54 protein-coding genes (1 of these 54 running past the window's edge) are annotated in these 55,931 nt (G+C 63.2%); 30 read left to right on the top strand and 24 right to left on the bottom strand.

Features of this window, described 5'->3' with window-relative positions:
* The 6 genes from Q8S38_RS22440 to Q8S38_RS22415 all read right to left on the bottom strand — a co-directional run.
* Nucleotides 1–4,086 carry the 5' portion of an N-6 DNA methylase gene (locus tag Q8S38_RS22440; RefSeq protein WP_305682564.1) on the bottom strand. It extends 1,002 nt beyond the left edge of the window, so the window shows 4,086 of its 5,088 coding nt (coding positions 1–4,086); the start codon lies at nt 4,084–4,086; its stop codon lies beyond the left edge, outside the window.
* Between the two features lie 112 nt (nt 4,087–4,198).
* A complete protein-coding gene (locus tag Q8S38_RS22435) occupies nt 4,199–4,597 on the bottom strand; it encodes a DUF3085 domain-containing protein (RefSeq protein WP_305682563.1) in 399 nt (132 codons plus the stop codon).
* A 12-nt stretch (nt 4,598–4,609) separates the two neighbouring features.
* Nucleotides 4,610–5,215, bottom strand: coding sequence for a DUF1419 domain-containing protein (locus tag Q8S38_RS22430; RefSeq protein ID WP_305682562.1), 606 nt, complete (start codon nt 5,213–5,215; stop codon nt 4,610–4,612).
* Nucleotides 5,216–5,327: 112 nt separating this feature from the next.
* Nucleotides 5,328–6,311, bottom strand: coding sequence for a DUF3991 and toprim domain-containing protein (locus Q8S38_RS22425; protein WP_305682561.1), 984 nt, complete (start codon nt 6,309–6,311; stop codon nt 5,328–5,330).
* 234 nt (nt 6,312–6,545) lie between these two features.
* On the bottom strand, nt 6,546–6,728 hold the full coding sequence (locus Q8S38_RS22420) for a hypothetical protein (protein ID WP_305682560.1): 183 nt from the start codon (nt 6,726–6,728) through the stop codon (nt 6,546–6,548).
* Nucleotides 6,729–7,070: 342 nt separating this feature from the next.
* Complete coding sequence (locus Q8S38_RS22415; RefSeq protein ID WP_305682559.1) at nt 7,071–7,364, bottom strand: hypothetical protein; 294 nt, start codon at nt 7,362–7,364, stop codon at nt 7,071–7,073.
* Nucleotides 7,365–7,592: 228 nt separating this feature from the next.
* Between Q8S38_RS22415 and Q8S38_RS22410 the strand changes: the two genes are divergently transcribed.
* The 4 genes from Q8S38_RS22410 (at nt 7,593) to Q8S38_RS22395 (ending at nt 11,592) form a co-directional block, all read left to right on the top strand.
* Nucleotides 7,593–8,948, top strand: a complete 1,356-nt coding sequence (locus Q8S38_RS22410) for a phospholipase D family protein (RefSeq protein ID WP_305682558.1) — start codon at nt 7,593–7,595, stop codon at nt 8,946–8,948.
* Between the two features lie 159 nt (nt 8,949–9,107).
* Nucleotides 9,108–9,776 (top strand): DUF6088 family protein, encoded by a 669-nt coding sequence (locus tag Q8S38_RS22405; protein WP_371125949.1) that lies wholly within the window; start codon nt 9,108–9,110, stop codon nt 9,774–9,776.
* Nucleotides 9,773–10,816, top strand: a complete 1,044-nt coding sequence (locus tag Q8S38_RS22400) for a nucleotidyl transferase AbiEii/AbiGii toxin family protein (RefSeq protein ID WP_305682556.1) — start codon at nt 9,773–9,775, stop codon at nt 10,814–10,816. The genes Q8S38_RS22405 and Q8S38_RS22400 overlap by 4 nt, the downstream gene beginning before the upstream one ends.
* Nucleotides 10,817–11,076: 260 nt before the next feature.
* Nucleotides 11,077–11,592, top strand: coding sequence for a hypothetical protein (locus tag Q8S38_RS22395; RefSeq protein WP_305682555.1), 516 nt, complete (start codon nt 11,077–11,079; stop codon nt 11,590–11,592).
* 174 nt (nt 11,593–11,766) lie between these two features.
* On the opposite strand, the gene Q8S38_RS22390 is transcribed toward Q8S38_RS22395, so the two are convergent.
* Nucleotides 11,767–15,330 carry a DEAD/DEAH box helicase gene (locus tag Q8S38_RS22390; RefSeq protein ID WP_305682554.1) on the bottom strand — a complete coding sequence of 1,188 codons (3,564 nt, stop codon included), beginning with the start codon at nt 15,328–15,330 and terminating at the stop codon, nt 11,767–11,769.
* Nucleotide 15,331: 1 nt separating this feature from the next.
* On the bottom strand, nt 15,332–16,246 hold the full coding sequence (locus Q8S38_RS22385) for a hypothetical protein (RefSeq protein ID WP_305682553.1): 915 nt from the start codon (nt 16,244–16,246) through the stop codon (nt 15,332–15,334).
* Between the two features lie 125 nt (nt 16,247–16,371).
* Between Q8S38_RS22385 and Q8S38_RS22380 the strand changes: the two genes are divergently transcribed.
* Nucleotides 16,372–19,038 carry a PD-(D/E)XK nuclease family protein gene (locus Q8S38_RS22380; RefSeq protein WP_305682552.1) on the top strand — a complete coding sequence of 889 codons (2,667 nt, stop codon included), beginning with the start codon at nt 16,372–16,374 and terminating at the stop codon, nt 19,036–19,038.
* Nucleotides 19,035–22,202: a UvrD-helicase domain-containing protein gene (locus Q8S38_RS22375; RefSeq protein WP_305682551.1), complete on the top strand. Its 3,168-nt coding sequence runs from the start codon at nt 19,035–19,037 to the stop codon at nt 22,200–22,202. Before Q8S38_RS22380 ends, Q8S38_RS22375 begins: the two co-directional genes overlap by 4 nt.
* Nucleotides 22,203–22,462: 260 nt before the next feature.
* Here Q8S38_RS22375 and Q8S38_RS22370 read toward each other — a convergent pair whose 3' ends face one another.
* Genes Q8S38_RS22370 through Q8S38_RS22355 form a run of 4 tightly spaced genes read right to left on the bottom strand, consistent with a single transcriptional unit; the run spans nt 22,463 to nt 24,897 of the window.
* Complete coding sequence (locus Q8S38_RS22370; protein ID WP_305682550.1) at nt 22,463–23,362, bottom strand: HesA/MoeB/ThiF family protein; 900 nt, start codon at nt 23,360–23,362, stop codon at nt 22,463–22,465.
* Nucleotides 23,349–23,867, bottom strand: coding sequence for a hypothetical protein (locus Q8S38_RS22365; RefSeq protein ID WP_305682549.1), 519 nt, complete (start codon nt 23,865–23,867; stop codon nt 23,349–23,351). The genes Q8S38_RS22370 and Q8S38_RS22365 overlap by 14 nt, the downstream gene beginning before the upstream one ends.
* Nucleotides 23,864–24,193 carry a hypothetical protein gene (locus Q8S38_RS22360; protein WP_069694274.1) on the bottom strand — a complete coding sequence of 110 codons (330 nt, stop codon included), beginning with the start codon at nt 24,191–24,193 and terminating at the stop codon, nt 23,864–23,866. The genes Q8S38_RS22365 and Q8S38_RS22360 overlap by 4 nt, the downstream gene beginning before the upstream one ends.
* Nucleotides 24,190–24,897: a multiubiquitin domain-containing protein gene (locus tag Q8S38_RS22355; RefSeq protein ID WP_305682548.1), complete on the bottom strand. Its 708-nt coding sequence runs from the start codon at nt 24,895–24,897 to the stop codon at nt 24,190–24,192. Before Q8S38_RS22355 ends, Q8S38_RS22360 begins: the two co-directional genes overlap by 4 nt.
* A 157-nt stretch (nt 24,898–25,054) precedes the next feature.
* Between Q8S38_RS22355 and Q8S38_RS22350 the strand changes: the two genes are divergently transcribed.
* Nucleotides 25,055–25,444, top strand: a complete 390-nt coding sequence (locus Q8S38_RS22350) for an antitoxin Xre/MbcA/ParS toxin-binding domain-containing protein (RefSeq protein WP_305682547.1) — start codon at nt 25,055–25,057, stop codon at nt 25,442–25,444.
* Between the two features lie 5 nt (nt 25,445–25,449).
* The gene (locus tag Q8S38_RS22345) at nt 25,450–26,151 is read left to right on the top strand and encodes an RES family NAD+ phosphorylase (RefSeq protein WP_069694277.1); all 702 of its coding nucleotides are present in this window, start codon (nt 25,450–25,452) and stop codon (nt 26,149–26,151) included.
* Between the two features lie 133 nt (nt 26,152–26,284).
* Here the strand turns inward: Q8S38_RS22345 and Q8S38_RS22340 are convergent, their stop codons facing one another.
* The 3 genes from Q8S38_RS22340 to Q8S38_RS22330 all read right to left on the bottom strand — a co-directional run bounded on the left by Q8S38_RS22340 (nt 26,285) and on the right by Q8S38_RS22330 (nt 28,293).
* Nucleotides 26,285–26,626 carry a helix-turn-helix domain-containing protein gene (locus Q8S38_RS22340; RefSeq protein WP_305682546.1) on the bottom strand — a complete coding sequence of 114 codons (342 nt, stop codon included), beginning with the start codon at nt 26,624–26,626 and terminating at the stop codon, nt 26,285–26,287.
* 87 nt (nt 26,627–26,713) lie between these two features.
* Nucleotides 26,714–27,001, bottom strand: a complete 288-nt coding sequence (locus Q8S38_RS22335) for a type II toxin-antitoxin system RelE/ParE family toxin (protein WP_305682545.1) — start codon at nt 26,999–27,001, stop codon at nt 26,714–26,716.
* Between the two features lie 53 nt (nt 27,002–27,054).
* Nucleotides 27,055–28,293 carry an RHE_PE00001 family protein gene (locus Q8S38_RS22330; RefSeq protein WP_305682544.1) on the bottom strand — a complete coding sequence of 413 codons (1,239 nt, stop codon included), beginning with the start codon at nt 28,291–28,293 and terminating at the stop codon, nt 27,055–27,057.
* A gap of 182 nt (nt 28,294–28,475) precedes the next feature.
* On the opposite strand from Q8S38_RS22330, the gene Q8S38_RS22325 reads away from it, so the two are divergent.
* Nucleotides 28,476–29,642 (top strand): site-specific integrase, encoded by a 1,167-nt coding sequence (locus tag Q8S38_RS22325; RefSeq protein ID WP_305682543.1) that lies wholly within the window; start codon nt 28,476–28,478, stop codon nt 29,640–29,642.
* A 101-nt stretch (nt 29,643–29,743) separates the two neighbouring features.
* Here Q8S38_RS22325 and Q8S38_RS22320 read toward each other — a convergent pair whose 3' ends face one another.
* From Q8S38_RS22320 to Q8S38_RS22310, 3 genes are all read right to left on the bottom strand, one after another.
* The gene (locus tag Q8S38_RS22320; RefSeq protein WP_305682542.1) at nt 29,744–30,208 is read right to left on the bottom strand and encodes a Ros/MucR family transcriptional regulator; all 465 of its coding nucleotides are present in this window, start codon (nt 30,206–30,208) and stop codon (nt 29,744–29,746) included.
* Nucleotides 30,209–30,374: 166 nt separating this feature from the next.
* Nucleotides 30,375–30,647 (bottom strand): HU family DNA-binding protein, encoded by a 273-nt coding sequence (locus Q8S38_RS22315; protein ID WP_305682541.1) that lies wholly within the window; start codon nt 30,645–30,647, stop codon nt 30,375–30,377.
* A gap of 131 nt (nt 30,648–30,778) precedes the next feature.
* Nucleotides 30,779–31,042 (bottom strand): WGR domain-containing protein, encoded by a 264-nt coding sequence (locus tag Q8S38_RS22310; protein WP_305682540.1) that lies wholly within the window; start codon nt 31,040–31,042, stop codon nt 30,779–30,781.
* Between the two features lie 199 nt (nt 31,043–31,241).
* Here Q8S38_RS22310 and Q8S38_RS22305 point away from each other — a divergent pair, with 199 nt between their 5' ends.
* Nucleotides 31,242–31,472 carry a hypothetical protein gene (locus tag Q8S38_RS22305; RefSeq protein ID WP_305682539.1) on the top strand — a complete coding sequence of 77 codons (231 nt, stop codon included), beginning with the start codon at nt 31,242–31,244 and terminating at the stop codon, nt 31,470–31,472.
* 93 nt (nt 31,473–31,565) lie between these two features.
* On the opposite strand, the gene Q8S38_RS22300 is transcribed toward Q8S38_RS22305, so the two are convergent.
* From Q8S38_RS22300 to Q8S38_RS22275, 6 genes are all read right to left on the bottom strand, one after another.
* On the bottom strand, nt 31,566–31,841 hold the full coding sequence (locus Q8S38_RS22300) for an antitoxin Xre/MbcA/ParS toxin-binding domain-containing protein (protein WP_305682575.1): 276 nt from the start codon (nt 31,839–31,841) through the stop codon (nt 31,566–31,568).
* Nucleotides 31,842–32,015: 174 nt separating this feature from the next.
* Nucleotides 32,016–32,318 carry a hypothetical protein gene (locus Q8S38_RS22295; RefSeq protein WP_305682538.1) on the bottom strand — a complete coding sequence of 101 codons (303 nt, stop codon included), beginning with the start codon at nt 32,316–32,318 and terminating at the stop codon, nt 32,016–32,018.
* A gap of 84 nt (nt 32,319–32,402) precedes the next feature.
* Nucleotides 32,403–33,632 carry a plasmid replication protein RepC gene (gene repC / locus Q8S38_RS22290; RefSeq protein ID WP_305682537.1) on the bottom strand — a complete coding sequence of 410 codons (1,230 nt, stop codon included), beginning with the start codon at nt 33,630–33,632 and terminating at the stop codon, nt 32,403–32,405.
* A gap of 277 nt (nt 33,633–33,909) precedes the next feature.
* On the bottom strand, nt 33,910–34,935 hold the full coding sequence (repB, locus tag Q8S38_RS22285) for a plasmid partitioning protein RepB (protein WP_305682536.1): 1,026 nt from the start codon (nt 34,933–34,935) through the stop codon (nt 33,910–33,912).
* Nucleotides 34,935–36,218, bottom strand: a complete 1,284-nt coding sequence (repA, locus tag Q8S38_RS22280; RefSeq protein ID WP_371125948.1) for a plasmid partitioning protein RepA — start codon at nt 36,216–36,218, stop codon at nt 34,935–34,937. Before repA ends, repB begins: the two co-directional genes overlap by 1 nt.
* Before the next feature lie 166 nt (nt 36,219–36,384).
* Entirely contained in the window at nt 36,385–37,143 is a 759-nt protein-coding gene (locus Q8S38_RS22275; protein ID WP_305682535.1) for a LuxR family transcriptional regulator, read from the bottom strand.
* Nucleotides 37,144–37,314: 171 nt separating this feature from the next.
* On the opposite strand from Q8S38_RS22275, the gene Q8S38_RS22270 reads away from it, so the two are divergent.
* From Q8S38_RS22270 to Q8S38_RS22180, 20 genes are all read left to right on the top strand, one after another.
* Nucleotides 37,315–37,950: an acyl-homoserine-lactone synthase gene (locus Q8S38_RS22270; RefSeq protein WP_305682534.1), complete on the top strand. Its 636-nt coding sequence runs from the start codon at nt 37,315–37,317 to the stop codon at nt 37,948–37,950.
* A complete protein-coding gene (locus tag Q8S38_RS22265; RefSeq protein ID WP_305682533.1) occupies nt 37,950–38,408 on the top strand; it encodes a hypothetical protein in 459 nt (152 codons plus the stop codon). Before Q8S38_RS22270 ends, Q8S38_RS22265 begins: the two co-directional genes overlap by 1 nt.
* Nucleotides 38,408–38,971: a lysozyme family protein gene (locus tag Q8S38_RS22260; protein ID WP_305682532.1), complete on the top strand. Its 564-nt coding sequence runs from the start codon at nt 38,408–38,410 to the stop codon at nt 38,969–38,971. The genes Q8S38_RS22265 and Q8S38_RS22260 overlap by 1 nt, the downstream gene beginning before the upstream one ends.
* A gap of 71 nt (nt 38,972–39,042) precedes the next feature.
* Complete coding sequence (locus Q8S38_RS22255) at nt 39,043–39,339, top strand: TrbC/VirB2 family protein (protein ID WP_305682531.1); 297 nt, start codon at nt 39,043–39,045, stop codon at nt 39,337–39,339.
* Nucleotides 39,340–39,349: 10 nt separating this feature from the next.
* Complete coding sequence (locus tag Q8S38_RS22250; RefSeq protein WP_305682530.1) at nt 39,350–39,691, top strand: VirB3 family type IV secretion system protein; 342 nt, start codon at nt 39,350–39,352, stop codon at nt 39,689–39,691.
* Nucleotides 39,684–42,053, top strand: a complete 2,370-nt coding sequence (locus Q8S38_RS22245; protein WP_305682529.1) for a VirB4 family type IV secretion/conjugal transfer ATPase — start codon at nt 39,684–39,686, stop codon at nt 42,051–42,053. Before Q8S38_RS22250 ends, Q8S38_RS22245 begins: the two co-directional genes overlap by 8 nt.
* Entirely contained in the window at nt 42,050–42,742 is a 693-nt protein-coding gene (gene virB5 / locus Q8S38_RS22240) for a P-type DNA transfer protein VirB5 (RefSeq protein WP_305682528.1), read from the top strand. The genes Q8S38_RS22245 and virB5 overlap by 4 nt, the downstream gene beginning before the upstream one ends.
* Nucleotides 42,739–43,029: an EexN family lipoprotein gene (locus tag Q8S38_RS25040; protein ID WP_371125947.1), complete on the top strand. Its 291-nt coding sequence runs from the start codon at nt 42,739–42,741 to the stop codon at nt 43,027–43,029. Before virB5 ends, Q8S38_RS25040 begins: the two co-directional genes overlap by 4 nt.
* A 7-nt stretch (nt 43,030–43,036) precedes the next feature.
* Nucleotides 43,037–43,999, top strand: coding sequence for a TrbL/VirB6 family protein (locus Q8S38_RS22235; protein WP_305682527.1), 963 nt, complete (start codon nt 43,037–43,039; stop codon nt 43,997–43,999).
* A gap of 62 nt (nt 44,000–44,061) precedes the next feature.
* Nucleotides 44,062–44,361 carry a type IV secretion pathway protein gene (locus Q8S38_RS22230; protein ID WP_305682526.1) on the top strand — a complete coding sequence of 100 codons (300 nt, stop codon included), beginning with the start codon at nt 44,062–44,064 and terminating at the stop codon, nt 44,359–44,361.
* Nucleotides 44,354–45,025: a VirB8 family type IV secretion system protein gene (locus Q8S38_RS22225; protein ID WP_305682525.1), complete on the top strand. Its 672-nt coding sequence runs from the start codon at nt 44,354–44,356 to the stop codon at nt 45,023–45,025. Before Q8S38_RS22230 ends, Q8S38_RS22225 begins: the two co-directional genes overlap by 8 nt.
* On the top strand, nt 45,022–45,882 hold the full coding sequence (virB9, locus tag Q8S38_RS22220) for a P-type conjugative transfer protein VirB9 (protein ID WP_305682524.1): 861 nt from the start codon (nt 45,022–45,024) through the stop codon (nt 45,880–45,882). Before Q8S38_RS22225 ends, virB9 begins: the two co-directional genes overlap by 4 nt.
* A gap of 10 nt (nt 45,883–45,892) precedes the next feature.
* The gene (gene virB10, locus Q8S38_RS22215) at nt 45,893–47,059 is read left to right on the top strand and encodes a type IV secretion system protein VirB10 (RefSeq protein WP_305682523.1); all 1,167 of its coding nucleotides are present in this window, start codon (nt 45,893–45,895) and stop codon (nt 47,057–47,059) included.
* The gene (gene virB11 / locus Q8S38_RS22210) at nt 47,056–48,150 is read left to right on the top strand and encodes a P-type DNA transfer ATPase VirB11 (protein WP_305682522.1); all 1,095 of its coding nucleotides are present in this window, start codon (nt 47,056–47,058) and stop codon (nt 48,148–48,150) included. The genes virB10 and virB11 overlap by 4 nt, the downstream gene beginning before the upstream one ends.
* Entirely contained in the window at nt 48,116–50,053 is a 1,938-nt protein-coding gene (locus tag Q8S38_RS22205) for a type IV secretory system conjugative DNA transfer family protein (RefSeq protein ID WP_305682521.1), read from the top strand. Before virB11 ends, Q8S38_RS22205 begins: the two co-directional genes overlap by 35 nt.
* Nucleotides 50,043–51,149, top strand: coding sequence for an LPD7 domain-containing protein (locus Q8S38_RS22200; protein WP_305682520.1), 1,107 nt, complete (start codon nt 50,043–50,045; stop codon nt 51,147–51,149). Before Q8S38_RS22205 ends, Q8S38_RS22200 begins: the two co-directional genes overlap by 11 nt.
* A 271-nt stretch (nt 51,150–51,420) precedes the next feature.
* Nucleotides 51,421–51,933, top strand: coding sequence for a MobF family relaxase (gene mobF / locus Q8S38_RS22195; protein ID WP_305682519.1), 513 nt, complete (start codon nt 51,421–51,423; stop codon nt 51,931–51,933).
* A gap of 75 nt (nt 51,934–52,008) precedes the next feature.
* Nucleotides 52,009–52,557, top strand: coding sequence for an AAA family ATPase (locus Q8S38_RS22190; RefSeq protein ID WP_305682518.1), 549 nt, complete (start codon nt 52,009–52,011; stop codon nt 52,555–52,557).
* Nucleotides 52,554–53,612 (top strand): hypothetical protein, encoded by a 1,059-nt coding sequence (locus tag Q8S38_RS22185; protein WP_305682517.1) that lies wholly within the window; start codon nt 52,554–52,556, stop codon nt 53,610–53,612. Before Q8S38_RS22190 ends, Q8S38_RS22185 begins: the two co-directional genes overlap by 4 nt.
* Nucleotides 53,613–53,815: 203 nt before the next feature.
* Complete coding sequence (locus Q8S38_RS22180; RefSeq protein WP_305682516.1) at nt 53,816–55,654, top strand: methyl-accepting chemotaxis protein; 1,839 nt, start codon at nt 53,816–53,818, stop codon at nt 55,652–55,654.
* Nucleotides 55,655–55,931: the final 277 nt, after the last annotated feature.

Here is a 55,931-nt window from a genome sequence, read left to right as displayed (position 1 = left end):
GCCGGCGCGGACATCGCCGAACAGCCGCTGCTTCGCCTCCGACTTCCTGATGTCCTGCATGAAGGCGATCTCGGAGGCCGGCACGCCGAGCCGGACCAACTCGTCGCGAATCCAGCGATAGGCAGAGAAGCCCCGGCTCTTCTCGACGCTGATCGTGCCGAGGTCGGAGAAGATCATCTGCGCGGCACCGGGCAGCTCGAACGGCTTTCCGTCGGGCCGGACATAGCTCTTGCCGGCCGTCTCCCGCCAGATGCGGAAGGCGTTCGAGATCAGGTCGTTGAGCTTGTTGCCCTGCTCGTTGTCGTTGTCCGGATCCACGAGGCGCAGGTCGATCGCCGCATGGCGGCCATCGGTGATGACCGAGAGCAGGATGTCGTCGCCTGGCTCGGGTGGCCGGTCGCGCATCTCGATCCCCTTGATGCGCTCGCCAAGCTGGAGCTGGTACAGCTTGAACGCCGCTGTCGGCTTGGCCGTCAGGATCTGGCGCCGACCGGTCGAGACGGCCGGAACCTTGACGTGCTGGCGCAAATCCTCGGGGGTCACCACGTCGGCGAAGGACCGGAACATGGCGATCAGTTCCGGCACATTCACGAAGGTGGCGAAGCGGGTGACCGGCTTGTACTTGCCCGATGGCTGGAGCTCGAGCTCGGTCGAGACGTCACCGAAGGTCGAAGCCCAGGCGTCGAACTCGTGCAGCCCGCGCTGAGACAGGGCCTCATAACCAAGGTAGCGCTGCACCGAGAACATCTCGCCGAGCGTGTTGGTGATCGGCGTGCCGGACGCCAACACCAGCGCGCGGCCCGGATTCTTCGTCTCGACGAAGCGGGACTTCACATAGAGGTCCCAGGCGCGCTGCGAGCCTGACGGATCGACGCCCTTCAGCGTCGACATGTTGGTGGCGAAGGAGAGCTTGCGGAACTCCTGCGCCTCGTCGACGATGATCTGGTCGACGCCGATTTCGGAGATCGTCAGGAGATCGTCCTTGCGGGTCGCAAGCGCCTCGAGGCGCTCCTTCAGTCCCTCCTTCAGCCGCTCGAGGCGCTTGCGCGAGACGCGGTCGTCGCTCTCGACCCTGGTCAGGAGCTGCTCATAGAGCTCGAGCTCGTCCTGGATCATCTGTTGCTCGAAGGCGGAGGCCACACCGATGAAGCGGAACGCGGAATGGGTGATGATGATCGCGTCCCAGGTCGCGGTCGCGGCGCGCGACAGGAATCTGGCGCGCTTGTCCTTGGTGAAATTGGTCTCGTCGGCGACGAGGATGCGGGCGTTTGGGTAGAGCGCCAGGAACTCGCGCGCCGCCTGCGCCAGGCAATGGCCAGGAACAACCAGCATCGCCTTGGCGATCAGGCCGAGCCGGCGCTGCTCCATGATGGCAGCCGCCATCGTCATCGTCTTGCCGGAGCCGACGGCATGGGCGAGATAGGTCGCGCCCGAGGCGATGACGCGCCAGATGCCGCGCTTCTGATGCCCGAAGAGGACGAAGGCGCCAGAGGCGCCCGGCAGCTTCAAGTGCGCGCCGTCGAAGGCCCGGGGAACGATGTTGTTGAAGCGGTCGTTGTAGACCCGCGCCAGCCGGTCGGTCCGATCCGGGTCGGACCAAATCCAGGTCTGGAAGGCGGTCTTGATCTTCTGCAGCTTCTCCTTGGCCGCCTCGGTGTCGACAACGTTCAGAACACGGCGCTCGCTGTCGCCCTCCCTGATCGTGTCGAAGATCTGGGGCACCCGGCTGTTCAGAGCATCCCCCAGCAGCTCGCCGGCATGGCGACGACTCGTGCCCCATTCCGACGTGCCTGCCGCCATCCAGCCGAGCTGGCGCGCCTCGACCGTCCACGAGGCCAGTTCCGGCATGTGGTGGATCCTGATCTCGGCACCCATCGTCTCCTTGACGAAGCCGACGATGTCGGCGGCGGGAATCCAGGGCGCTCCGAGGCGCGCGGTGATGTTGGAGGGGCGGAGATCGGCGGGTTGCACCTCCCGCAGGGCCGCCACATTGCGCTCATAGGCAGGGTCGAGGGCCGCGGCTGCTTCAGCCGCCGCCAGCTTCGAGCGGACCGCGCCGGAGAGATAGGCGTCGGCCGTCTGCCAGGAGCCGTCAGCCGGATCGCGGAAGATCGCGCTGCCGAGCTCGGCGATGACGTCGTCCACTTGCGCGTGCAGCAGCTCTGCGATGTGGTCGGGATCGACATGGCCGCGCTCGTTGAGCACGACGGCGAGCGCGTCAGTGGCGCTCGTGATGACGGGCGGCGCCGGCGGGGCGATCACCCGCTCGGTGAAGATCGGACCCGGCCTCGCCGTGTCGGATTCGAGGTCGTAGTCCTCGATCGACGCGACCAGCCAGCAGTCCGGATCGTCGAAGAAGGGTTGGAGGTTCGGGCGGCGATGAGTCTCGCGCACCTCGCCGGTTTCCGGGTCTTCGGTCGTCGAGACGACCGTGCTGTTGATAGGGCCGAAGGTGCGAACGAAATTCGACCAGGCGATACGTAAGCGGACCTGCGCGTCCTTCCACGGCCGATCGAACTCCTGCGCTTTCAGTACTTCCCGGACCGCATCGCGGATCGGGATCAGCTTCTGGATGATCCGGACATGTTTTTCCGGAACGCCGTCGGCGCTGCGGCCCTTCCGCACCGGGACAGCGACCGGGTCCCCGTCCAGGATCTGCATCACGCCATGCCGGTTATCGACGAGATAGCTGCCCTCGCGCACCGTGAGGCTCGCGGAGCTCTCCGACTTCGCCGGCACGGCCTCGTCCTCGCCATCAGGGTCGATCGCCTCCGGCTCGCCGTCATAGATCGCGTCCGGAAGGAGGGTGATCGCGTCGGTCAAGGCGGCCGCGAGGTTCTCGCCGTCGTTGGGAAGGCAGGTGTATGTCTCGCCGAACGGGCCGGAGGTCATCGCGTGCGCCCCGAGCACAAGGCCGGGATGGCGCGCGAACCAGCGATTGACGCGAATGGCGCCCTCGTCCTCGGTTGCCAGGCGCACATCCTCCAGGTCGAGCCAAGCCAGATCGCCCTCCGGCTCGCCGTCCTTGCGCCGCCGGAAGAACAAGATGTCGACCACGACGTCGGTGCCGGCATCGGCGCGGAAGCTGCCTTCCGGCAAACGGATTGCTGCGACGAGATCAGCCTGCTTCGCGATCAATTCGCGTGCCGAGCCATCCGCCTTGTCCATCGTGCCGTGCGACGTGACGAAGGCGGCGAGGCCGCCCGGCTTCAGGAGCCGAAGGGATTTCACGATGAAGTAGTCGTGCATCCGCAAGCCGAGAGACCGGAAAGCACGGTCCGAACGGACGGTTCGATCGGAGAAGGGAGGATTGCCGATTGCGAGGTCGAACCGCGCCGGCAGATCGGTGCGCGCGAAGTCGCCGGCGATGATCCGGGCGCGCGGCCGGAGCAGCCTCGCGATCCGCGCCGAGACGGGATCGAGCTCGACGCCGGTAACGTGCGAGATCTCGCGCAGATCTTCCGGCATCAACGCCGGGAAGAGCCCCGTGCCGATGCCCGGCTCGAGCACGCGCCCGCCGCGCCAGCCGAAGCGTAGCAATCCAGCCCAGATCGCCCGCACGATGAACTCGGGCGTGAAATGGGCGTACTGGGTGCAGCGGGCGAGCGAGGCATAATCCGCATCGTCGACGGTGTCCTGTAGCGCGGTGCCGATTTCTTCCCAGCCCGGCGGGAAACCGGTCTCGCCGGGCCGGCGGAACACGCCATTGGCGAGGTCCGATGCGCCGAAGCCGGTGAAGCGGATCAGCCGCCCCTGCTCCTCCGGCGTGGCCGGACGTGCCTTGCTCTCGATCTCAGCGGCAAGCCGGATCGCCGCGATGCTGTCGCGGGCGCGCTGCTTCCAGCCTCTGGCCAGGCCTCGGTCGCCAGCCAGGTGGAAGTCCTCCCCGCGGCGACGCGGTGGCGCGCCGGCGCGCCGTTCCGTCCCAGGCGCGGGCATCGCCGGCGCCGGCGTCGATGGCGGAGGATCGTCATGGTCCGGATTATCGTTGGACCCGGCCGCAAACGCCGTGATGCCGAGGCCAAGCCCCGAGGACAGGGCCGAGTTGCCGAAGAGGTCGAGGGTGAAGGGATCGTCATGCGCCATCGGAAACATCTCCTTGCGTTGAAGGCGCGCGACATCGGCCCGCCGGATGCTGGCCGGCGAGAGCGATGATCGCGGGAATGTCGGGAGGAACGGGTTGGGTCGGCCCGCCGGCTCAGCGGCGGATCAGGCTGAGCGACATGCTCGTGTCGGTCATCTCGATCGACAGATGCGTGGCTTCGGGAAAGGCCGTGATCAGCTTCACGAGCTCGACAGCGTCGAGAAAATCGATGCCGTCATCGCCGCCGAAATGCTGGCGCTTGTAGTGCCAGTAGTCAGGGTTGGTCTTCGGATCGCATTCCTCGGCATAAACGACGAGGGGACGCTGTCCCTCAGCGAGCAAGCCGTTCGACAGGATGTAGACGCCCTCATCGCCGACCAGCCAGAGTCCGGGCTTCTCGTCCTTGCCGGGGGCGAGGCCGTAATGGGGATTGCGGAAGCCGCCGTTGGTGAAGGCGTCGATCCGTCCACGCGTGATGACGGCGCGGACATCGGTGACGGAAAAGGTGAACATCGCCGCCTCCCGTCAGGCCGCGATCGCATCGGCGAGGTAGCGCAGATGCACCGGCAGCTTGGCGGAGATCTCCGCGTCGGTGAGATGCTCGAGAAGCTTCAGCGTCGGTCCGTTGCGGCCTCCATAGACCAGCACGGCGCGCTCGCCGCGCAGATCCTCAGCCCAGCGGTTCTCGGCATAGCCGCGATAATCGTCGTGTGTGGCGCTCCAGATATGCTCGAGCCGCTCTTCCCGTGTCATCGCACGGACAGGCCGTGACTCGCGCTCGACGATCGCATCGCGCATGCGCTCGGGCGAGCCCTTCTCCGACAGGTCGCAATAACCGTGGAAATGCCGGATGCGGCCGTCGATCAAGAGCGTGAAGAAGATGCTGGTGATCGAGCCCACCATGAATTCGCGCATGGCGAACATGTCACTGCGCATCCAGAGCGGCGGCAGGATATCGAGCATGTAGTCATTCTCGCGCTGAGCAATTTCGAACCACTCGCCCGCATAGAGCGGGCCGGCGTCGTCCTGCCAGCGGTTCGGGCGCTGGGCGTGACGATCGAACATGCGGAAGAGCTGGCGCCGGTCGGCGACGCCCTGATAGATCTTGCGGATGGTGGTTGGGAGGGTCATGGGGGGCTCCTTCAGCCTCGTCGGGCTGGAGCGCGACCCATCCTCTCGATGTCGCCGTCATCTTCAGCCCTTCCCGACCCCTCCTCCGCGGCCGCCTCTCCGTCCGGCCGGGTCAAGGGCCGCGGAACGCGGGCGAAGCGTCACCCTTGACGCGGTCGGCGGGCATGCGGCAGCTAGGTTTCCCTTTCTCTCCCTCCTTTCTCTTTGCCCGCGCGCGGAGATCCTCGTTCCAGTCCTCCGCGATCGGGCGGAGGCGCACGAAGCTGCAGGAGGCTTCTGCGGCGATCACCATCAGGCGCGCGGCGTAAACCTCGCCTTGCGTATTATTGTCGGTAGCCGCGACGAGCAGGGTGTTTTCCCGCATCGCGAGCGCCCGGATCGCGGCCTCGGTCGAGGGCGCCCAGCCGCCGCCGGTGCTGAGGAACAGGCTGTCCGGTCGCATCGCCTCGATCCCCGCGAGGCTCATGGCGTCGATCGCCGCCTCGGTCACGCAGACGCGCCGGGCATCGAGAGGACCGAAGCGGAACAGAACCTTCGCGCCGCCGGTCGCAAACCCGCGCCAATCCGGACCGCGCTCCTCCCAGCCGGTGACCATGCCCGCATCATCGACATGGGCCGCCCACATGCTGCCGCGCGGCCCCTCGCGCAACCGGTCGTGCCGGATCGCTGCGCGGAGGACCGCCTCGGGGAGGCCGCGCTCATCATAGAGGTAGCGCCAGGTCAGAGAGGTGGGCCACGGCTTGCGCCGGCGGCGCCAACGCTCGGCGACAGCAAGTTCGACATCGTGCTCGCGCCCGGGCCGTATCCAGACAGGCTCAGAGGAGACGAACCCCACCAGCTCCGCGACGCGGTCGAGGCACTCGGCGAACCCGACCCCGTCGAGGTGCGCGACGAGGGTGTAGACATCGCCTTTCGCATCCGAGAGGGGATCGAACCATCCTCTGCCCTCGTGGATCACAATGACGATGGCGTCACCACGACGGAATTTGACCGCTCGGCGCGTGCTTTCCTTCAGATCGATCGCGAAGCCTGCCTTCTCTAGCACGGCGCCGCAGGCAACGCGGCCCCTCAGCTCTTCAACCTTGGTCCTCTCCATGCTCTTTTCCCCGAACCGCCTCTTCAGCGGCCGGACCTTTCCTGCTCTGGTTTCCTTTCCCGCATATCGCGGGGTCACCCCCAACCGCCGCGAAGAGCGAAGGCGGCAAGGGCGCGGCTGACGACTGGTGAATCCTGCAGGGCGCGCAGCGCCATGACACCAACCAGCCGCGGCGCAGCTTCCCTTGCGGCCGCCAGCTCGCGAGCGGCACCCGCCCGTGAGGGCGAACCCGGCTCAATGAGCCGGGCCGAACTGGTAGGGATCGTACTCGTGGACGACGATCACGTCGGCGTCGTCGAGTTCGTCGCTCGGCATGACGCCGAACGCTCCATCGACCTGAAACAGCGTGACCGGGACCATCAGGGTGCGGGCTAGCTGGAACGCGTGGGACTGGGCGAGGGAAAGATCGTGCGACATTTGAGGGCTCCATCTTGGAGCGAGGCCGACCCCCGCTCGATGGCGTCCGTCAGTGTCCTCAACCGGCCGCGATCACCGCGCAGGCGAAGCCGCAGCGGCGGCATGCCGCGCATAGCCGACCCCTTGCGGGTTGATCGTGGAAGGCCGGGCGGAGGACCAGGAAAGCCATCCATGGAGAGCGGGGTCGGGCTTGCTCCGAAGGAGGTCCGCGCCCTCTCGCACGCTCTTTTCTCGGACGCTGAACCACACTGCCGCACCGGAACACGTCCCGTCCCGCTCAGTGCCTCAGGTCGAGAGGACGGCTTCCGTGCCTTGCCGGAGCGATGTCGATGCCGCCGCCCTTCAGTCGTCACCGCGGCGAGAAGCCCTTCCACGCCGCATCTCATCATCGACGATCGCCTGGACGACTGCGAGATCCATGTGCGCGTGCGGCGAGATCCTCGCCACTTCGGCGGCCGCTTTGGTCCAATGGATGAACTCCCGGGCTTGACCTGAAGCGCGGGCCCGAGCGGCCAGGCGCTGCGCCTCGTAGTACGCGCCAGGTTCGTCATGCTGCACCAGACGAAGCGCGTCTGCCTGCCATCTCCGGCGGATTTGCCTTCGCCCCTCCATCCACCGTCGCAGCGAACCCAGCATGAATCCCGCCTTCCCTTCCTCGGACGGCATTCGCCCGGACCGCGTCAGGGATGGCCGCCCGCCAGGGAGAAGACCCGGCTTCGGAGCTTCGGCGCAGCCAACAGCCCGGCCCGAAGGGCGACGCCCTCATTCACTTCAGGTTTTGAAGCACTCCAACCATATTGCTGAGGTCCGGGCCTTGAAATAGGCCACGGCCAAAGGCGAGGGTACGGGTGGGGGTAGCGTGACGTGGATTTACTGCTGAATGGAATAAATGGCGGCTACCTCCGCAACATCATCCTGAACGCCACAGAACATACTGAACGTGTCGATGCCGCCGTCGCCTATGCTTCCGAGAGCGATCTGCTGTTCGATTGGTGCTGGGACAACAAAATCCCGCTTCACTTCTGGGGACGGTTTGATGAGCAGGTCCCTGTCGCGATTCCGGTTCTCGACAAATTCCTGAACCGCAAGTCCGGGCGCTATGTCTGCAAGCTGGTACGGCGATTTCACCCAAAGGTCATCTGGTGGCGCGGCTACGGCGCCTATATTGGCTCGGCCAATCTCACCCAAAGCGCGTGGTGGAATAACGTCGAAGCTGGCGTTTTCCTGACGGAAGCCGAGCTCGCCGAGGGCGGTCACGACCTCGAGCTTGATCATATGTTCACCGAGATCGACAAGCACGCCGCACCTCTGACGCAGGAGCTCTTCGACCTGCTTTCGGCGAGGAGCAAGGAACTGACACGACGCAAGGCCGCCGTGAAGGCCGCCGACGACGCGATGCTTGCGACCGACCTGGTGCCACATTGGGAGGGATTGGCTCGCGCCAGCACCAAATCGGCTGGCGACCGCCGCCGCCAGGCTTTCCTTGATGAATGGAACCGCACGCTCCAGATCATCCGGGATATCGCGTCCAAGATTTCCTCTGAGGGAAACCGGCCGTCATGGGTCGGCGCAACGGCACCGCTCGGCGCACAAGCCGATCAATTCCTGCATGCGCACTACTATCAGAACACGTTCGACGGACGGCGCGCAGACTTCGAGAGCCATTTCGCGCGCAATCGAATGGATCCCGACGCCGCGGTCGAGAATGCGATTCGCTGGTGGCGCACCCTGCCCTCCTCATCGGACGAAAACAGAATGCTCAACAAGACTGCGCCCTTCCTGCAGAAGGCTTTTTCGGAGAGGATTTTGGGCCGGCTGACCGAAGACCAGTTCGTCAAAGTGCTCGGGCGGGTTCATGCGACAAAGGAGTATGCCCGTCGTGCGCCCAACCGGTTCATCGGCCTGAAGGGCGGAAAGGCCTACGATATTCCCAAAAAGGTCGACGCCCTGGCCAGGCACATCTTTCGTGCACCGGGGCGAGGCGGCGTGTCCGTCACGGAAACACTGGCATTCGTTCTCTATGGCGGCCGGCCGGAGGAAGTTCCACACCGGCTCTGGGAAGCCCTCACGGATCCGAAGCGAAAGGTCGAGTTGCTTGGGGTCAGCGCCTTGGGCGAGATCGTGGGATGGGCGCTTCCCGATCGTTACCCCCCGAGGAATGGCCGGACGAGCAAGGCGCTCCGGTCGTTCGGATACGACGTAACTGTTCACGTCGGCTGACACGTGACATCGAGGAGATGCCTGCCCGGCTCGACGGGGCTCTCGCAAATCTCGACGCTCACGACGATTGAGCGCCGGTGGGGCTCACTGCTTGTCCGAAGAATGCAGCATTGTTAGGACACTCTCGACAGTGTCCGAAATTTGCATCATATTTCGGACATGCTCGATCAACCGGCCACGGACCTTCGGCGGCGCCTTATGGCCCGTATTGACGCGACGCCGGCAGAGGTGTGGACGCCCAGCGATTTCGCCGACCTCGCCAGCCGCGCTGCCATCGACAAGACATTGCAACGCCTCGTCGCGGCAGGCGAACTCCGTCGCATCGATCGTGGGCTCTACGACAAGCCGCGAAAAAGCAACCTCACCGGCAAAACGGTGGTCCCCGACTATCGCGCTGTGATCAGAGCCGTAACGCGGCGGGACCAAGCCCGCGTCGTGGTCGACGGCATGACCGCCGCAAACGACCTCGGCCTCACCACGGCGGTCCCGGCGCGCATTGAAGTGCTGATTGATGCCCGCTTGAAACCGATCACGCTCGGGAAGCAGGTCATCCATTTCAAATCGGCCGCACCCAGCCGTCTCTACTGGGCGGGACGCCCAGGCATGCGCGTCGTCCAAGCACTCTACTGGATGCAGGATATGATGAGTACGGAAGACGATCGACGGAGCGTCGAGAACCAACTTCGCAGGCTGCTCACCGCTCCCAAGCATGGAAAGGAGATACGCGAGGATCTTCGCGCGGGGCTCTCTGCCATGCCAATCTGGATGCAGGATTTTCTCCGGCCCCTTCTTGAACCTATGAATGGCGAGCTGGAGAATCACTCGTGAGCGCTGTTGCCTATGCCGAAGTCATCTCAGCCGCCCCCGCCGAGAAGCTCGACCTCTTTTTGACCACAGCAAACCGGCTCGGCACGCCAATCGGGAATGTCGAAAAGGATTTTTGGGTCTGCTGGACTCTCAACGCCCTCTATCGTGAGCGACCAGCGGGAGGGCCACGCCTATTGTTCAAGGGCGGAACATCGCTATCGAAAGCCTATGGGCTCATTGAGCGATTTTCGGAAGACATCGACGTCACGGTGTTTCGTGACGATCTCGACGAGCCTGCTTCCGTGGAAGAGCTTGAGGCACTGTCGAACAACAAGCGCCGTGCTCGCCTAGACGCGATTCGCGACGCCTGTCGCAGCTATATCACCGGCGCGCTGCACGAATTCCTGGCCGAACACCTTGCTGCAGCGACGGACGGAAAAGGCCGCGTCGAGATCGATGAGGCAGACCCCGAGCGACAGACGCTTCTGGTCTGGTATCCAGAGGTTGAGCCGCGCGACGAGTCCTACGTGCGACCGGCAGTGCGGATCGAGTCCGGCGCCAAGTCGGCACTCGACCCCAACCAGCCCAAGAACATCCGGCCTTACATTGCCGACGAGGCGGGCGGACTCGATCTCACGGTTCCGAATGTGACAACGATCAATGGGGAGCGCACGTTTTGGGACAAGGTCGTGATCGCACACGGCCTGCGGCGCTGGTTCGAGCGCCGCGGCGAGCTGCGCCAGGCAGGCCAGCGGGTTTCGCGGCACTTCTATGATCTCCACTGCCTCTTCGCATCTGACATCGGCCGGACAGCATTAGCCGATGCTGCGCTGGGAGCAGATTGTGTTCGCCATGCGCTCATGTTCTTCAATCGGACCGACTACGACCTGGCCACGGCCGCAACCGGATCATTTGCACTCGTGCCGACAGCAGCAATGATCGACGCGCTTGCGCGCGACTATGCAAACATGACGCCCATGATTTTCGGCGAAGCCCCTCGTTTCGAAGAAATCCTAGCCTCGATGGAAATGATTGAACGAGCGGCGAACGGAGCACGTTAGCAAGGACAGGCGAAGCGTCCGCCACGCCCTGCATGGGCGAGAGCAAATAGCGCGCCCATCCTCAGTGCCGGAGCGCCGGTGCAGTAGAGCGCAGAGGATGTTGGCGATGCCGCCGATAAAGACAGCGATCAGCAGCAGGCCCAGGAAGCCGGTCGGCAAATCGGGGGATTCTGCGCGGGTGCCGCCCCATGCGCGCAACCGATTACCAATAGATGGACAAGCCGTACCGCCCGTGATGGTTGAACTGTAAGGCGGAGAGCATGTTCAAACGAACGGATGAATTGCACACGCCCGACCCCTATTTTTCCGGGGTCGCCGGTTTCGTTGGCGGCGGCCTTGAACAGCTGCATGATGACATGAGCAGGATGGAACTACCCGACGGGGTCCCGGACGCAGTCCGCCGATGCCATAACGCCCTGCGTCACACCTATATCTACTCCTACTATTCCTACGACCTCTTGACCGTTGCGGCGGCACAGACCTTTCCGTGCCTCGAGTTGGCGCTGCGGGAGCGCCTGGGTTCTCAGTTCGTCGGCAGACTGGATAGGAAGGGAAAGGCGAGACCTCCTCCCATGCTCGACGAGTTGCTCAGGGCCGCAAAGGCCCAGAATCTGATCTCGGCCGACGTGGACGGGCTGAATCATCTGCGAAACATGTTCGCCCATGGCACCGACGCGGTTCTGAATCCGCCAATGTTTCTGATTCCCTTCCAGTTGGTCACCGAAACGATCGCGGAACTGTTCGCGAGCACATTCTCCTCCCGCCAGCGAATATAAAGCTTATTGCTTCAAGGCATTTCCTGACCTTTACGGCAGCCTCGTCCGAAGTTTCCAAGCGAGAGATTACAGCGGGCGATTGGGAGCTCTATATTAAGCCGCACTCCAGGTGCTGAACTTCGATATGGACTACACGCATTCAGTCCCTGACTTCTGCGTCGGGAAGAAGAGGAATCAACGGTGAGGCAGATACGGATTGCCCGTGATCAAGGATACTGCCACCAGAAGCTCAAACTGGAATAGGGCGGGTTTCTCGGGCCAATCGCCTGGCTTTACGCTTCGCGCCACCTCATAACCGGCGGGGTCAAGCCAGACAATCGCGTTTGCCTCCACAAGCGGCAATACGACCAGTCGCTGCTGCCGATACGCCTCGACGGGACGAACGCATTCCACTTCGATCGCTATTGTTACTGTGCCTGTGCGCGCTGCGCGCGCGGGCTGCCTCGCTTCCACCCATGCACGGATCGTCCGAGGGTCGAGAAGCGCGTTGGCATCTTCACCCGCCGGACGACCTCCATAATAGGCTTTCGCATCCAACTCCGCCTGCGGACGATCAACCGCATCGCCGCGTGCGAGCAAAAAGGCCGCCACCGGATCGAGCGTCCCCCAACTGATAAGCTCTTTCAGCCAGAATCCGATCCACGGCAAACCGCTTAGGGGCCAGTCGGCAATTTCCAGCGCGCGAATGGGCTGTCCGTCATCGGTCGCATCCAGCAGCAGGCCGATGACGCTGCCCAGCCCCCAAGTTCCGCGATAGATGAAGTTGTTCGCCACAAAGGCGTACCAGTTAGTCACCTCATTCGCGCGAGGTTGTCGCGCCAGCGTCGATTTGGCCAGCCACCACCGAAGCAATATGGGCCAGTCATCGAAATTCTTTTTTCGGCCAAGCTTCGTTTCAATCGCAAACACCGGAATTTCAGATAGAAATGCCAGCACGTCGCGAATGAAGGCAAACTGCTCTTCGGTGGTCCACGTCGCATAATCGCGGCCCTCCGATAGCTTGACGCGAATTGCCTCCGCGCGATCCAGCAGCAGCTTTGCAGATCGGGGAGTCAGGCTCGTCTTATATAAACGCCGGCGCTGATCGGAATCGGGATACTGGGCCTTGATCGCTCTGCCGCGAGCCAGCCAGATCGTCGCCAGATGGGCTTCGCCATGCGACGCCGCATGCGCATAGGTGCGTCGCCAAATCTTCACCAGCTCCGCTTCGAGCTGGGCGGCATCAAGTTCGATGCCCTTGAGTTCCTCGACCTCCTGGATCGCCGCAATCAGAAATGCGTCCAGCGAATCAAGATAATCTTGGCTGGATGGCGGGTACACAACCTGCTCAGTGACGGCCGTTTGCTCAAGCCAAGCGGCAAAGTCCGCCTCAGTTCCCCCTCCCGCGACCGCTTTCCACGCGCGCTCGAGCTCGCGAAGCAGATGGCCGAGCGGACTCGATGCCTGATCATCCGGGATCAGGTCGCCCACTGCCGCGGTCGCAGCCTCTAGCTGGGCGATCAGGCTTTCGTACCCGTTCCACTGCCGGCTATAGGTTGGCACGATCTGCCCGAAGCGGCTCTCATAGGTGCGTTCAGGCAGGACAACGAGCGCGCTGCCTTCTGTTGCAACACCGGGGCGTCCCGCGCGGCCGATCAGATTGCTGAACTCCTGCAGCGGCATCTCGGCATTACTTCTGAAGACGCTTGGGATCAGCAGGAAATTGACCGGAATGTTGACCCCTTCCGAAAGCGTCGAAGTAGCGATGATGACTCGGACATAGCCACGATCAATAACGGTCTTCAGGCGTCGGGCGAGGAGGCCCGGCATTTTGCCGTGGTGCACCACGATGCCGCGTGCTAGCAGCCGATACTCGACGGAATCCTCTGTAAAATAGTCGATGGCTGTCGCCAGGCAGCGCGCCCAAATCTGGTTGCCCTCGTCAATCGACCAATAATCGGGAAGTGCGATGTCCTGCCATTCGTCCAAGAGATCGGCACACGTCGCGGCAAAGGTGTCGATATTCTGTGTCAACGAAATCAGGACCGAAGGTGTTGAGCCATCCGGCCTTTTTGCCGCCAGGTTGAGCGCCGCCCACAACGTCGGCGCGCGCAGCCGCACCTCGGGCCCATCTCCCGGATCGATACCCCCGGGAACAGCGGGGAATGGATCGGGTACGAATGGTGAGTCGTCCCGCCGCTCGTCGTCAAACTTCAACGAGTGTCCATCCATCAGGCTGTAACGGATCGCGAACTGGCCGGTCGGGCGTACTTCGAGACGCCCGAGCATCTGCCGTGTGCTGCGATAGGACGAACTTGTGGGTATCGCCGCTGGCGCATCGGAAACCCAACGGGCCAAGGCAGGCGCTGCCCGTGCCGCGACCGCAGACAGCGCGACAATACGGAAGTCGTGATCTTCCCGTGCGCGCATCAGGCGTGTGCCGAGCTGCTCGAGCCGGAATGCGCGCGATGTCCCGTCACCCAGTCCAGTCAGCCGGGCCTCGTCCTGCTCCACCATATGGGCTTCATCGATGATGACCGTGCGAACCCTGCCGAGGAACAGAACGCCCAGATAGCGCAGGAGCGCGTCGGCCTTCTCGAACGTGCAGATGACCACGGTCGGCTGATCGGTTTGAATCCAGGCATCCGTCGGCCCCCAATCGACGCCTCCATACAGGCCGGTCACGACAACCGGCTCCGCCGCGATCCCGCGAAGATCCTCGGCAAGCCGGCCCTCCACCTCGGCCGCGAGCGCGCGGGATGGCACGAGGTAGAGCACGAGATTGCCGGCAGTGCCTCCGACCGGGGGATCAGCGAACAGACCCTGGACCGCACCAAGGGTAGCGACCGTAGTTTTCCCTGAGCCGGTTGGCGTACACAGCACGAACGAGCTGTTGTCGCGCAGCTTCGCGATGCCCGCCGCCTGCGCAGGCCAGACAAGCGCCCGTTTGTTGGCAAACGCCGAGCGCGCGAACTGGATGAGCGCGTCGCCGGCCGGTCCACTGGACGTTAGGCGGAGTCCGTTGATCTGAGGCCAAAGGCAGGTTTCGATAAACCGCCGCGCGCTGGCGGCTGTCAACCGCGCCAACAAATGGGAATAGGGATCACGACTATGGAGAAATCCTAGGGCGAGCGCTTCCAGCTTGATCACAGCGCGCTCGACCGGGACGTCGCCGCCCGTTCTAAGAAACGCACAGATCGTCCCGACGCACATGACGATGTGCTGGACGGTTGCGACTTCCAGGTCATTGGGATCGATGCGACCATCGACCCCCAGCCTCCGATAACTGCCCCAGAACGTCTGTGCCGCCTGAAAAGCTGCGGGGAAGTCTGCGCGGATAAACTGGCGGAGAATCTCGGACAGCGGCTCTCCCTCTGGTAGCCGCAGTAAATGTCCCAGCGCCATCGCAGGATAATCGGCCAACTGATAGGCTGCGGCCGCCAGCAGATGAAGTGGCGCGCCCGGAGGCTTTAGCTGGGATTGCGAAAGCCATTCGATGATCTCTGCCGCGCGCTTGATCGAGGTGCGCCACGGCGAGGTGATGTCCGCGCTTCGCTCCAACCAACCACTTTCCAGCAGTAACATCGCTTCTTCGAGATGACCGGCGATGTCTCCTGCGCCGAAACTCGCCAACCCATCGCGGCCCATGTCGCGCCGCAACCGTTGGCTGTAGAGTTTGGCTTGGCGAGCGGTCAGAGCCTGACCCGCCAAGTTCTCTCGAATCTCTCGTGCGATGGCGATCGTAGCCGCATTCGTCATCTCAAGCGCCCCGATACAATATGTCGACTACGGCATCTAAATTCTCGAACTGAAACTCCATCGCTTCGAGGTTGCGCTGTATCGTATAGGCGGGATGCGGCGCTTCGGGGGGCAGCCACGCGATCCGGTCAACCGGCTGTTTGGGAGAATGGCCAACAGCATAGGCAAGTCCATCATGGCGAGCTGCCGTGCGGAAGCCCTCCCTGTAGAACTGAAGCAGCGCCCGTTGCCAGGCCTCAGCTTCGGGCGTGTCATATTCCGTCAGGAGATTGATCAGTTCGCGCACGCCGCTGGGCCGGTTCCCGCCGACCATGAGCTTTTCGTGCGCATCTTTCATGATGCCGGTATTGCTCACCGTGAGGCATTTGGCTTCGAGCGTCAGAATGTCGGTAATCACTCCGGTGGCGTCCACTCGGAACGCCAATCCATCGTCGCCGGTCCGACCTGGCCGCTTTTCTTTCTCTGCATCTGGCTCGTGTACCTCACCCGCCAGAAGGCGTTCGTTGATCAAGTCCAGATGCTGGAACTCCTGATCGTGAAAGCGGAAGAGGAGCGCTGGAACCATCCAATCGGCATGTCCGATCGCTCCGAAATGCTCCACCGCGAGCACGCCAAGCGTTTCCCCAAGGTACCCTTGAAGCGATATGCGATTGAGCATCGCGGGATAATGTGCGGCAGGGTCATGCGCCAGATCATTGAAAGGCGAGAGATCGTCCTGAAAGCCTGATCGAATACGACGACGAGCGTCGTCCAACGCTTCCTGAACATATGCGATCAGCTCATCACGCAATGGGCCGAGAGCACCGTGAACTTCTCGCCAAACCCGTAGCCGGTAGCGTTGATGCGTATGAGGGATGCCTTGATCAACCAACCAAGAATTAAGAGGAACAGGCGTCAGACGACGAAACCGAATCACGTTACTGAATTATCCCCTTCTCATTCTCCTGGCAGACCTTTAGCACCGATCGCGACGTGGGAGAAAACATACATCCTCAGGTTGAATTACCCCTCGGAGCCTGACATCCTGACGAGGGGGGCGCTATGAACATCGTTTTCGGACTTTGGGCTGACGGTGGCGCTAGCCCCGACCACGGTGGCGGCGCGGGCGGTTCGATGGGCCAGCCGGTCGTCGGTCCGGCAGGGCTCGTCGACCTCCTCGAGGTGTCACTCGGTATTGGCGGCCCGCGCAAGCCGCAGGTCGTGCGTATCGCGTCGTTTCAGTCAACATTGGAGGGTCTCGAGGGCGAGTTCTTCTGGTCGGGATCGCTCGGAATGGACCCGTGGTCCACAGCCCGCACGCTGCTCGCCTGGCGCGACGAGCTGATTGGGCTCGGATGGCAGCAAGATCTGCCCTGGCACGAGCCTCGGCTTGCCGACCTTGCGGTCGCATGCCGCGCCGCGAGCCAACTGCCGCCCGGGCTGTCCGACCGCATCGCCGCGGTGTTGAAAGAGTTTGAGGAGACCAACGCGCCGCCTATCGAACGCATCCGGCTCATAGATTCGATAGATTTGCACCCTTCCCCGATCCGCCGTCTCGTCGTTCGTCTTCGGGATCTCGGCAGCGCGCTGGAGACAATCGAAGTCCGGCCCGCGGCTCCTCCCGAAACATCCCTCGGCAAGCTTCAGAGGTGGATGCTCGGTGCTCCCGAGGCGTTGGAGGGTTCGGACGGAACCGTGACGGTGGCGTCCTCGGTGAGCGAACCGCTCGCGGCCGAAATCGTCGGGCAGTGGTTCGCGGGCCAGACCGCCGGTGAGATCGCACTCGTTGCGCAGGATGGTGACACCGACCTACTCGACCACGGGCTGAGCGGGTTCGGACAGCCACGGGCTGGTCGTAGCCGCTCATCTATCCACCGAGGTTCGCTCCAACTGCTGTTGCTCGCCTTCAAAAGCGCGTGGGCTCCCTTCGATCCTCACGCACTCATGGAGCTCCTGGTATTTCCAAACTCGCCGGTGGCGCCCCGCGCGGCATGGCATCTCGCCTCCGCTCTGGAGAAAGCTCCCGGCCGAGGCGGGCCGGAATGGGAGCAGGCATGGGCGAGGATCACCGAGAAGGAGCGCGAGCGAGCTGGAAACGATGCGGACGAGCTTGCAGCGATCGGTCCACGATTGGCTCGCTGGCGGGAATGGGCGGAGCAGGAAACGGCCAACCCGGTCGTGGGCATGCCCCTCGAACAGTCGCTGCAGATATGCGATCGCGTCACAACGTGGGCTGCGCGTCGATACGCCGTGACCAGCGACCTCCTCTACGCGGCGACGTCCACCCTCGCCGGCGAAGTGAGGACAGCAATCGCGGCTATTGGGCGTGACCGGCTTCCGCGGCTGCTGGTGGAACGCGTAATCGATCAGGCGCTCGATCTCGGGCAGTCGAACCCCAGCTCGCGGGCTGAAGCCGCGAGCTGGCGAAGCGTGCCTCATCCTGGTTCGGTCTGGGCGCCCACGACTTCCGTCGTCTGGTGGAACTTCGGCACGACACGTGAGGGCACAGCCCGGTCGCCATGGTCCGATGGAGAGCGGAGGGAGCTGGCGGCAGCCGACTGCCCAGCAGACGAGGTGACGGTGTGCGCGCGCGCAGCTAGCGCCGCCTGGGAGCGCGTGATCCTGAACGCGCGCGGGAAGGTTCTGCTGGTCGCAGGTGGGCTAGACTGCGAAGCCGACGACAGCCTCCATCCGCTTGCGCACCGGCTGAAGCCGGCGCTGGACGTTGTCGGCACACGGATCGGGCTGGAGGCTGCGCTCAGCACACCCGCGCTCACGATCGCGGGGACGACGATTGAGCGGCAGGCCATCGCACCGCGGTCGCTGCCCACAGCACGCTTTTCGTGGGAGACTCCGGCGGGTTTCTCGCCGAGGCTCGCGCAGATCACCGAGTCGGCCACGTCGCTCGAAAACCTTCTGTCGTGCCAGCTCATGTGGGCGCTCCGGCACGTCGCCCGGCTGAGACCGGGTCGCGTCCGGTCGATCCCCGATGCTAACCAACTGTTGGGCAACCTGGCGCACGCCATCGCGCGCGAGGTGTTCACACCTGGCACGCCTCCCGAGCCCGACATGGCCGCGCAAAGCGCGACGGACCTACTAGAAGGTCGGATCGATCAGCTCGCTGCGCCGCTGCGGCATCCCGAATTCGCCGAGGAGCTAAACTTCGCGCGCCGCCGGCTGCCTGCTGCGATGGCGAGCCTGGCACGCTGCCTCTCCGACAACCAACTCATGGTTGAGTCGACCGAGCAGCAGGTCAGTGGGACATTCGAACCGCTTCTCGCCCTGCGTGGCGCCATCGACCTAGTTGCCCGCGACAGATCGGGGAATGCGGTCATCATCGACCTCAAATGGACGCGCAGCGAGAAGGCCCGGATGGAAGAGCTCTCCAAAGGGCGGGCCGTGCAGCTAGCCACCTACGGTGCGCTCTTTTCCGGGGAGCAGCCGTATAGGGCGGGTTACTTCCTGCTGAACCAGAGGCAGTTTGCAACACTCGAAGGCAGCGGTCTCGTCGGACGTCTTATCGACGGCGATCGTTCGTTCCCCGACACGTGGGCAGCCATCGTTGCCGCGTGGTCGATATGGCGGACATCGGCGGAGGCGGGTCAGATTCTTGCCACCGGCGTCGAGGGAGTCCGGGACCATCTACCGCCTGAACTCACAATCGATCGCGACGTGCACTGCGAGCGATGCGACTACTCAACGCTGTGCCGGGTCAGGGGGCTGGCATGACGGAAGCGAGCACCATGCAGAACCGGGTCGACACGACTATCGCGAGCGCCGGTACGGGCAAGACGTACCGATTGGTCGAGGAGATCGTGGCCGAGGTTGGCGCAGCCCTGCCGCCGCACCGTATCCTCGCAACCACGTTCACTAAGAAGGCGGCGGCCGAACTTGTCGGCCGGATCAGGGCGAGGCTGATCGAGGCCGGTCGACCGGACCTCAGTGCGGCCATGCTTTCGGCGCGCATTGGCACGGTGAACTCCGTATGTGGATCGCTGATCTCAGAGTTCGCTTTCGAGTTGGGGCGATCACCCGTCGCCGAGGTCATCGCCGAGGACCGGCAGGCGTCCGTGTTCAGCCGCGCGGCAGGTCCGGTGATCGAGGAATTCGGACCCGCTATCTCGGAGATCGCTGAGCGCTTCGGTGTCCAGGCCCGCAGCTACTCCGTGCACGGTCGAACGGTCCGGGGGTGGCAGGACGACGTCAGGCGCGCCGTTGATCTCGCTCGTTCGAACGGCATCCCGCCTGAGCGTCTCGCGCATTGCGCAGCTCGTTCGGCCGCTGGGCTGCTAGGACTCCTTCCCGCCGCTACGGGCCAGGCCGCCGAAGCATTCGACGCGGCGTTGGCATCGGCGTTGGAAGCCTGCACCGTGGAGCTCGACCGAAACAAGAGCGGGCTCAAGGCCGGAACGCTCAACAAGGACGTGCCGACAGTCGACAAGGCCGTGCGCACGCTCCGCGGCGGCGATCGAATCTCGTGGCCAGACTGGGCTCGACTCGCGAAGCTCGGCGCAACGAAAGCGGACGAAGCGCTCTTTACCCACGTGGTCGCGGCCGCTGCAGCCCATCCGAGGCATCCCGGCCTCAAGTCTGACCTCCAGCGGTACATCGAGCTCATCTTCGACTGTGCCGCCAGTTGCATGACCGCATACGGTGAGTACAAGCGCGCTCGCGGCCTCCTCGACTTCGTTGATCAGGAAATGCTCGCCCTCGACATCATCAGCAATCCAGCGAACACGGAACGCCTGCGCGAACTCATCGGGGCGGTATTCGTCGATGAGTTCCAAGATTCGAGTCCCATCCAAATCGCGATCTTCACCGCGCTGTCGCGCATCGCTGGCCGGAACCTGTGGGTCGGCGACCCCAAGCAGTCGATCTATGGGTTCCGCGATGCCGATCCGGCTCTCACCAGCGCCGCGTCTGCGGCCATCACGGCGGCGACCGGCGGCACGACGGGCTATCTTCGCCGCTCGTACCGCGCTCGCCCCCAGCTAGCCGGCTTCGTCAATGCAGCGATCGCCCCCAACATGCTGAGGGTTGGCATGTCGGAGGAAGAGATCATGTTCGACGGCTGCGAACGCACGGAGGATCCGGACGGACAGCCGGGCCTCTCCTTTTGGGACATGTCGGGCAAGAACAAGGTAGCTAGAACCGCGATACTCGCAGGCCGCATCGCCGGCCTGCTTTCCGATCCGGCCGGGTGGACGGTGGCGATGAAGGGCGGCGGCACCCGAGAGGCGCGCGGCGGTGACATCGCCGTGCTGTGTCGAGGCAATGCCCAGGTGGGCGATCTGGCCTTCGCGCTGTCCCAGCACGGCATCCGCGTCGCGGTTGAGCGGTCAGGGCTCCTCTTCCAGCCCGAGATTGAGTTCGCGCTCGCCGCGTTCAGGTGGATTGCCGACGCGAGCGACACGCTCGCGCTCGCAGAGCTGGCACGCCTTGCGACGGAGACCGACGAATGGTTCGCCGCCGTGTTCGACGAGGACGCCAAGGCCGGCCTGATCGCCCGCGTGCCGTTCGCCGACGCGCTGGCTGCGATCCGCGACCGGGCACACCAGCTCACTCCCGCGGAGATATTAGACGCCCTCCTGCACGCCGAGACAGTCTTCGCCACGTTGCTAGGCTGGGGTAACGCCGAACAGCGCCTGCAGAACCTAGAGGCGCTGCGAGGCATGGTCGAGGCATATCAGGACGAGCAGCATGCCGAGCGACAGGCCGCGACCCTAACTGGGGCGTGCGAGTGGGTCGCCTCGCGCGATAACGCGCGACAGCCACAGAGCCGCCATCCCGATGCGGTTAATATCATGACCTACCACGCGGCCAAGGGTCTCGAGTGGCCGATTGTGATTCTGACCGAGCTCGACGCGCCCGCGAAGGGTTCACCCTTTGGCATGATCGCCCAGGACGAGGCGGCACCGGACTGGAGTTCGCCCCTCGCCGCCCGGGTCCTGCGCTTCTGGCCCTGGCCGTACGGCGAACAGCAAAAGGACGTCGGCCTCGACGTTTCCGCGCCAGCAAGTCCGGAAGGCATCGCGGCGCTCGCTGAAGAACGCCTGGAGCGCACGCGCTTGCTCTACGTGGGGCTGACGCGCGCCCGGGACCACCTGGCTCTCGCCAATACCGGTGGATCGCAGACCTGGCTCGAAGAGCTGCAAGCCAACAGCGGCGCGCCCTTGATTTCGAACGCCGGGACGACGATCAACGTGGGCGCAGAGGCATTCGCAAGTCGGTCGTCCCCGGATGCATTGGACCCGGCAGAGGCGACCAGCGATCCCGTACAGGAATATATGCGTCCTGTATCGGCGCCGATCGCCCACCCGCCGCTCCGGATCCGACCTAGCGACGCAATCCTACTAGAGGCGGACGTGGTCGTTGCGGCCACCGAGAGGCTCGGCGACCGCATACCCCTGGTGGGCGATCCCGACCTACAGTTGCTCGGAGAGGCCATCCACCGCTTCCTGGCTGCGGACGATCCTAATACGGGCACGACCACGCGCACATCACGTGCGGCCGCAACCCTCGCCCGCTGGACCGTGCCGCAGGTGGCGCCGGCAGACCTCGTCGAGATCTCGGATCGGCTGCGCAGTTTCGTCGACACCAGGTTTGACGGCGCAGCCAAACTGAAGGAGTGGCCGGTTCATGCCGAAGACGGCCTTCAGGTCGTGGTAAGCCGCCTCGACCTTCTGGTCGACCTGGGCGACGGCTATGCTATCGTCGACCACAAAAGCTTCCCCGGCTCGGTGACGCTCGACCAGGATCGGCTGCGCGAGTTCGCGGGCCAGGTCTCGCAGTACGCTCGTGCGATCGAACGGATCACTGGCAGAAAGCGCATTGAGTATTGGATCCATCAGCCGATCGCCGCGGTAATGACACGCATTGAGCTAACGGAGTGATTCCTCGGATTGCCGTCGCCGCGAACACCCCAGCACTCGCAAGGACAGCAAGCGTCGAGATCATTCCGAGCTTGAAGCTGAGCATTGCAATCATCCTCGCTGATGAGAGGAGCGCTGCTCGCCAGTCCGGCGAAGATTGCACCAACAGAACTGGCAAGCTCAAGGAACGCGATCAGCCGCATCTCACTGACGACGTTGAGTGCCAACCAGACCACAAGATCATGATAACGCCGACAGCGCCGCCCCTAGCCGGAGCATATCTAGCTGCCGGTCATCCACTTGCGGACTCGTTCCGAAATCGCTCGCATCCACCATGACGGCGGGTGCTCGGCTTTCGTGTCCCCCGCTGCGAGTTTGCGGACATCGAAGCTCATGTCGCCGACTGCGGCCTGCGGGTAGTGCGGACAGGACGCGGATGCCATGCGCCGAAATCGTTCTGCTTCAGTGACGACACCGGAATTGCCGTCATAGGAGAGATAGGCGCCGGCCCTGGCCCGGCGATTCCACGGCGTGACCATCTGCACGACCAACCCAACGGCCAGCGAGGCAAGCACGCCGTTTGACCAGACGACCTGCGGACGCCCGCCAGCAGCGCCATATTTGCGGGCTTCTTCGGCCAATGCCTCGTCAGTGACAACCCCCATACAGCGAAGGCATGGGCTACCCGGCTGGGAAAGGACGACCTGGCCAGCGACCAGATGACCGTGCCCGACCTCCAGCTTGTGCACGTCCATACCCTGATCGATAAACGGGATAAGAAAGCGTCTGCAGAAGGCATCGAGCTCGTCCTTGCCCCGTACGTTGTCGAGGCCCCCCACGATGACGTCGCAACGCTTGAGCGCGTCTCCCACGAGCTGCCATTTCTCGCGATGGATCTCGACCCGGGCCTTGGGATTGATCGCCTTGATCATCCGTTTCATGATTTCGACCTTGACCGTCCGCTTCAGGACGTACCACCAGGTGCCCCCGATCAGCCTGTTGAGATTGGTCAGCGAAATCCGGTCCTCATCCACCAGGACGAAGTTGCCGATGCCGACATGCGCTAGTTGCTGAGCAACGTGCGAGTTGCCGCCGCCGACTCCCACTAGGCCGACGGTGACCTCGGCGAGACGCCGTTCGCTGCGCGCGCCCAGAAAGCTCTGTCGATCAAGCCAGTTCATATTTCGAACTCCACTGCTCGACGATCGGTTGGTCGACCCGAATGAATCGGTCGATCGGTACGGAAGGCCTGCCGGGCTTGAGCCAAAGAATGCCCGTTGCCGCGTCGTTGCTCAGCACCAGCAGTCCATGCGGCATCTTCGGACAGGACTGAAAAAAGCCCGGCACGAACGTCTTGCCGCTATTGAGGTCCACCCCGCTGAAACGAGGAACCCCGCGACCGCCATGCGTATGGACATGCAAGAGGGTCGACGCCGGTCGATAGGCCGCCTGCGCGGCTTTGCGCATGGCGTTAGAGCCGATCTGTGCACCGACGCCGGATGCGACTTCGTAGTCCTCATCGGCGACCGCCATGTAGCCGCGAGCCAGCAGCATCACGCCATCCGGCGCCGCAGCAGCGCCGGCCATAAGGAAACCGACGCGCTCGTGGGCGAAGAGGTGCGGCCTCGCCAGGTCGCGCCGGATCTGGTCGAGCAGAGAACCGGTGATCTTGAGCGCCACCTTCATTTGAGCTGCCCCAAGTGGTTGGCGAGAATCTCAGTCCAGGACAGCGACGACGGCACATTATTGAAGGACATGGCGTGCCACGCGCGGCCCATGATGTGATGCACGGTCCAGTTCTGACCGCGGTTCGGAAAAGGCTGTGACAGGAAGAGCCGCGTCGTGTAGCCGGAATGGTTGCTGGGACAGAGCAGGCCATCTACCGTCACAGTGCCTGCGTTGTGTCGAATCTTCATGCCAGGCAGGAAGACGAGAGGTTGACCCGCCTCGTCCCAGAGTTCGGCAACACGGTTGATCCGCCGCAAGGCGGCAAGCTCGATCTGCGCGGTCATGACGACTGACCCACCGGCGGATGGGAGGCGAACTCCATGCCGTCCCTGACCTTGAGGCGCTCGCCCGGCGCCATCTCGCGGAAGACGCCGTCGGAGCCGATGACGTCCAGCTTGTAGCCGGCGGGAACGCCGAACTCCGTCATCAACTCCTCGGTAGTGTAGACGCGACGCTCGAGCTCGAACTCGGTGTCGCCGCCGTAGATCACCGTCACCGTCTTCTTCCGCTTGCGCAGCTTGAAGCGCTCGGCGTCGCCACCGCCGATATCGACCTCCTCGTCATCGTCGAAGACCAAGTCGACCCCGGGACGCTCCAAGGTCAGCGCCTGCTCGTCACCGGCGCCTGCAAGGAGCTTGATCTGCCAAGCGATGGGCTTCTTGCGGGGCCACTCCATCGCCAGGCCGTCGACGAAAAAGCGATGCGTATCGCCACCCTCGACGACGAAGAAGCGACTGACTTTGTTCTTATCGAGCTCGGAGGTCTCAGTGGGGCGGAGGCTTTCCAGCTCGCCCGTGTTAAGATGCCGCAACACCACGTAGTTTTCGACGGGGCGTTTGCCGACGGACATGGCAACCTGGGCGCCGGTAACCTCGGCATCCTCGAACGTGACCGTGACAAAGTCGAAATCCTTGTCACCGATCTGGACTTCGAACGTGCCGTTACCCTGCTTCCGGTTTCCGTCGGTGTTCATCAGAACCGCTTCCATAAAGTTCTCTCCATTTCCATGCGCGTCGGATGGGCGCCCCAAGGCTTGACGGAATCCCGAAAGGGACAGATAAGTTTGTTCCAGTCCGTTATGAGACAGTACCTAATCGGACTTGAATTGCAAATCAAGTCCGATTTGACACGATCCGAGGAGACCTATGGACACGAGCAAGCGGACACAGGCCGCAGAGCAGCCCCAAGGGGCACACCCCTCCTCCCTCGACTTCTTCTTCAAACTCGCGGAAATCTGGGACTTGAGCACCGATCAGCAGATCAAGTTGCTCGGGGCGCCGGCCCGCTCGACGTACTTTCGCTGGCGCAAGGATGGCGGCGACGTTTCTGCGGATACGCTCGAGCGAATCTCACATCTGGGCTCGATCTATAAGGCCCTTATGATCCTGCTCGACTCACCGGAGGTCGCCGTGCGGTGGATTCGCCGACCAAATCGATACTTCGAGGGAGCGTCCGCCCTTGACGTCATGCTCACTGGGAACCTGAGCGACATCATAAGGGTGCGACAGTACGTCGACGCCCAACGCGGAGGATAAGTTCGGTGTACCCGCAGATCGAAATCGACGGGCACTATCGCCGGTTGATCCCGTCAAAGTTCCCAACGATCGATATCTACGAGAAATTCGGATCTCGGGACATGCAAGCTTTTGCTGCCGAGCTCGAGGTCGTGACGAACCCGCGCCTCGCCGCCAAGTCACGTATCACCGGAGGAGACATTTCGGCAGATACGAGTTCTGTCAGGCTACAGCACTGGAACCATGCTCCATTCGCTTACCCGATGCCAGAAGGCACATGTTTTCTGCCGCCTCCCTATTCGGTCATGGAGCTCGCAACAGACGAGCATGGCGCACTCGCCAAAGCTATTCTTCGCCGTGAGGAATTTCTTTCTCAAACCGACGAGCCGGTTTGCGGCGTCGACCTGAGGATGATCACCAACAGGGTTGTCGGAAGCTTTATCGACTTGCGTGGCCTGTCTCCTGACACCCCTCTGTCGACCCGGCGAATGCTTGGACAACGTCTCTATGAGGACGGCACGCATGGTGTTCTTTTCAGGATGACGGAGTTGCCTGGTTACGAGTTCATCAGCGTCTTCAACGTGGGCACCCTGGTCGAAAAGGGTGTTCAGGGTGCCCACTACCGGTTTCGATGGGATGGGCGCCGGATCGGTCGCATTTACGATTTTGGAGCTGACCGAGACATCGACCGCAGCGAGATCATCGCAGTGACGATGGCCGCGGCCTAGGACTATGGAGCCCTGAAAGCGAAAGCTGGCAGAGTCAGCCATGGGCCCTTCTTGCCATCGGTCGGCGCCAATCAGACTGCCCGAAAGCGGATGTTCCAGACGTCGCGAAAGGGCCTCGATGGGAAGTCGCGTTCTATGCTGCATCAGCCTTCTTTGGCCGCCCGACATCTCCGAGTCGGTCGATGCGCAAGGTCGGCCCGTCCGGAAACCGCGCCACGATCTCAAGGCTGCCGCCGGCGGCCTCGACATAGCCTTTCAGCGTGCTCAACAGCAGATCGGCGCGCTTCTCGAGTTTTGAGACCCCGGCCTGATCGGTGTGCAGCCGCGCGGCCAGAGCCGCCTGGCTCAGGCGACGCGCCTTACGGAGCTCCTTGAGGCCGACATATTCGGCCATGACCTCACGGCTGCGCTTTGCGATGGCGGCCTGCTCGTCGACTGGGAGTTTGGCCAGCGTCTCGTTCCAGGCGGTGGTCATCGTTTTGGCCCTCTTTTCGATGGTGGTGGCACGATCAGTGTCGCGAGATGGTCGCGATAGCGCGCGTCGGCGATCGGCAGATTGACCTCATAGAAACGGCCATCGCCGCCCTTGTTGCCGCCGACCAGCAAGATGGCCGAGCGTTTTTGGATCGAAGGCGAACAAGATTCGCCAGGGATCGCCGCCGATCTGGACCCGCAGCTCTTTCATGTTCGGATAGGCCGAACCCTTCAGCGTATCGGCATGCGGCCGGCCGAGCGTCGGCCCGACCTGCTGCAACAGGCTGATCTTGGCCGCGATCTCGACCCGGACGCCGCTTTCGAGAGTCAGGAACCAGCGCTCGAACTCAGAGACGGATTGAACAGCCCAGACCATACGCTCATATGCCCTAAAGTGCATTATGCCGTCAAGTGCATATATCTGCCTGGTCACATGATCCCCCAGGCGCGATAGCGTTTTCGGCCGGTCAATTCACGCGGCAAGCTGCCGCCGAGCTGCTTCAGCATCGCCTCGACCGCCTGCGGCGTGACCGTCAACCGCGCGGCCGCCAGTTGCACCGTGATCAGCGGCGACGACACGAACAGGTCGACCAGCTCCGCCAGTTTCGAATTCCCCCGCCTGCCCTCACAACTCCGCAGCATCAGCGTCCGCGCCAGCGACAGCCGGTCGAGATCGGCCTGCCCGAACGCGGCCGCCTCTGCAAAGGCGCCGAGCAGTCCCGCTATCCGGACACTGAGCGCCTGATGCGCGCTCCAGCGAAATTTTCCCCGTCTCAGCCCCAGCCCAAGCGCCGGCAGATGCGCCGTGGCCAACCCGCGCTGCCGCAACAGGGTCGCGGCCAGCGCAAAGCCGAGCTCTCCCGCGCGTTCCGACGGCTCGAGCCAAAGCCAGGCATCGAGGGCAAGTGCGGCCGCAAGCGCCGCCGGCAGTCCCCTGCCCTCCTCCAGGATGGCGAGCCAGCGCGCGAACCGGCCAGCGGCGTCATAGGCCGGATCGCGCAGCGTCAAATTCTTGCGGCCCTCCTCGGAGGACAAATCGTTCCAGGCATCGAGCTTTTTTCGCGTCCGCACCAGCAATGCGTCGATTTTTGCGAAAGCCGGATCGGCGTGATCATCCTCGTCCTCCAGGTCCAACTCATCCTCATCGGCCTGGTCGTCCTCGTCGTCGTCCCGTCCGATCCGGTCCCATGGCGCCGCGAGCTGTTTCGCGTGCACCGACGTCGTCGCCGCCCTGTCCGTCCGATCCGGTTGCGAAAATCCTTCGATACCGAGCCGCTGCCGCAAGGCGCTCGGGCTCAACACCTCGGCCGGCTCGCGCCGGGCCAGGCGCCGGCGTTCGTTGAGCATGGCGGCGGCGCGGGCGATCTCGCGGGTTGGGCTGCGCACATCCATGCCGGCGTCGTGCAGGCAAAGATCTTCGAGCGGGCACAGGCCCCCGCTGAGCCCGATCAGGGCCTGGGCTTCAAAGGCGTGGCCGCGCTGGCGCGCCCCCTCGGCCAGGACGGGATTTGCGCGGGAAAGGCGCTCGTCGCAGCGGGCGAGCGCGATCGCCGCGGCCTCGGCGGCTGCGGCGCAGTCCGAAACCAGGGTTTGGCGTTCGGCACGCGATATGTCGTAGCGAGTTGAATTCACCCCTGAAAATCTATCATACCCAATCCAAATAGCCATTCATTTGCTTCACACCGACACCCATCAGTGTATGTCCATCACTATCGATAATTACCTCTTATCGATAGTGATGGACATGCGATCGGAAATCGGCGATTTTGGCGCTCCAAACCGCCGCCAGCGACGTCAGCCGGGCTTCTGGTCGACGAAATCGGCCCTCGCGAATGGCACCAGGAGCGCCCATGACCTCGACAGCCCTGCTCTCGGCCGAGACAGAAACACGGCGCGCCCTGCAGCTTGACGCGCTCGCCGGCATTTTGCCGCTCGAGCGCCGCGACAAGCTGGCGCAAATCCTGACCGACGACGACGTCGAAACCCTGCGCCATCTCGCCCGCGAAGGCATGGGCGAAAACTCGCTTCGCGCGCTCGCCTCGGATCTGGCCTATCTCGAGGCCTGGGCGATCGCAGCGACAGGCTCACCCCTGCCCTGGCCGGCCCCGGAGGCGCTGGCGCTAAAGTTTGTGGCGCATCACCTCTGGGATCCAGCGCGGCGCACTGAAGATGCCGCTCACGGCATGCCCGCCGAGGTCGAGGCGAGCTTGCGCGCCGGCGACCATCTGCGCAGCGACGGGCCCCATGCCAGTTCGACGGTGAAACGGCGTCTGGCGCATTGGGCGACGCTGCATCGCTGGAAAGGTCTTGAAAGCCCGCTCGGGACGCCAGCGATCCGGACCAGCATGCGCCTGGCGGTTCGGGCCAGCGCAAAACCGCGCCGGCGCAAAAGCAAGCGCGCCGTCACGCGCGAGATTCTGGACCGATTGATCGCGACCTGTCAGACCGACCGTCTCGCCGACAGCCGCGATCTCGCCATCCTGCTCGTCGCCTTCGCCTCCGGCGGGCGCCGGCGCAGCGAGGTCGCGCGCTTACGCCTCGAGCAGCTCACCCTTGAGACCGATGTGCCGCTCGATCCCGACGACCCAAACTCACCGCGCCTGCTCTGCATGGCGATATCGCTCGGCCGAACCAAGACAACACAGTCCGACGATGACGCCCGGGTGCTGCTGATCGGACCGCCCGTGGCGGCGCTGCGCGAATGGATCGAGCGCGCCGACATCAAGACGGGCGCGGTGTTCCGGGCGATCGACCGCTGGGAGGCAATCGACGATCGCGCGCTAACACCGCAAGCGATCAACCTGGTTCTCAAGCGCCGCTGCGCCCAGGCCGGGCTCGATCCGGCCGAATTTTCGGCGCACGGCCTGCGCTCCGGCTATCTCACTGAGGCTGCCCGCAACGGCGTCCCGCTTCCAGCGGCGATGCGCCAGTCTCAGCACCGCTCGGTCCAGCAGGCATCGCGGTACTACAACGACGCCGATCAGGCGCTGGGAAAAGCTACAAGGCTGGCGATCTAAGGCGCCACCGTTCGCAAGCTTGGCAGCAGCGGCGGCGGACCGGATGGAAATGGAGCGCTGCGGCTAGAGCCCCTCTCCGGCCCACGATCCTGCCGAGCGGATCATGCCGACGCTTTGGCGCGGGTCGTTTTCGCGGGAGGTGCCTTCCGCGCGGAGCCGACCGCAGCCTTGCGGCCCAGTCCCATCGACTTCGCAAGCGCGGAACGCGCTTCGGCATAGGCGGGAGCCACCATCGGGTAGTCGACAGGCAGGCCCCACTTCACGCGATACTGTTCAGGCGTCAGGCCAAAGGCGGTGTTGAGATGACGCTTCAGGGATTTGAACCTCTTACCGTCTTCCAGGCAGATGATCGCATCGGGCGTGACCGACTTTCGAATCGGGACAGCTGGGACCAGGGCTGCAGCAGGAGCAGGGGCTACCTCCGAGCCGAGCCCGGCAAGCGCCGAATAGGTGCTCGCGATCAAGCCGACGAGGTCGGACGGCTGAACGTTGTTATTCGAGACATAGGCAGAAACAATCGAAGTCGTGAGATCAAGAAGCTCGCCAGCGTTTTCGATTTCGGACATTCTGCTCTCCAAGGCTGCCGGAATATTCTAGGATATTTCCTCAAATTCCGGGATATCTATAACATCGAACAAGGTCTACCTAAATTCGGCGTGTAAGACCCAATAGCAGTGCAGAATCGGAGCGATGATCGCGTCCGATTCTGTACCTACTTGTGTCGAGATCAGATCAGGCGACGGTGTCGGCCAGATCCTTGGCAACCTTGAACTTGACGACGGTCTTTGCGGGTACGTCGATCATCGCGCCGGTCGAGGGATTGCGGGCCTGGCGCGCATCGCGCTTGGCGACCGCGAGCTTGCCGATACCGCCAAGCGTGAGGTCGCCGCCCTCCTTCAGGGTCTTCGCGGCGACTTCGGCGAGGGACGCCAGGACGGCGCCGACGTCAGCCTTGGTCTTCCCGGTGGCCTCGGCGACCGCTGCAATAAGTTCGTTCTTGGTCATTGGAAATCTCGCTGATTCAGGGGGAAAGCGCGCTCCGAATAGCTGAATTTGACCAGAGAGCAAGCATTCGCGCAGCTGTGTCGGGGCGCAGTATACGGTTCTCCGCCCCTGCCCGTCCGCACAGGCCGCTGTCAGCGAAGCCGGTAGCCGCGCGCCACCTTACGCGTCAGCCAGACGTCGAGCGATTCAGCGGCCGCAGCATGATGAGCGTGAAGATCGAGGCGGCGCCGGCCATTGGCCCCGATGCGCCCCCATTCGCGGATCAAGGCGGTGTCGCCAAACAGCGTCGGTTCGATCGCCAGCACATAGAAGCGCGCCATATTGCAGCCCTCGTCCCGGCGCTCCAGCACCAGCATCTGCAGTTTGCCCAGGGTGGTCTCGCGCGCGACATCCATGCACGACATCTCGCGCGCGCCGACAGGATCGGTCCAACGCAAAGCTTGAATCGATCATCTCCCATCGATTCAAAAAGCTGATGCGACGCTTACGGTGGATAGGCGGATGCCTCATCAGTCGCTTCAGCGACAACAAGTGGAAAACTGCTATTCTTGCTGTCATCTGGCTCTGATTGAGTCATCAAATGGATGGATCCGCATGAACCAAAAGTCGAAGCAACGCATTGACGCTGATAATGCGTTTCTGAGAGTGCAGACACAGGCCATTGTACGAGAGCGCCTCCAGTCGGAGGCGGACGTGGCCGCTCTGGCACGCGATACCAACACTGCTCGGCTGAAAGAATTGCGTCTTCTGAAAGAAGCGAACGAACGTGAAGCTCTCGCAGCCCGTCCTCTCAGTTCCAAAATGAAAAATCCATCACTGCCATGACTGGTCGGAGCAGGTAGGGGACATTCGCGCTGCGTTGACGGCTTAACACCATGGTCCCGCGTGGGCACCCGACCGGCCACCATCGAAGTGGGTTCACCCTCCACGCGTTGACACATCGATCCAGATCAACCTGCGGCGCCCCAAGCAATCCTTCCGACCATCTTGTCGATCAATCGTGCTCCGGCCTCTGTCTAAGGCGACCTCCAATGGTGTTCGTCCGTCAAGCGAGGCCAGTGGCCGCCGAAGCCAAAGATCTGCCTTGGTCTGATCACCGAACGCCTTCGCCGCGGCAGATTGAATGTGCGCCTTCAACGCCGCTCGCCCTGGATCATCGCGCGGCCAGGAACCACCCGCGCCTGCTGGCGCCATCGCCACCTCGCCGATCGCCACGCGCCCGGCCTGGCCTGGCCTGACAGATTTGGCCATCAAACCAACGACACGCCTCACGCTCGCACGACGCATTGACCGCTCCGCTGAAACGCGATCCGTCGACCGCAAACAGCGGGCACATTGTCGCCGGGTAGAAGGCATCCGTCATTGGAATTATGAGTTTGCCACCCGCACCGCGCTGCCCGCCGTGCTCACCTCGGCAAATCCAACCGCTGACACCGAGCAATCCCGGTCGCTCCGCAGCGACAACCCCTGCCCCGACAGCCAGCGCTCGACCTCCGCCGCGCGTGCTGGTCCGATGCCCTTTTCGGTCGCAAGTTCGGCGCGGTTATAGGCCGCCGCGATCCGCGCCAGATTGGCCGCTCTCTCTCGCGCCGACCGCCCACCAAGCGCCGCATGACGCCCGGAGAGAAGCACGGTGAGGATCGCGCGGGACGGTTTTGCCATGACGCGCATCACAAGCCCTCTCGACGGCGTCGGCAAGCGCTCGATCGGCCTCAGCAAAACTTCTAGACAGAGCGTGGCTGCACCGCATCACCGTCACGCCCGCTTCTTCTCGCGCCGTCGGCTGCCGATCAGCGCCATCAGCATCGGACCGAGCGAGAACTCAGCCGCTTGCGCCTTTCGCGTCAACTCGCGGAGATAACCGCCGGCGCTGGTGATCGCCTCGCCGCGCTGCAGGATCGCCGCCACAACGATCGAAGCCTGAACTTCATCCATGACGCCGATGGCTTCCTCCCAGGCGCTCGGACTGATCCCCAGCATGGGCCGGACTACCGCGACGGTCGCCAGGAAGTCGCGCCAGTTCGCTATCCCGCCCTTCGCATAGTCGATCAGGTCGGGACAGGCGTCCAAAACCATGCCGAGCGGAAAGGTCCCCTCCGGCATTCGCTTCGGTTCCGGCACGATCTCCAAACCACCACCCCTGCTTTCTTGAAAGCGTGGTTCAAGATCAATAGGGGAGTTTGGATTTGAATTCTGTATGTGACGCTCATTTTGAGACTCATTGCCGCTCATATTTTGAGATTTAATATGCGTTTCCAGCAAGTTGAGGATTTCATCGGCAAGCAGCGAGAGCTCGTCAGCGATCGGCTCGAGTGCGAGGCGTGTTGGGCTGCGTGGAATCCGCGCCATGATGCCGCGGTAGAGCTGATGGATCTCCGCCCAGTCGGCCGGTCCCTGCCCTGCTTGCTGCGTCGCGACACCCTCCTCGAGGCCCGTCGCGATCATCTTGACGATGTCGCGGCGGCAGATCGTGATGCGCTCTCGAACCAGGCGCAATGCCCGGGCTTCCGCCTCGACCTCGGCTGCCAGGGCTTCGAATTCCTCCGCACGCACCACGAGCGGGGCCAGGTCGAAGCCGAAGGCGAACTCGATCTCCCCGCCCCTGCCCTTGCGGGCGTAGCGTTTGCCGTTGGGGCTGTCTCGCCGGACGATCAGGCCGGCATCAACCAAGGCGGCCAGATGGCGTCTGAGTGTCGCCATCGGCATTCCGTGAGCGCGCAGGCCGAGTTGGTGGTTCGAGGGGAAGACAATCAATCCCTCGCCCGTCAGAACGGTTTCCGGATGAAAGGACAGCAGCGCGTCCAGGACGGCCAAGGCGCGCTCGGGCACGCCGAGAGCGTTCTTGGCCGTGCAGATCGCGCGGAAGACATGCCATTTGTGGACCGCTTTTTCAGGCGGTCGCATTTTTGCGCTCGCCTGGCTCGCCACATGGGCAAGCGTCAGCGATCGCCGCCCAAAGGGCGTCGTTACAGATAATCGCGTCATGGTTTCGCCTTTCAGCTTTTAGACAAAGCGAAAGCGCACACCAAAACGGCGTCCAATCTCCTTGCGGAGACCCTTGACTGTGATTCGCGGAAGTGAGATTCTCGTTGTCGCCAAACGAACGAGAGAGGCTTCCGAGACGCTGTTTCGGGGGCCTTTCTTTTTGCCGTGTGCTACCTCTGTGTTCGTTGCGCCGTTTTCCGGCTTCGGCCTAGGCCTCTGCCGGCTCCATCGCCCTGCCCGTCCTTGTCAGATGACAAGGTTTCGCAGGCCGCTGAAATCACGTCTCACCCTCGCGGGCAAAAAATCGTTCCATAAGCCTAGGCAGCTCCTCTTCGAGGAAGGCGCTGAACCCAGGAGCGTGTCCGTTCGCGACTGACAATCTGACGTCTTCATTCGAGAATGTGGCCTTTCCGACGACCTTGCCGGTCGGGCTTTTGAGCTTCAGCTCCCTTTGCCGGCGCTCGGCAGGCTCTTTAACCGCGGCCCATGCCCACTTGAATCGCTCGTCGGACGGCAGTCCCAAAACCTTGTCAGATGACAAGGTTTTTTTCACTCTATCGAGGGCCGAAGCATCCCCGCTGACTGCGGCCGCCAGTGCTGTCCAGCGAGGGCGCCCAACCTTTGGTGCTCGACCTATCGCTTCAATCACCTTGACCGGCAGGGCTCGGGAGACTGCCCTCAGCCGAGCCAATTCTGGATCGTCGACGGACAAAGCTGCTCGGATATCGCGAGACTTAATGCCGGCATCATCCATGCGCCCGGCAAACAGCGCGCGTTCGACCCAGCTTAGATCCTGGCGCGCCGCGTTTTCGATTCCTTGGGCAACAACCAGTTCGGTGTCCGATAGGGCGAGAATCGTCGCCTTGACCTTGATGCCGAGATCCGATGCGGCCCGCCACCGACGATGCCCGTAAACAACCTGATAGCGACCCTCATTCAACGGATGCTGGCGCACCTGAATCGGGACTTTCTGACCTTCTTCCAAGATCAGCGTTTTCAAGGCCTCGAAGTCGAGATCGTTATCGTCGGGCAGCCTGTCCGGGAACGGGGAAGCGTCGATCAGCTTAGGATCAAGATCTACTCCGCCGCCGGCATCGACAAGTGCCTTAAGCCGATCGCGCTCCTCCCGCAGCTCGGTGAGCGAGCGCTGGGTCGCTCCGATGACGCCAGCTCCAACCCGCGGCAATGGCTGCGTCGCCGCCAGCCTGGCTTCTGCACCCGGCGAACCCTGACCCGTCTCTTCGGGCTGAGCGAAAGAGCCAAAATTCGCCAGAATTGATTTTCCGCCGGAACGCTTGGTCATCAAGCCCGCCCCCAGCTTCGTTTGATCAAGCTGAGAATCTGGTCATTGACGGCGTCAATAGACTCTCGCGCGCGCTTGGCCGTCGCGGCTGAGATATTTCCTGGCTCGAGTTCGTAGAGAGTGCGCTTTGCTAAGCCCGCAGTTTCGATAGCGGCACTTTCGACCGCGGTCGATGTAAGAACGTCGTCGGTAAAGAGGTGGCGAAGCATGGTCACGACATGGACCTGCGATTGGTCCATTGGATCGTGCCGCGTCACGACATAGCGTAAAAAATCTTGGCTCATTGTGGCGCCGGCATCGCGAATGACAGAGATCAGATCGCCCATCATCAGGAGGAACTGGCTCATCGACATCACGTCGAGCATCGCCGGATGGACGGTCACAAGCAGTCCGGTAGCGGCATAGATTGCGCCAAGCGTCAGGAACCCAAGCGAGGGCGGCGTATCCAAGATAACGACGTCGTAGGCATCCTCGACCTCCGCCAGAGCAAGACGAAGGCGCTCGAAAAAGATGCTGTCTGATCCAGCCTGACGCTTTGAGAGGAAGCGTGGAGTCTCGTGCTCATACTCCATAACCTCGATATTTCCTGGAATCAGGTCGATCCCGGTGAAATATGTCGGCCGAATAATCTCAGAGATTGGGCGCCGCTCGTCGTCGTATCGCAAGGCGGCGTAGATTGTCTCGTTGTGTTGCACATCCATTTCTGGCTGCGCGCCGAACATTGCGGAAAGAGAGGCTTGGGGATCGAGATCAATTGCAAGAACGCGATAGCCGTGAAGCGCCAAGTAGTGCGCTAAATGCGCGCTCGTCGTCGTTTTCGCGCTGCCACCCTTAAAGTTGGCGACCGCCAAAATTTGTAAATGTTCGCCGTCGCGCCGATGCGGCAGAAAACGCAAGGCGTCAGCCGGGCGTTGTGCTGCGAACAACTCGCGAAGCGCGTTGATCTGCGCCAATGTATAGGCGCGGTGATTATTCTCAAGCCGGGCAGGGACGGGACCTTTGCCTTCGTTCGACATCAACTTGAGTGTTGATTCAGGAATCGACGTCAGCCTGGACACTTCATGTATCATGAAATGCCTCAGGCTTTTCTGCGCATCCGGCGGATACATCTGCTTGCGTCGCGCCTGCAGATGATCCGAGAGCATGCCGGCATGCCGGACGATCTTGTCTGCCGGGTCCTCACCCTGCATTGTAGTCGCGGCCTGCGGCACCATTGTCGATTCCGAACCTCTTTGCCGGGCCATGCGCGGTTTAACGCCCTGCGCCCGACAAAGGTTGGCCATGATTCTCGCCTGCCGTCCAGAGGTTTAAGGTTAACAGATACTTAACGACGCTGGCAGGCGCAGTGCTCCGTCACCCGTTACCATGCAATTCCAACGACTTCTCAGCCACTTACGATCTAAAGCCCCTCCCTGCCAGTTCACGCACATAGGCTGATTGCAAGACCTATCAGTTGATCCACCGTGCTTTAAGGCCGATAGCCACCGCCTGCGGCAAGGTCTCGGCCCCAAGGTTCGCCCTGGCGTTATCGAGGTGGAATTTCACCGCCCGCGGCGTGACACCCATGATCATTGCGGTCGCCTCCATGGATTTTCCGCGAGCAGCCCATGTGAGGCATTCCCGCTCGCGCTGGGTCAGCGGCACAGCTTCGTGCCGCGGGGAACGCAGCCCCAGTTTCGCGTCGGCGTGAGCGTGGAATGTCAGCCCTATCAACTGGACGATGTCGTTCGCTTCCGTGACCATCCTTCCATGCGCTGAACTGACCTCGTCGACCGCAAACGTGAAGGCGGCGAACCGATCGAAGCCGCCGGCGATTGCGACCGAGACGCCATGGCGGATGCCAAACTCGTCGGCGTCGTCAAAGAGCCGCTTTTGAGCGCGCAATGGGAACTGACGCGCGGCTTCACGGGTCCATTGCATTGTGGAGCGCCCGCTTCGCGCGAAGGCAACCACGGGATCGACGTCCTGATAGCCTTCCGCGAAATAATGCTCGCTCCAGCGCTTGGGATAGGACGAGATCAAAACCGGATCAGCTTCGCCAAACCCGAGATAGGCGAAGTACCGGAACCCCATGCTCTCGGCGACGCGCTGGCCGACGCGACCAAACTCCGATTCCGCGGCCGACGAATGCAGACCGTCGACCAGCTCTTGATAGGCCATTTCTACCGATTTCATCGGGTCTCCGTGGGTTGCGGCGCCTTGCTTCACGCGCCTGATGATCCTTTTGCGACCAATGCAAGCGGCCTTTGCCGGAAAGATGTGGCGACATAGCGGCCACAACTTTAGAGCGAATCTACCCTGTCACATCTGTCAGGTTCGATCGGAGCCCGCGTCTGATTGATTGGCTTCCAGATCAACGCGATTCGAAAGGCGGGCCCAATGCAGGTCGTCGAACTGACCCGCGCCGGATATGGCGCCAATCTTTCGCTGCTGATGGGCATGCATCGCCTTCGGCGAAAGGTGTTCAAGGACAGGCTCGACTGGTCGGTCTCGACCACGGGCGATCTCGAGATGGATCGCTACGACACGCTGGATGCGAAATACCTAGTGGTCGTCGATCGCGGCGCGGTACTGGGCTGCGTACGGCTGCTGCCGACAACGGGGCCGAACATGTTGGCCGACACGTTTCCGGAGCTTTTGGACGGCGCACTTGCCCCGCGCTCCGACCTCATCGCGGAAAGCTCACGCTTCTGTGTCGATACCGAGTTGACAGACGCCATGACGGATGGCGGGCTGCGGCAGGCGACATTCATGCTTCTCGCCGCGATGCTCGAATGGGGGCAGGCGAGGGGACTGGCTTCGATCGCGACAGTAACCGATCTGCGCATGGAGCGGATCCTGCGCCGAGCCAGATGGACGCTTGAGCGCATCGGCAAGCCACGGCGCATTGGATCGACCGTCGCCGTGGCGGGATTGCTGCCAATCGAGGATGGCGCACTCGAAGCGATCCGGCGCAATGGCAGCCTGACCACGCCGGTCTTGCCGATCGACACCCCGCTGCCGCTGGCCGCGTGATGGCTTTGCATGTGATCAGGACCACGCTTCTTGCCGCCGGGCTGATTGGCCTCTCGGCCGGCGCCGCGCGCGCCGATGATTGGGGCTGCACCGTCTTGCTCTGCCTCGCCAATCCGGGCGGACCGACGCAGTACGCCGCCTGCGTTCCGCCGGTGACGCGGCTGTGGTCGCATTTGAAGCGGGGAGGGGCCTTTCCGACCTGTTCGGGCGCAGGCCAGAGCGCCTCGCCGGTCGGCCATGACCCTTACGAGCCATGCCAGGATGGATACATCCTGCGCGAGCTTGGGCGCGATGGCGCACGGCAGCCGGCTTGCGTCTCGAGCAAACCGATCCGCGACTGCGACCGCGCGGACGATACCTGCCAGCCGCATGACATCCAGGCGGTCCGCCATCGCGCCCAACCCAATTTCATCGATGTCACCGGAGCCGACGGCATCAGCACGCGGGTGCGATTCTGATGGAGGCCGCAGACATCACGACATTGATCGAGCGCTGCACGTCGCCGGCGCTGGCGAAGCCGGTCGCCGCGATCATGCGCCAGGCGAGCGAGTTCGAGCCCTTGCTGGTTACGATCGCGGGCAAGCGGCCGATTAGGATTCTAGCCGGCTCAAAACCTGAGGCGATCGCTCTTGCGAGCGAGGCGTCGGTCGCAGCACAGCCTGTCCGGATCGGCCTGGCGCAGCTTGACGCGCGCTACCTTGATGACGCCGGCCTCACGGTGGCGACGGCGTTCGACCCATGCGCCCACATCGCCGGCGTCGGGCGCGTGTTTGTGGAGCGTCGGACGCAGCTCGTCTCACGCGGATTGAACGAAGACCTCGCAAGCGAACAGGCGATGACTTCGTTCAAATCTGTCCGGATCGACCGGCCAACTGCTGCGAAGCCCAAACCGGACACCGCCGCAGATCCGGCAAAGGAGCCCGTAGCTCCCAACGAGGAAATCGCATCCGCCAAGGACCCGCCATCCTGGAGCGTCTATGGCGCGCGGCGTGGCTCATCGTTGCTGATCTACAGCCGCTAACCCAGCCCACATTGTCCCCGACCGCACGTGACGTGCGGCATCGATCCCGTTTGCCTTGGAGGCTTTTTGCTATGTCTGTCCCGCTTCGTCCATTTGCCGCGCCTGCAGCCATGGCGGCTGTGCTTGTTCTCGTCGCGGTGGAACCCGCGCTGGCCCAGACCGCCAATATCGAGGGCGTGCTCCAAAACATCGTCACGATGCTGACGGGCAATGTCGCACGCCTGCTGGCGACGCTTGCCGTCATCATCGTCGGCATCGCCTGGATGTTCGGTTATCTCGACCTGCGCAAGGCAGCCTATGTCGTGCTCGGCGTGGCGATTGTGTTCGGCGCGTCCGAGGTTGTCTCGACGCTGACCGGCGGCAAATAGGCTCAGCTTCATGACGAGCGAGCCCGAGCGCCTGACCGAGGACACGCTGTTTCTCGCCTGCACAAGGCCTGCAATGATCGCGGGCGTCACCATGGAGGCGATGGCCATCAATGTGATGGCGTCCTGCATCTTGTTCCTGGTGGCGGGTTCAATCGTCTACGGGCTGATCGCCTTGCCGATCCACCTGATCTGCCGCGCCATCTGCCGGCACGATCCAAACCAGTTTCGGCTGCTCGTCGCCTGGCTGGAGACGCGGGGCCGCGCGCGCAACGGCGCGTTCTGGGGTGGGTCGTCGCCAACGCCTTTGCGCCTGGTGCGCCGCTTCAAGGCGCGCGAGGTGGCTCATGGCTGATGCGGCTCGCCTGATGGCTCGTGAGATCGAGCCCGACGTTTATCTGCCTTATGTCCGGCATGTGACGGAGACCGTCATCAGCCTCGCGACGCGGGCGTTGATGACGACGATCCGCCTCGACGGGATCGCTTTTGAGACGGCCGACATCAGTGACCTCAACGATCTCCACGCCAAACTCAATCTCACCTTGCGCAATCTTGCGGATGACCGGCTCGCGCTCTGGACACATCTGATCCGGCGGCGGGACGGCTTCTATCCCGATGGCGTGTTCTCCTCAGTTTTCGCGCGCGACCTCGATCAAGGCTATCGCGGGGCGCTTCAGGGCACCCAACTGTTCCGCAACGAACTCTACCTTACCGTCGTCGCACATCCCGGACGTGATCGCGCGGAAGCCGCGGCAGGCTTCGTTTCACGCCTCGGCCAGGCGCGACGTGGGGGAGGGGAGGTCGATGCCGCCGCACTGAAACGCTTGAACGATGCCGCGCGCGACATCACGGCGGCGCTTAGTCGCTATGGCGCCACTCAACTCGGCCTCGTCGAAGAGAACGGCCTGCTGTTCTCGGAGCCGATGCGGCTTCTGCATCTGCTGGCGTCCAGCGAAGATATGCCGACGGCCTTGCCGCTGGGTCGGATCGGATCGGCGATCTATACGAACCGCGTCATCTTCGGCCGCGAGGCGATCGAGGTTCGCGCGGCCGGTGGCTCGCTCTTTGCCGGCATGTTCGGCCTGAAGGAATACCCGGCCTCGACCAGGCCCGGCATGCTGAACGGCTTGCTTTCGGCACCATTCGAGTTCGTGCTGTCGCAAAGCTTCGCCTTCCTGTCGAAGGCCGACGCCAAGACGGTACTGACGCGAAAGCAAAACCAGCTCGTGTCGACACAGGATGTCGCCGCCTCCCAGATCGACGATCTGAACGACGCCCTCGATGACCTCGAATCCAATCGCTTCGTCATGGGCGACCACCATCTCTCGCTGCTGGTCCGCGCCGAAAATCCAAAGGCGCTGCTGGAAACAATGGCGCAGGGCCGCCGCGTGCTGGCTGAAGCCGGCGCTGTCGTCGCGCGCGAGGATCTCGGGCTTGAAGCCGCCTATTGGGCGCAAATGCCGGGACTGTTCAAGCACCGCGCCCGCTCGGGCGCGATCACCTCGCGGAATCTCGCGGCGCTGTCGCCGTTTCATAGCCATCCGGCCGGGAAGCCAGATCGCAACCACTGGGGCCCGTCGGTCGCCATGCTGAAGACGGCGTCCGGTTCGCCATACCATTTCTCCTTCCACGCGGGCGATCTTGGCAACACCTTCATCTGCGGGCCGTCGGGCTCCGGTAAGACCGTGCTGCAGAATTTCCTGCTCGCCCAGGCAGAAAAATTCGGCTGCCAGCGCGTCATGTTCGACAAGGATCGCGGCGCCGAGATTTTTGTGCGGGCGTCGGGCGGCACCTACCTCACGCTGAAGAACGGCGTGCCCACAGGCTGCGCGCCGCTGAAGGCGCTCGAGCTGACCCCGGCCAATCTCGCCTTTCTCGGCGATCTTGTCCGCAAGCTCGTGACGGTCGAGGGCAGGGCGCTGTCCGTTGTCGATGAAGAGCGGGTCGATTCCAGCCTCGAGGCGATGCGGGCTTTGCCGCGCCAGGAGCGTTCGCTCTCGGCACTGCGCGCCTTTCTGGGCCAGCAGGATCGCGAGGGCATCGGCGCCAGGCTTGAGCGTTGGTGTAGCGGCGGACCGCTCGGCTGGGTACTTGATGCCGAGGAGGACGCGATCACGCTCGACGCCGACTTCATCGGTTTCGACATGACCGATGTGCTCGACCATGAGGTCGTCCGCACACCGCTCATGATGGTGCTGTTCCATCGCGTCGAGCAGTTGATCGACGGCCGTCGCATCATCATCGACATCGACGAGTTCTGGAAGGCGCTCGGTGACGACGCTTTTCGGGCGCTCGCCAACGACAAGCTCAAAACCATCCGCAAGCAGAACGGCGTCATGGTTTTTGGCACGCAGTCGCCGCGCGATGCGCTCGCATCCCCGATCGCCCACACAATCGTAGAGCAGTGCCCAACGCAAATCTTCATGCCGAACCCGCGCGGGACTCGCGCTGACTATGTCGATGGCTTCCATCTGACCGAGACCGAGTTTCGACTGATCAAGGAAGAACTTTCGACTGAGAGCAGGCGCTTCCTGATCAAGCAGAACGGCCAGTCCGTCGTTGCCGAACTCGACCTTGGCGGCATGGATGACGCACTCGCCGTGCTGTCGGGCCGCACCGAAACCGTCGAGCTGCTCGACCGCATCCGCGCAGAGGTTGGCGACGACCCTTTTGCATTCCTGCCCCGCTTCCATGCCGAAAGAAGGATCGACCGATGAAAGTGAGCCACCTCCTGATCACGGCAGCGCTGGCTGGACTGCCTGCGCAAGGCTTCGCCCAGCAAGGTGTGCCCGTCTTCGACGCCGGCGCGATTGCAAAACATGTCGAGCAAATCGGGAAGCTGACCGAGCAGATCAAGACCATGCAGGCTCAGCTTACCCAGGCCAAGCAGCTCTACGAATCCTTCAACAAGCTGACCGACGTCAACGACGTCGCCTCGCTCCTGAGCAGCGACGAATTCCGAAAACATCTGCCGAAAGAGTTCGGCGAGATCGAGAAGCTGGTGTCAGGCGGCGGCGGTTCGCTTACCGGCGTCGTCGATCGCTATCTGGATCAGAACCGCGCCTATCAAGGCGGCGATGCGAACTCGTTCTACCGCACGGAGCTCGACCGCATCGCGCGCCAGACCGGTGCGAAGCATTCGATCGGCCAGAGCGTCTACGACACGGCCTCAAAGCGCATCGACGGGCTGGAGGAGCTTCGTGGGAAGATCACGGGGTCCAAGGATGCCAAGGACGTGCTGGACCTCTCAGCCCGCATCCAGGCGGAGCAGGCGCTTCTGCAGAACGAGGTTTTGCGCATGCAGGGTCTCGCCATGGTGCAGCAGGCGCGCGGTGACATGGACGGCCAGCGTCAGAAGGAACGCGAGCGCCAACTCGTCGATGAGATGAAGGCTGCGCTGCAATGAAGGCTTGGCCGCTGTCGTGGGCCTTTGCCTCTGTGCTCATCCTGGCTGGGTGCGGGGAAGGCAACGGAGATCGGCAAGACGCGCCGCCGGCTCAATCCGGGACCGTTTCGCCTGAAGCGTCGTCGCGCACGGTGAGTTGGTTTTTGGAAAACCCCGCGGCGCTCGCATCGGAATGGGATCGTTGTCGGAACGACCCCGGCGGCATCGGAACCTCCGCGGAGTGCATCAACGCCAGCGAGGCTCGTCGGCGGCAGACCGCTCGTGAAGTCCAAGACGCTTTGAAGTGAACCTGGTATGGCCATCAACGTTTTCGACCAGTTCCTGAAGGAATTCGAACAGCCGATCACGACCTTCGTGTCGACGTCGGTTTCGAGTCTCACCTCGTTCGTCGACGGACCGTTGCGGGTGGCGGTGCTGCTCTACGTCGTTCTGTACGGCTTTGCGGTCATGCGCGGGGCGATCGCCGAGCCGATCCAGGAGTTCGCCTGGCGAGCGATGCGCCTTGTCGTGATCGTACTGCTCGCATCGAATTCGAGCTCGTTTCAGCAATATGTCACCGACCTCTTCTTCACCTCGCTTCCGAAGGAGATCGGGAACGCGCTGGGCGGCTCGACATTGGATGCTACGTCCGGACAGCCTTTCGACAAGCTGCTGAGCAAGGGCATCGAGGTCGCCTATCGCATCTATGATCAGGCGGGCCTGACCAACATCGCGCCAGCCCTGATCGCCGCCATCCTGCTCGTCTTCGTCGCCTTTGGATCGTTCCTCCAATTTGCCGTCCTGCTTTATGCCAAGATCGGATTGGCCATCGTCATCGCACTTGGTCCGATTTTCATCGCACTCGCCTTGTTCGAGGCAACGCGGCCTTTTGCCGAGGCTTGGACCCGCCAGGTCGCCAACTTCCTGATCCTTCATATATTGGTCGTCGCGCTCGTAGGACTGATGCTGACGTCCGTCCAAGGGTTTGTCGAAAAGTACGGTGCGAATACCTCGACGGCCGGAGCTCTGATAGTCGGCGCTGTTGCAATCAGCGCGGTGCTTGGCCTCGCCGCCTACATAGCGATTCAGCTCCCAGCCATTGCCGGAGGTCTTGCCGGCGGCGGCGCATCGCTGGCCGCCCGAGTCGTCACCAGCGCCATCACCGCGAACGCCGCCTCGGCGGCCGCCGGCGCCTATGCCGGCGCCAGAAGCGCGGCCAACCGCACGGCGGCAAGGGTCCGCGAGCGACGACAGGGCGGCGAGATCAGACGCGTCTGACCTTCACCCCCACACCAGAAACAACCGCATCCGCGCAAGGATGTCAGGAAGGATTTGCTTCGATGAATTGTCGCGTGATCTTCAGCGTCGTGCTGGCCATGACGGTGACGGGCTGCGCCGGCTGGAACAAGGGCGCGCCGTCCTGCGATGGTTCAGCCAAGCGCCCGCTTAACCGGTCGCTTTGGGACTGGGAGGCCATGCCCCCGGTTGCGCCACAGCCCGACGCTCCTGCGGTCAAGCGGCTCGGTCAGGCCCGGCACGAGCTACCTGCCCGCGGCATCGGACTGGCTGGCACGGCCTGGTCCGCCTTCGACATCGCGCGCTCGTTCCGACCCTGCAACGAGGCGACGCGCCATGGTTAGGCCGGACGATCTTAAGGACTACTTCGACAATGCGCGGCGCTGGGAGCAGGATCTCCTGCTGACGGCGCAGAGGTCGAAGCGGCTGGCCTGGTTCGTGGCGACCGCAGCCTGCGTGCTCGCGACGGCCGCTGTCGGCGCTGTCGCGGCGTTGGCACCGCTGAAGACCGTCGAGCCTTTCGTCATCCGCGTCGACAATGCGACCGGCATCGTCGAGACTGTCTCGGCGCTTGGCGCCTCCCCGCGCAACTACGACGAAGCGGTCACCAAGTATTTCCTGAGCCGCTATGTCCGCTCGCGCGAGGGTTTTAGCCAAGCCGAGGCCGCCAGCAATTTTCAGACGGTGGCGCTGCTGTCGTCGCAAGCCGAGCAGGCGCGCTTTGCCGCCGTCTATCGCGGCTCGAACCCGGAAAGCCCGCAGGTGCTGCATGGCCGCTTCGGCGTCGCCGAGGTCCGGATCAAGGCCATCTCGCTGCTGGCAGACAACCTCGCTTCCGTCCGCTTTCTGAAGGAGAGCCGCAAGGGCGAGGAAATCAAGATCACGCATTGGATCGCGACGTTGACCTTCGCCTATGTCAACGCGCCGGTCTCCTCGACCGATCGCCTGATCAACCCACTCGGCTTCCTGGTTTCGGAATACCGCGCCGATCCTGAGGTCGCGCCATGAGCCGCTACACCATCACGATCGCGGGCGGCTTGCTGCTTGCGCTTGGCCTCGGCTTGCCATCGCTGGCCCTACAACTCCCCACCGCCGGCGCGCGCGACGAGCGCGTACGCTTCGTCGCCTACGACCCCGCCAATGTCGTCAAGGTCAACGGGGTCATTCGGGCATCCACGCAGGTCATCTTCGCCGAGGACGAGGAGATCGCCCACGTCGCGATCGGCGACTCGATCGCCTGGGAGGTCGCGCCCGCGGGCTCGATCCTCTTCCTCAAACCCCGCGAAAAGCATCCGCCGACCAATCTGCAGGTGGTGACGACACGGCGCGATGGCCGCAAGCGCTCCTACCAGTTCGAGCTTTCGATCACAGAGGCCTCGCTGAAGGAGAGCTACTTCGTCGTAAAATTCTCTTACCCGACCGACGAGGCCGATCGTCGTCGCGCCGAGAACGAGGCGCGCGGCCAGCAGCGCGAAGGCGCGGTCATCGACCAGACTTTTGACCTGCACCAGCAATATGGCGCACGAAATTGGCGCTTCTCGGCGCAAGGCCCGGCCGATCTCGAACCCGACGGCGTCTTCGACGACGGCAAGGTCACGAGCTTCCGTTTCGCGGGCAATCGCGAGGTACCGGCGATCTACATGGTCGGCTCCGATGGCGCGGAAAGTCTCGTGCCGAAGGACGTCCGCGGCGAGGTCGTCGTGGTGCATGCCACCGCGCGCGAGTTCCGGCTGCGCCGCGGCAGCGCGGTGCTCTGCATCTTCAACGAGGCTTTCGACGCCGTCGGCGTGAACCCGGGAACCGGAACGACGAGCCCCAGCATCGCCCGCACGCAAAAGCAGCCAGCGCCAGTGCGGCGTCGCTAAGGAGCATCTCATGACCGATCAAACTGCCTCATCAGGCGTCGAGGGAGAACGCGGCATTACCCCTGTCTCAGGACCGGTCGAGGGCTCGGGACGGGCGCTGGCCAAGCGCGGCATCGGCGCTGCCGCGCTGATCGCCTTTTCGGTTCTGGTGATCTGGAGCACCTGGAAATCCGAGAAACCCGTCGAACAGGGCGGCGCCAAACCGATCATCCGCCAGACATCCACGTTCGAGCCCGCCCGCGAGCCGCCCGCTCCAGTTCCCGTCCAGCAGGCGGCGTTGCCGGTCCTGCCGCCTCAGCTCGCACCTGCCGCAACCCCGCCACAAACCGACAAGCTGATGGAGAGCGCAAGGCGCGCGCCTGTCCTTGCCTTCAATCGGCCGGGGCGCGGGTCAGCTGGCGACGGGGCAGGGCAGGGGGCCTCCCTACCGGGCTCAGTCTTGCTTAGTGGCGCAGCCGAGCCGCGCAACGAACTCGCCGACAAGCTCAAGGCCACCGCGATCGAGGGCGTACGCGCCACGCGCTTGCCCAACCGCAATCTCCTGGTGACGCAAGGCACGGCGATCCCTTGCGTGCTGGAGACGGCGATGTCGTCGGATGTGCCGGGCTTCGTCTCCTGTGTCGTGCTGCGCGATGTTCTCTCGGATTCAGGGCATGTCGTGCTGATGGAGAAGGGCACCCAGATCGTCGGCGAATATCGCGGCCAGGTCCGCAAAGGCTCCAAGCGCATGTTCGTGCTCTGGACGCGGGCCAAGACGCCAACTGGCGTCATCGTTGCGCTCGCTTCGCCCGCGACCGACGCGCTCGGCCGAGCCGGCTTCGACGGCGAGATCGACACGCATTTCTGGGAAAGGTTTGGGGCAGCGCTCCTGCTCTCGATCGTCAGCGATGCCGCCGCTCTCGGCCGCCAGCAACTCGAGGATGCCGATATCGAGATCCGCAACACATCCGGAGCAGCCAACACCGCTGCCGGCATCGCCGTTGAGCGCTCGATCGACATCCCGCCGACGCTGAATAAGAACCAGGGCGAGCGCGTCAACATCTTCGTCGCCCGCGATCTGGATTTTTCCTCGGTCTACGATCTGAAGCGGATCGATAGCCGCGCGCAGATTTTGGATCGCACGGTGCCCGGCATCGACGCCGGTGTGGCGTCCGGCTCTCGGGTGACGAAGCCATGACCGCATTCGCGCCTGTGCCCGTCGCAGCCGAGTCCGTCCTTGTCGTCGCGCCGGCCGTTCCGAGTGCCACAACGGCCTCCGAACGGCGCGCCAGCCGCATCGTGCTCGAGCGCTATCTTACGCCGCTCGCGCCCTTCCTGGCGCAGCCCGATCTGACCGAGATCGTCGTCAACCGGCCGGGCGAGGTGTTCACGGAGGGACCGGGTGGCTGGAGCCGACATCAACTCCCCCATCTCAGCCATGCGCATCTGATGCATTTGGCCACTGCCGCCGCCGGTTACACGCGCCAGGACATCGCGTCGGATCATCCGATCGCCTCGACGACGCTGCCCGGTGACGAGCGCTGCCAGATCGTCGTCCCGCCAGCCGTCCCCGCTGGTAGCGTCAGTCTGACCATCCGCAAGCCCTCGACCATCACGATGACCCTGGAGGACTTTGAGGAACGGGAGTTGTTCTCCGACATTCGCGTCACCAGCGACGACCTCACGGATGACGAGCGGGAGCTGGTGCGCCTGCGCGACGCTGGGCAGTGGCGGCAATTTCTGGCGTTGGCCGTCCTCAGCCGCCGCAACATCATCATCTCGGGCGCGACCGGCTCGGGCAAGACGACGCTGTCGAAAGGTCTGATCGCCCAGATTCCGGCGAGCGAGCGCCTTGTCACCATCGAGGACACGGCCGAGCTCGTGGTGCCGCAGCCCAACCACGTCCGGCTGCTTTATGCCAAGGACGGGCAAGGGGTTGCCAAGGTCGGGCCGCGCGAGCTCCTCGAATCCTGTCTGCGCATGCGGCCCGACCGCATTCTGCTGCAGGAGCTGCGCGACGGCACCGCCTTCTTCTACCTGCGCAATGTGAACTCCGGGCATCCGGGCTCGATCACGACGGTCCATGCCGATTCAGCACGCTTGGCCTTCGAGCAGTTGACGCTGCTGGTGAAGGAGAGCGCGGAGGGCAGGGACCTTGCCCGCGACGACATCCGCAATCTGCTGCGCCAGACCGTCGATATCGTCATCCAAATGAAACGCGAGCACGGCCGCTTCCGCATCACGGAGATCGACTATGACCCCGTTCGAAAGCGCCTCGCCAGCGCATAAGGTGGCGCTCAGGTTCGGGCTCGCGCTCTTCGGGATCGCCGTCTTCCTGTTCGTCGGCTCCAACGTCATGCTGCTGGGCCTTCGTACCCATGACGGCGGCTTCCACTGGAACGAGCTCGCAATCGCCTGGCCGCATTACGGTACGAACGAGCGCCTCGACCGCTGGATCACTTTTGGCACATTGGCAGGCACGATCGCGGCTTTTGGGCTGATGGGCCTGATCCTGCGGACCAAACCGCGCCCGCTGCACGGAGAGGCGCGCTTCGCCAACGAGCGCGACATCCACAAGGCCGGCCTGCGAGCGAAGCAAGGCATCCTGCTCGGCCGAAAGGACGGCAAATTCCTGTGCTTTGGTGGTCCCGAGCACGTCATGGTCTATGCCCCGACGCGCTCAGGCAAGGGCGTCGGCTACGTCATCCCGAACCTGTTGAACTGGCCGGATTCTGTCGTCGCGCTTGACGTCAAGAAGGAGAACTTTGACCGCACGGCCGGATTCCGTGAGGCGAGCGGCCAGGCGGTCTTCCTGTTTGATCCGCTCGACGAACAGGGCCGCACCGCGCGCTACAACCCGCTCGCCTATGTCCGTCGCGATCCGGTCGATCTCTACGATGATCTCCAGCGCATCGCGGTGATGCTGTTCCCGGCCGAGAACCGCGCCGACCCGTTCTGGTTCGAGACGGCCCGCTCGGCTTTTGTCGCCATCGGCGGCTATGTCGCCGAAACGCCCGGCCTGCCGCTGACCATCGGCGAGATCTTGCGGCAGCTTTCGGCCTCGAGCGATCTGAAGGCTCTTTTCCTGGCGGCGATGAAGGAGCGAGCCAAAAGCACCGCGCCGCTCTCGTCGCACTGCGTCGGTGCGCTCAACGATTTTCTGTCGGCATCCGAGAACACGATGAACTCGGTGCGAAAAACCACGACGGCGCGGCTGGGCCTCTGGCTCAATCCCCGCATCGATGCTGCAACGTCGGCGAATGATTTCGACCTGCGCGAGCTGCGCTCCCGGCCGATGTCGATCTTTCTCGGCGTGACGCCGGACAATCTCGACCGGATGGCGCCGCTGCTGAACCTGTTCCTCCAGCAGGTCATCGATCTGAACAGCCGCGAGCTTCCAGAGCAAAACCCAAAGCTTAACCGCCGCGTCCTGCTGCTGCTCGACGAGTTTCCGGCGCTCGGCCATGTCGGCGTGCTCGCCAAATCCGTCGCCTTCGTCGCCGGCTACGGCATTCGCCTGCTCACCATCATCCAGAGCCCGTCGCAGCTGCGGGCGATCTATGGCCCCGACCTCGCCAAAACGATCATGACCAACCACGCGATCGAGGTCGTGTTCGCGCCAAAGGAGCAGGATGTCGCCAATGAGCTCTCGGACCGGATCGGTTACGACACCGCCCAGGCGAAAAGCCGCTCCCGGCCTTGGGGCCTATCATCGGGTAAGCGCAGCGAGTCCGTCTCCGACCAGCGCCGCGCGTTGATGCTGCCTCAAGAGCTCAAGCTGATTCCATCGTCAAAAGCCTTCATCCTCGCCACCAGCGTGCCGCCGATTATCTGCGACAAGATCATCTACTACGAGGACGCCGCCTTCACCGCGCGTCTGAAACCGCCGCCGATGATCGCGCCCAATCGTGGCCCCTCGAACATGCTGCTGGCGAGCGAGATCATCGAGCTCAAATCCGCCGTCGCGGAACTACAGGCGACATTCCTGACCCGGCCGATGACGGATGAGGAGATCGCCGACCCGTCGCTGATCCCGGATGATGCGACCTTCGATTTCGGCGACGTGCCGGTCGATCTTGAGGGTCTGTCCGAGGACGAGTTGAAGGACTGGTGCTCGCAGGTGATCGATGCGGCGATCATCCCGGCCCAGGAGACAGGCGGGTCGGTGAAGGAGATCCGTCATGCAAGGTGAGCGCCAGGATCAAAGCGAGTTCACGATCGAACACGGTCGGGAGAGGGATGATCGATCATCATCGCACGGCGCGTCGAGCGCGCCTCAGGCCGAAAGACAAGCCGGCCTTGATCTCGGTGGACCGGACAAGCGTCAGACTGAAAGCGGAATGCCGGAGCGGCTGCGGCGGAAATACTATGTCGCAGAAGCTGGCGGCGGCGACGAGGCGAAGGTCTATGCCGACCCGAGAGCCGAGTACCTCGCCTTCAAGGTATCGACTCACCGCATGGCGACGCGGCTCGAAGATGCCGGCGTCGTTCGGGACATGGTCTCGGTCGTGCAGCATCGAGGGTGGAGCGAAGTCGAGCTTCGCGGATCGAAGGACTTCCGGCGGACCGCTTGGCTTGAGGCTTCGGTGCGCGGGCTTTCGGTTCGAGGCTATGAACCCGCTCCCGTCGATCGGGCCGCACTCGCGTTTCGAACGAAAGCTGAAGCGCGCTCGACCAAAACGCTGCAAACCCCGCCGGCCCGCGAGGCTGGCGCATCTGAGACCGTGACTATCGATGGTGCCGCGACCAGACGACGCATCGATGTGACGGTCATGCTGCCGGAAAGTCGCGACGAAAGAACCCACCGGCGCAACCATGCTGATGAGGCCGCGCCAATAAGCTGTAATGTCGCTAAGGAGCCGACAATATCGCTCGCTGGGCATGCGCGGGAGCATTCCTCGCAGCGGTCGACTGTCACAATCGAGCTTACGGCCTCGGAGGCCGACACGTCGCAACGTCTGCAGCGCGATCAACGGCAGGCACGTGCTGACCGTTTCCGGACGAACGACAGAAAGCAGATTTTGGGCGACGATGCCGTTAAGGCTGCACGGTCTCAACTTGCTGCCATCGAGCGGGCGCTTGCCAAGGCCGTTCGTGATCCTGAGCTGAGACGGTCCGTTCTGGGCTTCGCGAAAGAGCGGATTGCTCGGGAGCTAGAGAGGGGGCGGGAATTCGAACGCGTTGAAGTGCGGGCGATACAGCCAGTCCAGAGCGGAGATCAGAAATTCCGCACCACGCAGGCCACCAAGGACCGGTCAAATCAGACCAGATCAGAACACGATCGCTGAACGAACCGGGACCGTGTCTCTGCTGGTAGTCTAGCAGGCTGTTGAAAAAGGCGCTTTTCCGGGCGTTGTTGGCATGATTCATTGGCTCCGACGGGATTCGGAGCGTGATGCATGCGGGGCGGGGACGAACAGACGGGCGAACTGTTCAGCTATGTCGATCTTGAGGCGCGGGTTCAGCGGGATCATCCCATCACGCCGGAACCGATATCGTGATGACCCCGGCAAGTCCGTATCCGTCCTTTGGATGGCCGGAGATGCAGAGCGGCGAGGGATGATCGAAGCCGCTCATCGCCGCGCCGTGTCGCGGGCGCTGCGATTGATCGTCGATGAGGAGATGGTTGTCGTCCGCTCAGGTGCCAGCGGGGCGCTGCGCCACAAGCCAGCCGATCTGATCGTCGGAAGGTTCGATCACTATACGACCCGCGAGGGCGACCCCAATATCCACTCGCATTGCGTCGTGATGAACGTGGCCGGGGCTCCCGCCGAGGCGCTTTCGGGGCGCTTTCGCTACAAGCACCTCACGACGGACCCTGACCAGGTCTTCAAACTCCAGCGCATGATCGGGGCGGTCTATCGAGCCGAACTGGCATCGGAACTCGCGCAGCATCCGGGCGCGAGGTTCCGCGAGGCCGGCCAGGGCCAATGGGAGATCGCCGGAATCAGCCAGGAGCTTCTGGACAGCTTTTCCAAACGATCGGCGCAGATCGAAGACTATGCCGGGTCGGGAGCCAGTCCGGCCCAGCGTGAGATTGCGGCGCTTGCCACCCGCAAGGGCAAGGATTAGGTTCCCACCGGCGACGAACTGGAAGCGCGCTGGCGAGCGGAGCTTGCCGCTCTCAATGTCGATCCCTGGCAGCAGATGCGGGTTCCCGCTAGCAGGATCGAGCATATCGCGGCCGAGCCGGAGATCGACCCGCCGGAACTCCCCCGAGAGGGGCTTGTCGCGCGCGCCGCGTCCGAACTGTTCCGCCACGAGAGCGTGATCGAGCGGAAGGATCTGCTTCAACGCGCCTTTGAACTGGCGGGACTGGCCGGGCTCAGTCCCGATACCGTCGAGGCTGAGCTTGCCGCCTTGCAGGATGACGGCAGGCTGCTGCGGCCCGATGATGAGGTTCGGCCGCAACGCTGGACCACGCCCGCTATCCCAGCCTGTGAGGCCGCGATGCTGCGCTCAGCCGAGCGGCCGGATGAACGCGACTGGCTCGCAGTGGCCGCCGTCGATGCCGCTTTGGCTGCCGCCCCTCACCTCTCCGGGGAACAACGCGACGCGGTTCGTTCGGTCGCGACCCGTGACGGGGTTGCCCTGATCGAGGCCGGAGCGGGAACCGGCAAGACAACCACGGCAAAGGCTCTGGTCGAGGCCGCCCATCACTCGGGTCTGAAGGTCGTTGGCCTGTCGCCGTCATGACGGAGGTTCGGCGCCAGGAGGTCGACTGGCAGAAGGCCGCAACCGTCGTGATGGCGCGCGGGGATTTCGAAGCGGGCCTGCGCGCATACGCGATGCAGGATCGGTTGGAACTGGTTTCCGGCACCGAGGCCGCGCAGGAACGTACGATCGCGGCGTGGCGCGAACTCCGGCAGGCCCATGGCGATGATGTGCTGATCGTCGCCCGGCGCAATGATGATGCCGCTGATCTGAACCGCAAGGCACGGAAGATGCTGAAGCAGAAAGGACGGCTTGAGCCGGACGCCATCGCGTTGCCGTCGATCGACCGCGCCGACAAGGCGGTGAGCCTCGCGCTCGCGATCGGTGACCGGCTCCGCTTCGGCGAGACCTTGCCGCAGCACGGCATCCGCAACGGCAACCGCGCGACGGTGCGGGCTATCGCCCTGACGGAATCAGAAACGCGCCGCGTCACGCTTGATCTCGACGACGGTCGCAGGCTCGACCTAAACTGGCGCGAACTGGCACGTCAGCCTCGCTATGGGCGAAAACGCTCGCGGCCACGGATCGTGCATTCTTATGCGGGCACGGCGCATTCGGTGCAGGGGCGCTCGGCGGCTGCATCGGTGGTTCACATCGCCCGTGAAACCGATGCGCGCGAAATCTATGTCAGTCTCAGCCGGCACCGGCATGACACCCGCATCATCGTCGAACGCGACAGGCTCGACGCGCTCTGCCGACAGCGCCAGGCCGATACGCGCATGCCGGCCAGCGATGCGGCTGTGCAGGAACGGCTGTTCATCACTCGCCTGAACGGTGAGATTGCAGACAAGGACACTTGCTTAGGATGCCCCATGGGGCCGCTCAGGCAGCCTTGGCCGGAAGAGCCTCATGCAGGAAAGCGGTTATCTCGCCTACCTGCATTGGCCTGGCGAAGAAGTAGCCCTGCTTTTGGGTGGCGTCGGCCTGGCGCAGCTCATTCAATTACTCCAGGTGTTGTTGTTCGCCGTCAGCCAACGGTCCTGCATATTCCCGATGTACGACGGCTCAAGTTCGCGCCAGGGCGGCACGAGAGTTGATCGTAGCGGCCGGGGCGAGGACGGCCCTCATCGAGCGGAGCTCGCCGTGGGAGAATGGCTAAGTCGCTAAGAATAGCAGTACAACATTTGGCATTATCGCAACGTTAACCAGAGCGGGGCATATATCCAGACGGGGGCTTGCAGTGGTGAGGTTCCCGGTGCGGCCGCACCGATCTGGCAATTATGGTGTGCGGGGAACTATCTTGAGCAACAGCGGTTTTCTGGCCTCTTTGAAGGGCGCTTCGCCTGAGCTGGAAGCGATCAAGCGAACGCAGGCCGTTATCGAGTTTGATGTGTCCGGTAACATTCTGGACGCGAACAAGCTTTTCCTCGACGCCATGGGCTACAGTAACGATGAAATTCGCGGCCGACATCACTCCATCTTTCTGGAGGCGGGTGAGCGCGAGAGTGCGTCCTACAAGTCGTTTTGGCAGAAGCTCGGGGCCGGGGAAGCGCTTCGGGGCCAGTTCCTCAGGATCGCCAAAGATGGCCATCGCCTCTGGCTGCAGGCGACCTATACGCCGATTGTCAATCGCGCCGGGAAGGTGACCGGGGTCATCAAGTTCGCGACCGACATCACCGCGCATAAGGACATGGTCGCCGACCTTCAGGGGCAGATTGCGGCCATTAACAAAGCGCAGGCGGTGATTGAGTTCGACCTGAGCGGCAAAATCCTGAACGCCAATCCCAACTTTTTGGCGGTGACCGGCTACAAGCTTGAAGAGGTGGCGGGGCGCCATCACAGTCTGTTTGTCGATGAAGAGACGCGAACCAGCCCGGCCTATCAGCTATTCTGGAAGAAGCTCGGCCAGGGTGAATACGACGAGGGGCAATATATGCGCCTCGGCAAGGGCGGGCGTGTGATCTGGTTGCAGGCCAGCTATAACCCGATCCTGGACGCCGCCGGCAAGCCCTGGAAGGTGGTAAAATACGCCAGCGACATCACGACGGCGAAGGCGGAGGGCGATCTTCGGGGCGCAGTCGCTCAAACCCGGTCCGTCGTCGAGTCTGCAATGCGGCGCGACCTGACCAAACGGATTTCGACAGAGGGGCTTGGCGGCGACGTTCTCGCGCTCTGCAACGGCGTGAATGACCTCGTCAAAAGCTATGCCGAGGTCATCGGCTCCGTTTCATCCACGGCTGCGGATGTAAATAGCACCTCGCGTGAAATCTCAACAGCCGCCGACGATCTGTCAAAGCGGACAGAGGAACAGGCCTCCTCCCTGGAAGAGACTGCGGCGACCACGGAAGAGCTGGCGGCATCGGTGAAGTCCACGAGCCAGGCCTCCCAACAAGCCGCTGGCATCGCGGCCGAAGCGATGCGCACGGCGGAAACCGGTGGCGATATCGTGGGCCAGGCCGTGCAGGCCATGTCCCGTATCCAGGCCTCTTCTACAAAGATTTCGGATATCATCCGCGTCATCGACGACATTGCCTTTCAGACTAACCTCCTGGCGCTCAATGCGGCGGTCGAGGCGGCGCGCGCCGGCGATGCAGGCAAGGGCTTCGCCGTTGTCGCCTCGGAGGTCCGGACGTTGGCCCAGCGCTCCGGCGCGGCAGCCAAGGATATCTCCGGGCTCATCTCGAGTTCCCATGCCGAGGTTGGCGAGGGCGTGAAACTCGTGCACCAGGCCGGCGAAGCGTTGACCGCGATCCTCGAATCGTCCCGCAAGGTCGCAGGCACCATCACGGACATCTCAGCGGCGGCCGGCGAACAGGCGAACGGCATCGACGAGATGAGCCAGACTGTCGCGCACCTGGACGAGATCACGCAAGCCAACGCGGCCCTGGCGGAAGAAAGCGCCGCCTCAGCCAATGTCCTCTCGGAAAAGGCAGGGAGCCTTTACGAGCTGATCGCCCCATTCCGGATTGGCACCGAGACGAAGAGCGCGCCCGCTGCCGCCGCCCCACAGCCTCCGACGAATGAGCTGCATCGTCTTCGTAACCTCGCAGCCAGTGCTTTTAGTCAAAGTCAGGTTGCCCCGCTGCGCGGTCGCAAAACCGCCAATGGCGGCATTAGCACAGGCTGGGAAGAATTCTGATTTGGGAACACAACCAGCCGCCAGCTTCGTGCTGGCGGCTGGTTTACGCCTCTTGAAAGAATGCCGCAGACATTGGGCTGCGCCTCGCGCGTCAACGCCGCTCGTTATTCAGGCGACAATCCTCACGGCTCCCCGGTGTCTGCCGTCAGCGCTCTTGAGACAGTTTAGGGGTTTTCGGGAAGGGAGGATTTCTGGATCATCGCAGCCATCATGGAGCGCAGATGAGACAGAAATCGGGTCCGGAGAAAGCACCGGCAGAGCAGGTCGTGAAGGACAT

The sequence above is a fragment of the Allobosea sp. genome (assembly GCF_030695125.1).
Taxonomy (GTDB): Bacteria; Pseudomonadota; Alphaproteobacteria; order Rhizobiales; family Beijerinckiaceae; genus Allobosea.
Note: the sequence above shows the minus strand (reverse complement) of the source record. Positions and strands in the feature narration are given on the sequence as shown.

What these genes read in the sequence shown, in the direction of transcription:
- Q8S38_RS22435 (WP_305682563.1), bottom strand. Translation starts at nt 4,597, where the DNA reads ATGTTCACCTTTTCCGTCACCGATGTCCGCGCCGTCATCACGCGTGGA.
- Q8S38_RS22430 (WP_305682562.1), bottom strand. Translation starts at nt 5,215, where the DNA reads ATGACCCTCCCAACCACCATCCGCAAGATCTATCAGGGCGTCGCCGAC.
- Q8S38_RS22425 (WP_305682561.1), bottom strand. Translation starts at nt 6,311, where the DNA reads ATGGAGAGGACCAAGGTTGAAGAGCTGAGGGGCCGCGTTGCCTGCGGC.
- Q8S38_RS22420 (WP_305682560.1), bottom strand. Translation starts at nt 6,728, where the DNA reads ATGTCGCACGATCTTTCCCTCGCCCAGTCCCACGCGTTCCAGCTAGCC.
- Q8S38_RS22415 (WP_305682559.1), bottom strand. Translation starts at nt 7,364, where the DNA reads ATGCTGGGTTCGCTGCGACGGTGGATGGAGGGGCGAAGGCAAATCCGC.
- Q8S38_RS22405 (WP_371125949.1), top strand. Translation starts at nt 9,108, where the DNA reads ATGCTCGATCAACCGGCCACGGACCTTCGGCGGCGCCTTATGGCCCGT.
- Q8S38_RS22395 (WP_305682555.1), top strand. Translation starts at nt 11,077, where the DNA reads ATGTTCAAACGAACGGATGAATTGCACACGCCCGACCCCTATTTTTCC.
- Q8S38_RS22390 (WP_305682554.1), bottom strand. Translation starts at nt 15,330, where the DNA reads ATGACGAATGCGGCTACGATCGCCATCGCACGAGAGATTCGAGAGAAC.
- Q8S38_RS22380 (WP_305682552.1), top strand. Translation starts at nt 16,372, where the DNA reads ATGAACATCGTTTTCGGACTTTGGGCTGACGGTGGCGCTAGCCCCGAC.
- Q8S38_RS22375 (WP_305682551.1), top strand. Translation starts at nt 19,035, where the DNA reads ATGACGGAAGCGAGCACCATGCAGAACCGGGTCGACACGACTATCGCG.
- Q8S38_RS22370 (WP_305682550.1), bottom strand. Translation starts at nt 23,362, where the DNA reads ATGAACTGGCTTGATCGACAGAGCTTTCTGGGCGCGCGCAGCGAACGG.
- Q8S38_RS22365 (WP_305682549.1), bottom strand. Translation starts at nt 23,867, where the DNA reads ATGAAGGTGGCGCTCAAGATCACCGGTTCTCTGCTCGACCAGATCCGG.
- Q8S38_RS22360 (WP_069694274.1), bottom strand. Translation starts at nt 24,193, where the DNA reads ATGACCGCGCAGATCGAGCTTGCCGCCTTGCGGCGGATCAACCGTGTT.
- Q8S38_RS22355 (WP_305682548.1), bottom strand. Translation starts at nt 24,897, where the DNA reads ATGGAAGCGGTTCTGATGAACACCGACGGAAACCGGAAGCAGGGTAAC.
- Q8S38_RS22350 (WP_305682547.1), top strand. Translation starts at nt 25,055, where the DNA reads ATGGACACGAGCAAGCGGACACAGGCCGCAGAGCAGCCCCAAGGGGCA.
- Q8S38_RS22340 (WP_305682546.1), bottom strand. Translation starts at nt 26,626, where the DNA reads ATGACCACCGCCTGGAACGAGACGCTGGCCAAACTCCCAGTCGACGAG.
- Q8S38_RS22335 (WP_305682545.1), bottom strand. Translation starts at nt 27,001, where the DNA reads ATGGTCTGGGCTGTTCAATCCGTCTCTGAGTTCGAGCGCTGGTTCCTG.
- Q8S38_RS22330 (WP_305682544.1), bottom strand. Translation starts at nt 28,293, where the DNA reads ATGGCTATTTGGATTGGGTATGATAGATTTTCAGGGGTGAATTCAACT.
- Q8S38_RS22325 (WP_305682543.1), top strand. Translation starts at nt 28,476, where the DNA reads ATGACCTCGACAGCCCTGCTCTCGGCCGAGACAGAAACACGGCGCGCC.
- Q8S38_RS22320 (WP_305682542.1), bottom strand. Translation starts at nt 30,208, where the DNA reads ATGTCCGAAATCGAAAACGCTGGCGAGCTTCTTGATCTCACGACTTCG.
- Q8S38_RS22315 (WP_305682541.1), bottom strand. Translation starts at nt 30,647, where the DNA reads ATGACCAAGAACGAACTTATTGCAGCGGTCGCCGAGGCCACCGGGAAG.
- Q8S38_RS22310 (WP_305682540.1), bottom strand. Translation starts at nt 31,042, where the DNA reads ATGGATGTCGCGCGCGAGACCACCCTGGGCAAACTGCAGATGCTGGTG.
- Q8S38_RS22305 (WP_305682539.1), top strand. Translation starts at nt 31,242, where the DNA reads ATGAACCAAAAGTCGAAGCAACGCATTGACGCTGATAATGCGTTTCTG.
- Q8S38_RS22300 (WP_305682575.1), bottom strand. Translation starts at nt 31,841, where the DNA reads ATGGCGCCAGCAGGCGCGGGTGGTTCCTGGCCGCGCGATGATCCAGGG.
- Q8S38_RS22295 (WP_305682538.1), bottom strand. Translation starts at nt 32,318, where the DNA reads ATGCGCGTCATGGCAAAACCGTCCCGCGCGATCCTCACCGTGCTTCTC.
- repC (WP_305682537.1), bottom strand. Translation starts at nt 33,632, where the DNA reads ATGACGCGATTATCTGTAACGACGCCCTTTGGGCGGCGATCGCTGACG.
- repB (WP_305682536.1), bottom strand. Translation starts at nt 34,935, where the DNA reads ATGACCAAGCGTTCCGGCGGAAAATCAATTCTGGCGAATTTTGGCTCT.
- repA (WP_371125948.1), bottom strand. Translation starts at nt 36,218, where the DNA reads ATGGCCAACCTTTGTCGGGCGCAGGGCGTTAAACCGCGCATGGCCCGG.
- Q8S38_RS22270 (WP_305682534.1), top strand. Translation starts at nt 37,315, where the DNA reads ATGCAGGTCGTCGAACTGACCCGCGCCGGATATGGCGCCAATCTTTCG.
- Q8S38_RS22265 (WP_305682533.1), top strand. Translation starts at nt 37,950, where the DNA reads ATGGCTTTGCATGTGATCAGGACCACGCTTCTTGCCGCCGGGCTGATT.
- Q8S38_RS22260 (WP_305682532.1), top strand. Translation starts at nt 38,408, where the DNA reads ATGGAGGCCGCAGACATCACGACATTGATCGAGCGCTGCACGTCGCCG.
- Q8S38_RS22255 (WP_305682531.1), top strand. Translation starts at nt 39,043, where the DNA reads ATGTCTGTCCCGCTTCGTCCATTTGCCGCGCCTGCAGCCATGGCGGCT.
- Q8S38_RS22250 (WP_305682530.1), top strand. Translation starts at nt 39,350, where the DNA reads ATGACGAGCGAGCCCGAGCGCCTGACCGAGGACACGCTGTTTCTCGCC.
- Q8S38_RS22245 (WP_305682529.1), top strand. Translation starts at nt 39,684, where the DNA reads ATGGCTGATGCGGCTCGCCTGATGGCTCGTGAGATCGAGCCCGACGTT.
- virB5 (WP_305682528.1), top strand. Translation starts at nt 42,050, where the DNA reads ATGAAAGTGAGCCACCTCCTGATCACGGCAGCGCTGGCTGGACTGCCT.
- Q8S38_RS25040 (WP_371125947.1), top strand. Translation starts at nt 42,739, where the DNA reads ATGAAGGCTTGGCCGCTGTCGTGGGCCTTTGCCTCTGTGCTCATCCTG.
- Q8S38_RS22235 (WP_305682527.1), top strand. Translation starts at nt 43,037, where the DNA reads ATGGCCATCAACGTTTTCGACCAGTTCCTGAAGGAATTCGAACAGCCG.
- Q8S38_RS22230 (WP_305682526.1), top strand. Translation starts at nt 44,062, where the DNA reads ATGAATTGTCGCGTGATCTTCAGCGTCGTGCTGGCCATGACGGTGACG.
- Q8S38_RS22225 (WP_305682525.1), top strand. Translation starts at nt 44,354, where the DNA reads ATGGTTAGGCCGGACGATCTTAAGGACTACTTCGACAATGCGCGGCGC.
- virB9 (WP_305682524.1), top strand. Translation starts at nt 45,022, where the DNA reads ATGAGCCGCTACACCATCACGATCGCGGGCGGCTTGCTGCTTGCGCTT.
- virB10 (WP_305682523.1), top strand. Translation starts at nt 45,893, where the DNA reads ATGACCGATCAAACTGCCTCATCAGGCGTCGAGGGAGAACGCGGCATT.
- virB11 (WP_305682522.1), top strand. Translation starts at nt 47,056, where the DNA reads ATGACCGCATTCGCGCCTGTGCCCGTCGCAGCCGAGTCCGTCCTTGTC.
- Q8S38_RS22205 (WP_305682521.1), top strand. Translation starts at nt 48,116, where the DNA reads ATGACCCCGTTCGAAAGCGCCTCGCCAGCGCATAAGGTGGCGCTCAGG.
- Q8S38_RS22200 (WP_305682520.1), top strand. Translation starts at nt 50,043, where the DNA reads ATGCAAGGTGAGCGCCAGGATCAAAGCGAGTTCACGATCGAACACGGT.
- mobF (WP_305682519.1), top strand. Translation starts at nt 51,421, where the DNA reads ATGATCGAAGCCGCTCATCGCCGCGCCGTGTCGCGGGCGCTGCGATTG.
- Q8S38_RS22190 (WP_305682518.1), top strand. Translation starts at nt 52,009, where the DNA reads ATGCGGGTTCCCGCTAGCAGGATCGAGCATATCGCGGCCGAGCCGGAG.
- Q8S38_RS22185 (WP_305682517.1), top strand. Translation starts at nt 52,554, where the DNA reads ATGACGGAGGTTCGGCGCCAGGAGGTCGACTGGCAGAAGGCCGCAACC.